We start from the raw sequence: 55621 nt of genomic DNA, 5'->3' as shown, positions 1-55621 counted from the left end.
GCCTCCGTGTCGGCGACAGCATCCACTCCCCGCGAAATCGTGCCGGCGAGCACACGGGCGTTCACCTCGCCGTGGTCCGCGCGGATGAGCGTTTCGGGGCTGGAACCCACGAGCCCGTCCACCGCGTAGGTCCAGCAATCCGGGTAGCCGAGCGCGAGCTTCGTGATGGCGCGGCGCAGGTCCGACTCTTCGGGCAAGCGGCCCACCAGGTCGCGTGCCAGCACGACCTTGTTGATCGGCTGCTCGCCGATCCGGGCGACTGCCTCGGCGACGGCGCCGCGATACCCGGCGGCCGGCAGCGCCCCCGGGAGCAGCGAGATGCGGTACTCGTTGCCGAGCGGGTCGAGGGTGAGCGAATGCGTCGGAGCGCTCGCACCGGTCGGCCAGATGCGGGTCACCCAGCACTGCCCGTTCTCGCGCCCGACAATGACCTCAGGCACGATGAGCACACTGGTCTCTGCGGAGGACTCGTCGAACGCGAACGCGCCGAACGCGAGCAGACCGGTGCCGGTGCGCTGCAGCGGGTCGGTCACCGTCGCGGCGGCGACCACCGCCTGCCAGGCCGCCGCGGCATCCGTCATGCGGTTGGGGCCGGAAAATTCGAGCCGCAGGGCTGAGCCGATGCCGGCCAGGCCCTGGTTGCGGCGCATCCACAGCAGGGGCTGACGTTGGTCGAGGAGCAGGACCAGTTGGCGGATATCGGCAATGGGGGAGGTTTCGACCGTTAGTGCCTGCACATTCACCTGATTAGACTACGCCCGCCCGTGTGTCCATCCGGCTCACACCTGTGCAACCTAGACTGGTGTGGTGAATAGAGCAGACCTGAACAAACGCCCCGCGCAGGTGGCTGCCATGTTCGATGAGGTCGCCGCGCACTACGACCGCACCAACGCCGTGCTGTCGATGGGCAACGCGACTCTGTGGCGCGTCGTGACCACACGGGCCGTCGCGCCGCAAGCGGGGGAACGCATCCTCGACATCGCCGCGGGAACGGGAACGTCGAGCGCGGCCCTCGCCCGCACCGGCGCCCATGTTGTTGCCGCTGACTTCTCGGCCGGAATGATCGAGGTCGGCCGTGAGCGGCACGCCGACAATCCCCACATCGAGTTCGTGCAGGCGGATGCCACGGACCTGCCGTTCGAGGACGGTGAATTCGATGCCGTCACGATCAGCTTCGGCCTGCGCAATGTGGTGCTCCCGCAGAAGGCGCTTGACGAGTTCTACCGGGTGACCAAGCCCGGTGGGCGCATCGTGATTTGTGAGTTCTCCACCCCTCCGGCGACGCCGGTTCGCGTCGGCTATTTCGCCTATCTGAACCACATCATGCCCGCGATCGTGCGGCTCGCCTCGTCCAACGCGGAAGCGTATGACTACCTCGGCGAATCGATCGCGGCCTGGCCCGCACAGGCGACGCTCAGCGGCTGGCTGCGCGATGTGGGGTACGAGGGGGTTGCGTACCGCAACCTCACCCTCGGTATTGTTGCCCTGCACCGGGGAATCAAACCCCTGGTGGAATCACCAGCTACAGGGCTGCCTGCGGCCGAATCCGCGTCCTGAGTCTTTTTCTCCCCATTCGTTAGGCCGAAACAGTGAAACCTAGAACCCCTGTGGTGCGGCGCAGCCCCTCCGTGACGAGCCAACTCGGGCTCAGCGAGCGCATTTTCGCCTCGGCCGCCGATCGTGGCCTGGCCGCGAACATCGACCAGGGAATCGAAGAGGTGGAGACGTCGCTCATCGCCGAGCTCGTCTATGCCAACGACATCGCCAACGCGACGAGCCGCTACCTGTTTAACGCGGGCGGCAAACGCGTGCGCCCCATGCTCGCCCTGCTCACCGCGCATCTGGGCGACGGCGCCGTCCCCGACGTGGTCACGGCCGCCAGTGCGATCGAGCTCACGCACCTCGCCTCGCTGTACCACGACGATGTGATGGACGACGCGGACAAGCGCCGCGGCGTGCCGAGCGCCCAGGCAGTCTGGGGCAACTCCATAGCCATCCTGACCGGGGACCTGCTCTTTGCGCGGGCGAGCCAGCTGATGGCCCGTCTCGGTGAACGTGCCATCCGGCTCCAGGCTGCCACCTTCGAACGACTCGTCATGGGGCAGTTCCGCGAGACCGTGGGCCCTCGCGCCTACGAGGACCCGGTCGAGCACTACATCGGCGTGCTGGGCGACAAGACCGGTTCGCTCATTGCCGCGGCGGCGCAGGCCGGAGTGGTCTTCTCGAACGCGCCGGTCGAGTACGAGCAGCCCGTCGTCTCCTTCGGGGAAAAAATCGGCGTGGCCTTCCAGCTGATCGACGATGTGCTCGATCTCTCGCCCCAGCCGAAGGAAACGGGCAAGGTTCCCGGAACCGACCTGCGCGCCGGCGTCGCGACCCTACCGTTGTTGCGGCTGCGCGAGCGCGCGTCGACGAATGACGCCGACGCCGCGCTCCTGGCCCGCCTCGAGCGCGACGTCATGGCGAGCAACAGCGTGGAAGCGGAAGCCGCCGACTCCGCCATCACCGCGTTGCGGGAGCATCCCGTGACCGCCGAAACCCTGGCCGAGGCGCATTCGTGGGCCCGTGACGCCGTCGCCGCCCTCTCGCCGCTGCCCACCGGGCCGGTCAAGAAGGCGCTCACCCGGTTCGCCGAGACCATCGTCGAGCGATCAAGTTAGAAAGAGCCTCAGTGACCAAATTACGATTGGCCATCGTCGGTGCAGGACCCGCGGGCATCTACGCCGCCGATATCCTGCTGAAAGCGGAACGCAACTTTGAGGTCTCCATTGACCTGTTCGACCACTTGCCGGCACCGTACGGGCTGGTGCGCTACGGGGTCGCGCCCGATCATCCGCGCATCAAGGGCATCGTCACCGCGCTGCGCGGAGTGCTCGACAGTGGCGATATTCGGGTGTTCGGAAACGTGCGCTTCGGCGTGGACCTCACCCTCGCCGACCTCAAGAAGCACTACAACGCGGTGATCTTCTCCACCGGCGCCGTCAAGGACGCCGATCTGAACATCCCCGGCGCCGGTCTTGACGGATCCTACGGAGCAGCCGATTTCGTGAGCTGGTTTGACGGGCACCCCGACGTGCCACGCAGCTGGCCGCTCGAGGCGAAGGAAATCGCCGTGATCGGCAACGGCAACGTGGCCCTCGACGTGGCTCGCATGCTCGTGAAGCACGCCGACGACCTGTTGCCCACCGAGATCCCGGAGAACGTCTACGCCGGCCTCACCGCGTCACCGGTGACCGACGTACACATCTTCGGTCGCCGTGGTCCGACATCCGTGAAGTTCACTCCGCTCGAACTGCGTGAGCTCGGCGAGCTACGCGATGTGGACATGATCCTGCACGATGAGGACTTCGACTACGACGATGCTGCGCGGGACGCGGTGACGAGCAACAAGCAGGTCTTCGTGATCGACAAGGTGCTCAATCAGTGGCGGCAGAGAGAGACCGGCAGCGCGAGTCGTCGACTGCACCTGCACTTCTTCGCCAAGCCGGTGGAAATCGTCGACGACGGCACGGGCCGCGTGGGGGCGTTCCGCTGGGAGCGCACGACCCGCGACGGCGCCGGCGGCGTCGTGGGCACGGGCGAGATGCGCGAGATCCCCGTTCAGGCCGTGTATCGGGCGGTCGGTTACTTCGGTTCGGAGCTCGCGGGCGTGCCCTTCGACAAGAAGCGCGGCGTCATCCCCAACCGCGAAGGGCAGGTGCTGCGACGCGACCCTGAAGCGGGAACCGGCGGCCTCTTCAACCAGCAGATGTACGGCGTCTACGCCACCGGCTGGATCAAACGCGGACCGGTGGGCCTGATCGGGCACACCAAGTCTGATGCGATGGAAACGGTGCGCCACCTCATCAATGACCTGGGCAACTGGTGGCACCCCGAGGCGCCGGACGAGGCGAGCATCGTGGCGCTGCTCGACGAGCGCGGTGTGCAATACACCGGGCTGGACGGCTGGCGCAACCTCGACCAGCACGAAATCGCGCTGGGCGAGGCATCCGGTCGCACCCGGGTGAAGGTCGTTCCCCGGGACGAGATGGTCGCCATCTCGCGCGGCGAGCAGCCCTGACCCTCCGCCGCGTGGCATCCGCTCGCCCCTGCCCGGTCCCTAATTCAGGAGATCCGCACGTGGGGCGAGGGGCAGCCCGCGGACTACTGCGGCCGGATGCGTCGCCGCCGACGGATTTCGTGAGTTAGAGACCGCGGGGCGATGCGCCGACCACGGATGCCGCGGGCGCTCGCTAGCGGAAGTTGACGAATTGCAGGGCCACGTCGAGGTCCTTGCCCTTCAGCAACGCCATCACCGACTGCAGGTCGTCGCGGCTCTTGGAGCTCACGCGCAGTTCGTCGCCCTGGATCTGGCTCTTGACGCCCTTGGGCCCCTCATCGCGAATGATCTTGCCGATCTTCTTCGCGTTCTCCTGGTCGATACCGGCCTTCATCGTGGTTTCGATGCGGTATTCCTTGCCCGACGCGAACGGCTCACCCGCGTCGAGGCTGCGCAGGGAAATTCCGCGCTTGATGAGCTTGGACTCGAACACCTCGAGGATGGCCTTGACGCGTTCCTCCGTGTTGGCCTTCATGAGGACCTTCTCGCCGCTCATCGCGATCGAGGCGCCCACATTCTTGAAGTCGTACCGCTGGGCGACCTCCTTGTGTGCCTGGTTGAGGGCGTTGTCGACCTCCATCGGGTCGACCTTGCTAACGATGTCGAACGTTGAATCTGCCATGGCTCCATCGTACCGGGCCGGTGCGGCGCCGCCGGGGAGAGATCCCGGCGCGATGTCCCGGATCAGCTCGCGGGGCGGGCGGTGCTGGAACGCATCACGAGTTCGAACGGCATCGGGAGGTTCAGATCGCCCGATTCGTGGTCGTCGGGGTGCAGCTGCTCCATCAGGATCTCCACGGCCTTCTCGCCCTGGGCCTGCGGGAACTGCGCCATGGTCGTGAGGCCGAAGAAGTCGGCGAGCTCGTGGTCGTCAATGCCGATGACGGACACGTCACAAGGCACCGAGAGTCCGAGATCCCTCGCGGCGAGGATGCACCCGATCGCCATTTCGTCTGAGGCCGCAAAGATGGCGCTCGGCCGACCGTGCTCCCGTTCCAGCAGTCGGCGCGCGGCCTGGTAACCGCCACGCATCGTGAAGTCGGCCGGTTCCAGCAGATCCATCGACACGGCGATCCCGGCTCCCTCGAGGGCTGCCTCGTAACCGAAACGTCGGTTCGTGGGCAGGTGAAAATCGAGGTCGAACGCCTTGCTTCCCCCGACATGGCCGATGCGGGTGTGGCCGAGTGCCAGCAGATGCTCCGTCGCTCCACGGGCGACGGCCGCATCGTCGATGGTGAGCGTGCGCACGCCGCCGATCGGGCCGCCGACGCCGACGAGCGGCTTGCCGACCGAATGCAGGCGATCAACCTCATGTTCGGTGAGCTCCAGCGAGACGGCGATGACGGCATCCAGTCGCTGCCGGAGGAGAAAATGCTCAAAGACGCTGGCGCGCTCGTCTCCGCCGCCGGACAGGTTGTAGAGGGTGAGGTCGTAGCCGTTGCGCAGGAGGGCGCGCTGTGCCCCCTCCACGACGCTGGAGAAAAACCAGCTGCCGAGGAGAGGGACAACGACGCCGATATTCTTGGTGCGGCCGGAGGCAAGGCCCGAGGCGCTCGCCGACACCACATAGCCGAGGCCTTCGGCGGCGGCCTCGACCTTGAGGCGCGTTGCCGGCCTGACCGCGCCGCGGCCGCTCAGGGTGCGCGAAACCGTGGCGGTGGACACGCCCGCCAGGCGGGCGACGTCTTCGATTCCGGCCATGGGTCCCTCGTTGAGCGGCAACGTGCAGGTGTTCATCCTAGCGAGGCCCCAATCTCGCCAATTCCTGAGAGCTGATTTCACGCTGGGGCACTTCGTCTTGTATTCTGATTCAGCACGGTCGATTAGGTGGAATTTGCCCGGTCGGCGGCAGCTGGCGAGTTACCCAAGCGGCCAAAGGGATCTGACTGTAAATCAGACGGCGTAGCCTTCGTGAGTTCGAACCTCGCACTCGCCACAGCACAAGAACGGGCCCGGAGAAATCCGGGCTCATTTCTTTTTAAGCGGATGTGCCGGGCGGTTCACGTAGCGTGGAGGCATGACTGCCGCCGTGACCTCAGAACTGCTCGCTCTTGCCCGGCGCACGGCGCTCGAGGCCGGTGAGCTCGCGCATCGTCGCCGCGCGGAGGGCGTAGAGATTGCGGCGTCCAAGTCGTCGCCGGAAGACGTGGTGACCAACGCCGACCGAGAGGTTGAGGCGCTCATTCGCGGCCGCCTCGCGGTGGCGCGGCCGGGTGATGGCTTCTACGGCGAGGAATCAGAGGCCACTGCCGGGTCCAGCGGATTGACCTGGGTCGTTGACCCGATCGACGGCACTGTGAACTATCTCTATGGGATTCCGCACTACGCGATCAGCATCGCCGCAGTAGAGGGCGACCCGGCGCCGGCGACCTGGAACACGCTCGCCGGGGTCGTTGTGAACCCGGCGATCGGGGAGGTCTACGCGGCGGCAGTCGGCCAGGGATCATTCCTGGGGGAGCGCCGCCTCGCCGTGAACGGCGGCGTGCCGCTCTCGCTCGCGCTCGCCGGAACCGGCTTCGGCTATGCGGCGACTCGGCGGCGGTGGCAGGCCGCCGTCGTGCAGGGGCTGATTGGCGAGGTGCGGGACATTCGTCGCATGGGCGCCGCGGCGCTGGATCTGTGTTCGGTCGCGGCCGGGCGACTGGACGTGTACTACGAGCGCGGCCTGCACCCGTGGGATCACGCGGCGGGTGCTCTTATCGCCCGGGAGGCAGGCGCTCGGGTGGGAGCCTTCGGTACGGATGCGGAGGGGATCGACCTGCTGGTGGCGGCCGCCCCCGATCTTTACGAGCAGTTTGCACCGCTCCTAGAACAGCTTTTTTCCCGGTTAGATAGGGAATCTTCGTGATCTGTCCCGGCGATTCGGGGGGTGGACTCGAAGTTTGAGTATGCCTTTTGGGCTCGCTCGGGTTAGCCTTGACCAATTCGTTATGTTCCATTGCGGCTGAGAGTAGCCACAATGGCCCCTCTCCCGCGCAGAAAGACTCCCTTTGTCACGTCACTCTTCCCCGTCAGTTGGCCTTGTGCCTGACGCGAGTGACACCACAGGATCCGGTCTTCCCCTCACCCGCCGAGAGTTGCGCGAGCGGGAGCGCCAGGCCGACGCGGCCGCCGACGCCGCTCGCGGCGACGACGCCCCCGGTGCCGACGCTGCGCCCATCGTGCCGGCCGGCCCCGTCACCGTGGAGGCACAGGCCGAACCCAGCCCTGTTGCCGGCGAGTTCGATCGGCTTGTCGCGTCGCCGACTGCCGCGGGCACACCGGAATCGGACGCGAGCCGAATCCTGCCGGATGCCGCGACGATGTCGATCCCGATTCCCACCCGCTCCGAGCTGCGCAGCAATGCCGAGGGTCGCACAGCTCGTCCGAGGCGCGCCCACTCGGAGACCAATGCGGAGTCCGGCGCTGCGTCCGGTGCGTTCGCCCCGGTGGGCGGCTTCGTTCCCGCCACAACGCGCCCGCGCACCGCGCCTCGCGCCCAGCCGGTGAGCAATCGCATGCGCAAGTTCGCGGCGACGAGCATGACCGTCGCAGCCATGGCCTTCGTCACCCTGATGGCCGTTTCAACCTCGCTTCCCGCCCAGGCGCTGCTGTCGACGGCCGATGTTCAGGCATCCGCTCAGGCCGCGTCACGTACCAGTGTTGAGGGCGTACAGACGCTGGATATCGCCAGCGGTGGCACCATCACGGTGGAGCGCGACGGTTACTCGTCGAGCACCATCGCCGAGGTCGCGGCCGCGAGCGGTATTCGCATGGAAGCGACGTTCACCAACAACCCGAACGGCACGATCCAGTGGCCCTTCGCCGTTGGGGTGCACATTGGTGACCAGCTGGGCCCGCGCAACTGTGCCGGCTGCTCCGCGAACCACGGAGGCCAGGACTTCAACCCGGGCGTCGGCGCGCCCATTCAGGCGATCGCCGACGGCGTGGTCAGTTACACAAAGGACGGTGAGGGCAGCCTCGGGGTGCACATGATCATCGACCACATGATCGACGGCAAACTCGTATCGAGCGTGTACGCGCACATGATCCACGGCTCGATGAACTTCGAGACCGGCGACGTCGTGAAGGTGGGCCAGGTCATCGGCAAGACCGGCACAACCGGAATGTCCACCGGCCCGCACCTGCACTTCGAGATCCGCGAGGGCGGGAAAAGCGGCACCAAGGTGAATCCGCTCACCTGGCTGTACGCGCACACGAACTAGGCCCACACGGACGAGGCCCCCCGCGGCCGGTGGCACGCGCCACACGCCGGTTTCACCCGCCTTCGGCTTATTCATTCCGCACGCCGAAGCGGGCAGGCGCGGACGTACCGCTCGCACGTTCAGCCCGTCGGCCTGGTTCGGCCCGGTTCAGCCCCGTTCAAGTCCTGCCAGGCCTGCTCAGGTCCTGCCACGCCTGTCCCCGGGCGCAGGGTGCCCGGGGAGCAGGGTGGCGTGCGTCAGCGCAGCCAGACCGTGGTGTCTCCCGGCAGCGTGCCGGCCGTGATGGGCTCGCTCGCCAGAATGACGTCGCCGCCCGGTAGTGGCACGGATGCCGCACCCGTGTTGGCAATGACCGTCACGTCACCGGAGCGGAAGGCCACGACATCGTCCGGGAATCCGGGCAGCCACTCCACCGAGCCGAGACCGAGCGCGTGCTCGCGGCGCAGGCGAAGCGCGAGCGTGTAGAGCTCCAGGGTCGATTCGGGATTGCCCTGCTGCTGATCCCGCGCTAGTTCTGCCCACTCCTCCGGCTGCGGCAACCAGCTTGCGCTCGACGTGCCGAAACCGTAGGAGGGGGCAGCGGACTCCCACGGGATGGGCACACGGCATCCGTCGCGGCCGTACCGTTCGCCCTCGGTGCGGAACCAGGTGGGGTCTTCACGTGCGGAGTCGGGGAGATCGATGACCTCCGGCAATCCCAGTTCTTCACCCTGATAGATGTAGCTCGAGCCGGGCAGGGCGAGCATGAGCGCGGACGCAGCGCGAGCACGACGCAGGCCGACGGCCGTGTCGGGCAGGCCCGCCGTCTTGGGCCCGATCCCGTGGCCCTGCAGGTTCTCGGCTCCCAGGGCGAGACGGGACGCGTGGCGCACGACGTCGTGGTTGGACAGCACCCAGGTGCTGGGGGCTCCGACGGCGCTGAACGCCGCGAGGGAATCGTCGATGACGCGACGCAACCGGGGCGCGTTCCAGGGGGTTTCAAGGTAGGCGAAGTTGAAGGCCTGGTGCATTTCGTCGGGGCGCACCCACTTGGCCACCTCGGTGAGCGGATCGACCCAGGCTTCAGCGGCGAGCACACGGTCGCCCGGATACTCGGCAAGCACCGTGTGCCAGTCGCGATAGATCTCATGCACGCCGTCCTGTGCCCAGAACGGCGGGGTTTCGGCGGGTTCGGCGCTGATGCCGGGCTCGAGCGGGGTGCCGCCGCCCCCCATGCTGCCGCCCTCGGCTGGCGGCGTGTAGTCGGGAAGACCGGCTGCCTTGATCATGCCGTGGGCAACGTCCACCCGAAAACCGTCAACGCCCCGGTCGAGCCAGAAGCGCAGTACCGACCGGAACTGCTCGCGCACCCACGGGTTTTCCCAGTGCAGATCGGGCTGGGTGCTGTCGAACAGGTGCAGGTACCACTGGCCGGGGGTGCCGTCGGCCTCATCGATGCGGGTCCACGCGCGTCCGCCGAAGACGGATTCCCAGTTGTTCGGGGGCAGCTGACCGGATTCGCCCTTTCCGTCGCGGAAGATGTACCGGCCGCGTTCAGGGCTGTCGGGAGCCGAGTCGAGCGCGGCCTGGAACCAGGCATGATCGCTTGATGAGTGGTTGGGCACGATGTCGATGATCACGCGAATGCCGAGCTCATGCGCCGCGGTTTGCATGGCGTCGAAATCGTCAAGTGTGCCGAAGAGAGGATCGACGTCGCAGTAGTCGGCGACGTCGTAGCCGGCATCGCGCTGCGGTGACGTGTAGAACGGCGAAAGCCAGACGGCGTCGATGCCGAGATCGCGCAGCTGCGGCAGGCGCTGCTGAATGCCCGCGAGGTCGCCCATGCCGTCGCCGTTGCCGTCCGCGAAGGACCGCGGATAGATCTGGTAGATCACGGCGGTGCGCCACCACTCGCTGCCCACGGTCGCGGAGTCGATAACCGCGGGGTCTGAAATTACTGTGCCTGTCATTGCTTAATGCTACGTCATCCAGCCTTAGTGCAAACGCTTGCAACGTCTCGGCAACGATTGAGAACAAACCATGGGTATGTGCGTGCGAAACGGGGGTGGGCAGTGCATACTTCGTCTATACCTGTAAACGCTTGCACGATCTGCGGCGCTCTCAACGAAAGGCAACACCAATGAAGGTGAACAAGAAGGGCCTGCTGGCGTTCGGCGCCGTGGCCGTGGCGGCATCACTCGGGCTGAGCGGCTGCTCGGCAGGCGGCGCCGACGAGCCGGCGGACTCCACCTCCAGCACGCTCACGGTCTGGGTCGACGCCGACCGTGCCGCCGTGCTCAAAGACGCGGCCGCCGAATTCACGAAGGAATCCGGCGTCGATGTGAAGCTCGTGCAGAAGGACTTCGCCAAGATCCAGGAGCAGTTCATTGCCCAGGTTCCCACCGGCAAGGGCCCCGATATCACGATCGCGGCACACGACTGGCTCGGCAACTTCGTCAGCAACGGTGTCGTGCAGCCGGTGGAACTCGGCGACACGGCGGCGGATTACCAGCAGGTGGCCGTCACGGCCATGAGCTACGAGGGCCAGACCTACGGTGTGCCGTACGCGGTGGAAAACATCGCCCTGTTGCGCAACACCGCGCTTGCTGCCAGCGCCCCGGCCACCTACGACGACATGATCGCCGCCGGGACCGCGGCGGGAACCGAATTCCCGTTCCTGGTGCAGGTGGGCCCCGAGTCGGATCCGTTCCACCTGTATCCGTTCCAGACGTCCTTCGGGGCTCCCGTCTTCGGCACAAACTCCGACGGCAGCTACAACCCGGCCGATCTGTCCATCGGCAACGCGGGCGGGGAGGCCTACGCCGCCTGGCTGGCTCAGGAGGGCGCTGCGGGTCACCTCAGCGTGAACGTCACGGGGGACATCGCCAAAGAGAAGTTCAACGCCGGTGCCTCGCCGTTCTTCATCACCGGACCGTGGAACGTGCCGGACGCCCAGGCGGCCGGCATCGACCTCGCCATCGACCCGATTCCCTCGGCAGGCGGTGAGCCGGCCCAGCCGTTCGTGGGTGTGCAGGGTTTCATGGTGAGCGCCAAGACCACCAACGCCCTCGCCGCCAACGAGTTCCTCGTGAACTACATCGGCTCCGAAAAGGTGCAGACGGCGCTCTACGAGGTCGGTGGGCGCGCCCCCGCGCTCACGTCCGCCTTCGAGGCGGCCGCGACAAACCCGATCACCGCCGGTTTCGGTGACGTGGCTGCCAGTGCCGTGCCCATGCCCAACATCCCGCAGATGGGTAAGGTCTGGCAGTTCTGGGGCGTGACCGAGGCCGCGATCATCACCGGCGAGGGCGACCCGGCGACGCTCTGGCAGAAGATGACCGCCGACATCCAGGCCGCCATTCAGTAACTCCCCGTTGCCCCGGCCCCCGCGGGCCGGGGCAACGCGCCGCCCACCACTCACGACACCGCACGGCAGAGAGCAGAAGAGCATGACCGGATCCGGGACGGGGCGCGATGCCGCGCAGGTCAGACAGGCGAAACAGACCCGGAGAGCCGGACGAATCGCCGACGCGGCATCCGTGGGGGTGAAGGTTCTCCTGGTCAAGATCCTGTTGCTCGGCGTTGTCGACGCGATCAGTGTGTATGCCCTGTTCGTTCTGGGTCTCCGCCAGGACTGGCTTGTCTTCGGCGCCGTGTTCGCGGTGGCTCTTGCCGTGAACTGGATCTACTTTCGTCGCGGCGGGCTGCCGGCGAAATACCTCACGCCCGGCCTCATCTTCCTGGCCGTGTTTCAGATCTTCGTTATCGGGTACACGGGCTACATCGCCTTCACCAATTACGGCACCGGTCACAACAGCACCAAAGACGATGCGATCAGCTCGCTCATTGTCGGCTCGCAGCAGCGTGTGCCCGATTCGCTCAGTTACGACCTTGTGGTGCTGGAGCGCCTCGGCCACTACAGCTTTCTCGTCACGGACCCGAGCGGCAACGTGAGCGTCGGCGACGAAATCACGCCTCTGCACCGCGTGAAAGATGCCGAAACGGATGCGTCCGGCCAGGCCGTCGCGCTGCCCGGCTACACCACCCTCGGGTTCAGTGAAATCGTGGCGAACCAGGAACAGATTGCGGCGCTGTCGGTTCCGCTCTCGGACGATCCCAACGAGGGAACGCTTCGCACGCCGGACGGCTCGAGCGCCTACCTGTATCTCTCGGACCTCGTCTATGACGAGGCGGCCGGCACGATGACCGACAGTGCGAAGAACCTCGTCTACGCCGAGAACGAGCGCACCGGGTCGTTCGTCGCGGGGAACGGCGCGGAATTGTTGCCCGGTTGGAAAGTAGAAGTGGGCTTCGACAACTTCGCCAAGGCTTTCACGACGGAATCCATTCGCGGACCGTTGATCAGCGTCACCATCTGGACCTTCGCGTTCGCCTTCCTGTCCGTGGGAACTGCCTTCGCGCTCGGCCTGTTCCTTGCCGTCGTGTTCAACGACATGCGCATGCGCGGCCGCAACGTGTACCGGGTGATCCTCATTCTGCCGTACGCCTTCCCCGGGTTCCTGTCGGCGCTCGTGTGGGCCGGAATGCTCAACCCGCAGTTCGGTTTCGTCAACCAGGTGCTGTTCGGCGGGGCGGAGATCCCCTGGCTGACCAACGAGTGGCTCGCGAAGTTCAGCATCATCCTCGTGAACCTGTGGCTCACCTTTCCCTACATGTTTCTGGTGACCACCGGGGCGCTGCAGTCCATCCCCGAGGAGCTGCAGGAGGCCGCGACCGTCGACGGCGCGAGACCCTGGGCTATCTTCCGACTGATCAAGCTGCCGCTGCTGCTGGTCTCCGTCGCACCGCTGCTCATCGCCTCGTTCGCCTTCGCGTTCAACAACTTCAACCTCGTCTATATGCTCACCAACGGCGGCCCACGTGACGTCACCGCCGGCGTGAACGTCGGCGCCACCGACATCCTGATCACGATGGTCTACAAGGTCGCCTTCGTCGGGGCCAACCGGGACTACGGCCTCGCAAGCGCTTTTTCGATCGTCATCTTCCTGTTGGTGGCCGTGGTCTCCATCATCAGCTTCCGGCAGACCAAGGCGCTTGAGGAGTTGAACTGACATGAAGTTCGTTTCCACAGACACGACCGGCCGATCCATTCCCGCCAAGCGGCCCTTCGCCGTCAAACGCTGGTTTCGTCAGACCGGATGGCGGCACCTCGTCGGCATCGTGATGTGCGTCTTCGCCGCCTTCCCGCTGCTCTACGTGCTGTCCGCATCGCTGCACCCCGGCGGCACGCTCATTACCGCCAACGGCCTGTTCAGCGAGGTGAACCTCGGCAGCTACCTGACACTCTTCAACCTGCCGCAGCAGCCTTACGCCGACTGGTACGCCAACACCCTGATCATCGGCACCGTCACGTCGGTGTGCACGGTATTCCTTGGGGCCCTCGCGGCATATTCCTTCTCGCGCATGCGTTTTCTGGGTCGGCGTACCGGGCTGCTGATGCTTCTGCTGGTGCAGATGTTCCCGCAATTGCTCGCGGTCGTGGCCATCTTCCTGCTGCTCAACGGAATCTCAGACATTTTCCCGCTGATCGGACTCGACTCTCAGATCGGGCTCATCATGGTCTATCTCGGCGGCGCGCTCGGCGTGAACACCTACCTGATGTACGGCTTCTTCAATACGATCCCGGCCTCCATCGACGAGGCCGCGAAGATCGACGGGGCCGGCCACGCGCGCATCTTCTTCACGATCATCCTGCGTCTGGTCGCTCCCATCCTCGCGGTTGTCGGCCTCCTCTCGTTCGTGGGGACGACGAATGAGTTCGTGATCGCGAGCGTCGTGCTCATCTCGCCGGAGAAGCAGACTCTCGCCGTGGGCCTCTACCAGTTCGTCTCCCAGGAGTTCTCGACCAACTACTCGGTCTTCGCGGCCGGTGCGGTGCTGGCCGCCCTGCCGGTGATGGCACTGTTCCTATGGCTGCAGAAGTACATCGTGGGCGGCCTCACGGCCGGTTCCGTCAAGTGATGAGCGCGCCGCCGACCGGCCGTGAGCGGGCGTGCAGGCGCGGGGCTAGCGGCGGCGCGCGGCGGTGACCACGACGGCGTCAATGGCGAGCTTCGTAGCGGGCAGGCGGGCGTAGGCGTTCTGGAGTTCGCGTGCCCGGTACCAATACTGCGGGTTGGTCAGAACGGACTCCACGGCACGGCCGATCTGTTCGGCGCTCGGGTCACGCCGGCCGAGGGAGATGCCGGAGCCGCTCCACGCCACGCGGGCGTTGACCTCCATTTTGTCTTCGCTGTTACCGGCGACGACGAGGGGAATGCCGAGGGACAGCGCGTGCTGCACTCCGCCGTAGCCTCCGTTGGTCACCAGAACGTCGGCCGACGGCAGCAGGCGCTCGAAAGGAAGAAAGCGGGCCAGCCGGAGGTTGTCAGGGCGCTCCGCCACCGGCAACACGAGATCGGGATCGGGGCCGCCGGTCGTGCCGATCACCAACACGTTTCGCGTGGCGAGTGCCTCCACGGCCGGCAGCAGGAGCCGGCGCGGTTCACGCGCGGTCGCACCCTGCGTCACAACGACGACCGGGCGACCGTCGTCCCGTGCGGCGGCGATGTCGCCCCACCAGGCCGGCGGGTACCAGTCGAGGGGTTCGGGCGGGATCAGCGCGCCGATGAACTGGATCTGCGGCGAGAGATCTGATCGCGGATACTCGAATTCCGGAATGGTCGCGGCAAGATACGTCGTTGACAGCTCAACACCCCAGTTCATGAACGGGGTGGAGCGCTCGGGGAGCCGCAGCTTTCGACGCACGGCGTTCGCCGCAGCCTGTGGTTCACCGAGGACCCATCGTTGGGCGGATGCGTTCAAGAGACGATTGCGCGCCCGCCCCGCCTTGGACCTGCTGGGGGGCAGGCCGGAGCCGAATGGCGCGGTGTCGACGCTCATCATGTTGAGTGGGGTCGAGGAGAAGGTCACGCTCGGCAGCGCGCGCTTCTCGGCCAGGAAAATTCCGGCCATGAAGGTGTGCTCGGTGAGGATGACGTCGGGTTGGTACTCTTTCGCAATCTCATCCATCTCGGCGAACCACTGCGGGATCGGGGCAATGAATAGGTTCAGCAGGGCCCATTTCATCGAGAGCAGCCCGGGTCTGGTGGCCGCCGCGATGTGCATCTGCTGGACGTAGTCGTCGTCCATGTCGACCGGGGCGGACATGGAGTGAAACGTGGCACCGCAATCGCGAACGAGGTCGCCGTACACCGAGCCGGTGTACCACGCCACTTCGTGCCCGGCAGCGACGAGCGCGCGCGCCAAGGCCGACGCTTGCCTCACATGACCGGTTGTGGGCAGCGTGCCAATGAGAATTCGAACCACGCGGTCTCCCCCTGAATCCGTGCTCACACTGTTCATCGTATCCCGGGTGTCACCACGAGGTCCAAACAGGTGATAATCTGATCAGGTTGCCAAAATGCGGCGCTGCTTCGAAGTTGGAAGCTTCGCCCCCTTAGCTCATTGGTAGAGCACTTCCTTGGTAAGGAAGAGGTAGTGGGTCCGATTCCCACAGGGGGCTCAGGCTTGTACGCGCTAGCCGCACACAAGCCCGTGGCGGGGTAGCTCAGTTGGTTAGAGCACACGGCTCATAATCGTGGTGTCGCGGGTTCAATTCCCGCTCCCGCTACACATAAAGGCCCTCTGGTCAGGTGTTCTACCGTCCAGAGGGCCTTTTTCGATCTGCGGGGCGCCGATCGGCTGATCAACGACGACGAGCACAGTGCCGGACCGTTTCAGCTTCTGCACCACCGCCCGCATCCTGCCTTTGTCGTTCAGTAATACCTTGTCGAAATGGACCTTCCCGGCCCGGTCCGGGGCGACGGCGTGGTGTTCGCCCGGCGTCCCTGCCTGAAGATATGTCCGGATCTCTAAGTTTTCAGCCCGGTGCCTGTAGCAGCTTGCTACACTAGACGCATGAGCAGCACGATTCCGATGCGCGTGGACGGCGACCTGTTTGATGCTGCGAAATCGGTTGGTGCTGTTGCAAGCCGCAGCGCGGCGCAACAGATCAGCCACTGGGCGCGGATCGGCCGGGAGCTTGAAGCGTCGCCGGGTACGAGCCCCCGCGACGTCCAACGTGTACTCGCGGGCGAGGCCGGCTACGAGTACGACAACCTCGGCGAACGTGACCAAGCAGTGGTGCGGGCCAGCTGGGATGAGCAGCTGGACGAGCGACGTGCCAAGTTAGATCTCGCTGCCGAATTCACTCAGTCCGGACGGTCATGGAGCGAAGCGGACGCGCAGGGCGGGAAGCTGGTCACACACGACCCGTTGACGCCCACCGCCGATGACGCCTAACAGGTGCCCGTCCTTCATATCCTCGCCGGGCCAAACGGCTCAGGAAAGTCCACCTACGTTGCCCGCCTCCTGGAGCCGGTGACCCATCTTCCGTTTGTGAACGCCGACATTATTGCCGCCGAGCGCTGGCCGGATGCGCAGTCCGAGTGTGCCTACGCAGCGTCTCACGCCGCGGCCGAGGAGCGCGCGCACCGGATGGCAGCCCGGGAGTCGTTCATCACAGAGACGGTGTTCAGCCACCCGAGCAAGCTCGACCTCGTCGATGACGCGATCGCACGCGGCTACCTCGTGCATCTGCACGTGATCTTGCTTCCGGTCGACGTGGCTGTGAGTCGTGTTGCCGAACGTGTGCGGTACGGCGGTCATGACGTGCCCGAGCAGAAGATCCGCGAGCGGTACGCGCGACTGTGGGATCTCATCGCCAAGGCCCGCGCCACGGCGCATCGCACAGAGGTTTTCGACAACAGCACCGCCGCCGAACCGTTCCGCCGCGTCGCAGAGTATGACCATGGCCTGCTCGTCGGCGAGCCTTCCTGGCCGGCCTGGACTCCGGCGGCACTCACCGCCTGACCGCGGCGTTAGACCATCTTGTGCGTTCTTCTTCGCCCTCCGCAGGTTGCGCCTCTTGCGACCCAGATTGCCGAAATCGCAAGTCTGGGTTAGTGTCGGTCAAATGGAATCGCAAGAACAGGGTGCCGCCCAGGTTGAGTATCGTCAGGCCCTCCTCGAGCGGGTGCGCATGGCCATCCGAAATTCCGGACTCGCCCAGCGTGACGTCGCCCGCCACATCGGGCTTGATGAAACCAAGCTGTCCAAGGCGCTCAAGGGAACTCGACGGTTTCGCCCGGATGAGCTGACCCAGCTCGCCGCAGCGGCCGGAGTGACGGTGAACTGGCTCCTGGCCGGCACCGATGACGCGCTGGGAGTATCGGCCGTTCCGGCGGCGACGATCTTGCCGACCCGCCACCGCGAAGACAGCGGCCACGCTCAGAAGCGACGGAGCATCGTTGAGAAGGCCTGGTGGCTGTTCGCCGAGCGCGGCTACTCATCGGTGCGCATCGCCGATATCGCTGCCGCGAGTGGCACGAGTGACAGCACCGTGCATTACTATTTCCGCACCAAGCGCGAAATTTTTGCCGAAGCGTTGCGCTACTCGGTCAAGCTCGCCTTCGACCGGCAGATCGCAGAGTTGCACCTGTTCCCCGATCCGGTCGACCGCCTCAAACGGCTCGCCTACTTGCAGCTCCCGGCCGGGGACCGCGGACGCGCCGAGATGTCGATCTGGCTGCAAACCTGGGCAGAGGCCGCGGTGGACTCGGCCTGGCAAGAGGGGCACGCGCAGAGCTACCGTCGTTGGTCGCAGACCGTGCACGACATCATCGTCGACGGTCAGAACTCCGGGGGCTTCGTCTCGGCCGACGCCGACGAGCTCACCCAGTACCTGACCGCCCTCATCGACGGCCTGATCATCAAGGTGCTCACCGGCATGCTGACTGCCGAGTCAATGTACGCGCAGATTGAAAAATTCATCGACCGCACGATCGTGGCCCCGTCTTCCTGATCGCCAGCCAGCTTCAGACCCACGACAGATCCACAGAAATGAGCTCATCATGAACAACAAGGTCATCGTCACCTGCGCCGTCACCGGCGCCGGTGACACCACGGGCAAAAGCGAACACGTTCCGGTCACCCCCGACGAGATCGCAGCGGATGCAGTGGCAGCCGCCCGGGCCGGGGCATCCGTCGTGCATATTCACGTTCGCGATGTGGTGACCAAACAGAGCTCACGCGATGTGGCCCTGTACCGGGAGGTCGTGCGCCTGATCAAGGCGAGCGATGTCGATCCGGTCATCAACCTGACCGCGGGCATGGGCGGAGACCTGGTACTCGACCCGTCACACCCCACCCGGCAGCTGCCCGGTACGGATCTGGTCAGCGGCCTGGAGCGGCTCGCCCACGTGGAGGAACTCCGCCCGGAGATCTGCACCATCGACATGGGCACCCTCAACTTCGGTGAGGGCAGCAACGTGTACATCTCCACGCCGGACATGCTGCGCGAAGGCGCCGCCCGCATCCAGGAGCTCGGTGTCAAGCCCGAAATGGAGATCTTCGACACCGGCAACCTTTGGTTCGCGAATGAGCTCGTCGCGGAAGGGCTGATCAGCCCGCCCCCGCTGTACCAACTGTGCATGGGCATTCCCTACGGCGCCCCGGCCGATCCCGGCCTGCTCCAGGCGATGATCAACATGCTGCCGCGGGGCGCGAACTGGACCTCGTTCTCGATCGGTCGCAAGCAGATGTCCTGGGTGGCGCAGTCGGTGCTGCTCGGCGGTCACGTGCGGGTGGGGCTCGAAGACAACCTCTATCTCTCCAAGGGGGTCAAGGCCACCAACGTGGAGCTGACCGAACGGGCCATCGGCATCGTTCACGACCTCGGCAGGTCCGTCGCCACCCCCGACGAAGCCCGCGACATTCTTCAGCTCGACAGAAAGGCGTGACCATGACAGACACCACCACGAACACCCGCGGCAGCGTCACCGAGGTGCACACCATTGCATGCATCGGCGCCGGAACAATCGGCGCCGGCTGGGCCGCCTACTTCCTCGCGAAGGGCTACCACGTGCGCGTCTGGGACCCGGCCCCCGATGCCGACCCCAAGGTGCGTCAGCTCATCGACGCCGCCTGGCCGGCACTGACCCAGCTCGGCCTGCACCCCGACGCGTCGCCCACGAACTTCACCGTGCACGCCGACCTCGCCGAGGCCGTCGCCGGCGTCGGTTTCGTGCAGGAGAGCGCCCCGGAGGCACTCGAGCTCAAGCAGAACCTGTTGGCCGACATCGACGCTGTTACCGCCACCGACGTCGTGATCGCCTCCTCCACCTCGGGCTACAGCATGACCGACATGGCCACCCGGGCAAAGAACCCGAACCGACTCGTTGTCGGCCACCCGTTCAACCCGCCCTACCTGATTCCGCTGGTCGAGGTGGTCGGCGGCGAGGCCACGAGCACGTCCGCCGTGCAGTGGGCCGCGGACTTCTACGAGTACATCGGCAAGTCCGTCATCAAGATGGACCGCGAGGTGCCCGGCTTCATCGCCAACCGACTGCAGGAAGCGCTCTGGCGCGAAGCGCTGCACATGATCGACAACGAAGAAGCCACCGTCGAGCAGATCGACCGCTCGATCACCGATGGGCCGGGCCTGCGCTGGCCCATCCACGGCCCGATGACCACCTTCCACCTTGCCGGCGGCCAGGGTGGCATGCGGCACATGCTGGAACACTTCGGCCCGTCACTGAAGTCACCGTGGACCCGGCTCGAAGCCCCCGAACTCACGGACGACCTCCGCGAAGCCGTGATCTCCGGCGTCGCCGACGCCGAGGAACGCTCGGTCAACGACCTCATCGTCGAACGTGACGCGGCCATCATCGCAGTACGAAATGTGATCGACGGGATCAAGGGGCGCCGCTGATGGCGTTGCTCGACTCCTACCACTGCACCGTGCGGCCGGACTGGATCGACTACAACGGCCACCTGTCCGAGGCGTACTACGTGCTCGCCTTCGGATTCGCCACCGACCAGGTGATGGATGCCCTCGGCCTCGATGCGGCGTACCGCTCCGAGACCGGATGCTCGCTCTACACGGTCGAGGCACACGTGCGCTACCTGGACGAAACGGGCGACGGCGCCGGCCTGGAGATCACCACCACGATCATCGGTTCGGGCGCGAAGAAGCTTCACCTCGCGCACGAGATGCGCTCGGGCGGCTCGCTGATCGCCACCGAGGAGCTGCTCGCCCTGCACGTCGATTCGAGAACGGGTCGAACACGACCGTTTGCGGAAACCACCGCGACCACCATCACCAACCACCTTCCCCCGCACGGTTCAGCCACGCCGGACTGGATCGGCCGCACCGTTTCGCTCTAGCGCCCGACGATCCAGCTCGACAGCCCATAGACGCACAGCCGGCGGTCTACTTTGCACGGCATCCACGCCGTGTCACCTTTTGCAACCGAAAAAGAGTCTCATGCCTATTTCTGCATCACCTCCGCTCGCGCCGAATTCGACGGCCGTACCGGCGCCAGCCGCAGCATCCGGTCGCTCCTTCTCCCGCCGACACCTTCTCGCCGGAGGAATGGTGATCGGTGTCGGCGCCCTGCTGACCGCATGTGGCGGCACTGCGTCCACCCCGCTGTCGGCGCTCACCGGCACGCCCCAACGCGGGGGACTCCTGCGCGTCGGTCTCGTCGGGGGCGGGGCCGCGGACACGCTCGACGCCCACATCCCGGTATCTACCACCGACATTGCCCGTGTCGTCAACCTCTACGAGGCGTTGCTGTACCGGGATGAAAACTTTGTCCTCCAACCCCTGCTTGCCCTGTCGGCAACGCCCTCGGCCGATGCCAGGACGTGGACCGTCCGGTTGCGAGAGGATGTCGTCTTCCACGACGGCCGCAAGATGACCAGTCGCGATGTGGCGGCGACGTTCGCCCGCATCGTCGATCCGGAGAATCCCAAGTCGGGAGCGTCGAGCCTGACGACTCTCGACGAGGTCGCCGTACTGGGCGATCACCTGCTGGAATTCCGGCTGAACACGCCCACATCGACGTTCGACGATTCCCTCGGGCAGTACTCCCTGGGAATCGTGCCGGAGGACTACGACCCCCTCAACCCGGTCGGTACGGGACCGTTCCAATACGAGTCCTTCACCGCGGGGCGGCGCAGCATTTTCACCCGCAATGACGACTATTGGCGAGAGAACGAGCCGCACCTCGATGAGCTGCGCATTCTCAACTTCAGCGATGACAACGCGCTGATCAACGCGTTGCTTGCCACGCAGGTCGACGCGATCGGTCAGGTTCCCCTGACTATGCTTGAGGTGCTCGACACCGACCCGCGGGTCGATATTCTCAATTCCGAAACCGGAATGTGGCTGCCGTTCACGATGCGCGTCGATCGTGCCCCGTTCGACGACGTGCGGGTGCGGCAGGCCTTCCGCCTTGTCGTCGACCGCGAACAGATGGTCGAACAGGTGCTGAGCGGCAACGGCACCGTCGGCAACGATATGTACGCGGTGTACGACTCCGGCTACGCCAAGAAACTGCCGCAACGCGTGCAGAACATCGAGCGTGCCAAGGAGCTGCTGGCCGAAGCGGGCTACCCCGACGGCCTCGACGTTGAATTGGTCACCGCGCCGATCCAGGCCGGCGCCGTCGAAGCGGCGCAGGTCTTCGCGCAGCAGGCACTCGCCGCGGGGATCAACGTCAGCATCCGCCGGGTGGATACGACGACCTTCTTCGGCGACGACTACCTGGAGTGGGATTTCGCCCAGGACTTCTGGTACACCCGCAACTTCCTGCCGCAGGTCAACAACGGCTCGCTGCCGACCTCGCCGTACAACGAGACGCACTGGGCCAATCCCCGGTTCCTCGAACTGGTCGAAGAAGCAAAGGCGACCATCGATCCGACCAGACGCAATGACCTGATCGCCGAGGCGCAAACCATCGAATACGAGGAAGGCGGTTACATCATCTGGGGCCACCCCAATCAAGCCGACGCGTATCAACGCTATGTCGGCGGCCTGGTTCCCAACGGAACCGGTCTCCCACTATCCGGATTTGAATTCCGTCGCGTGTGGCTCGGAGGTCAGCAGTAATGCTCGGTCTGATTCTTCGTCGCTTGTCGATCAGCGCGGTCATCCTGCTGGTCGTCTCCATGCTCGTCTTCGTGGCGACCCTGCTGCTGCCAGGCGACCCGGCCCAGGCTCTTCTCGGGCAGCAGGCCACGCCGGAACGGCTCGAGGCCCTGCGAGCGCAGATGAACCTCAATGATCCGTTCGCGCAACGCTATCTGCACTGGCTCGGCGGACTGTTCGTCGGGGATTTCGGCGTCTCGACCGCGTCCGGCGGTTCGGTTGCCGTGCTGCTGGGCGATCGCATCGCCGCGTCGCTCGTGCTGATGGCCGGCGCGGCCGCGATCAGCATTCCGGTCGGGGTCATCGTCGGCACCTACAGCGCCTTGCGTCGCGGCAAGGCGGGGGACCATGCCGCGACCGGCGTCTCCCTCGTGTTGGCCGCGCTGCCCGATTTCGTGATCGGAATCGCGCTCGTGACCCTGTTCTCCACGACCGTGTTCACCGTGCTGCCGTCCGTAACGATGGCTCCGCCCGGCGAACACGTCTGGGACTATCCGAGCCAACTGATCCTGCCGATCCTGACTCTCGTGCTCGTCATCATGCCGTACATCATTCGCATGATGCGCACCACGATGATTGAGGTCCTCGATTCCGGCTATGTCGAAATGGCCCGGCTGAAGGGCGTTCCCGAACGCCAGGTCATCTGGCGACATGCCCTCCCGCACGCGATCGCACCGGTCGCCCAGGTGGTGGCCATCCAGCTCGCCTGGCTCGCCGGCGGCATCGTCGTTGTCGAATTCCTGTTCCGCTATCCCGGCGTGGGCCAGGCCCTCGTCGACGCGGTGACCAACCGTGACGTGCAGGTCGTGCAGGCCCTCGCCATGCTGATCGCCGCCGTCTATGTCGTCGTCAACCTGCTCGCCGACATTGTCGGGATTGTGACCAATCCGAAACTGCGCACGGGAGGAACACGATGACCACTATCGACACCCAGCTGGAAGCACCCACCGCGGTAGTTGAAACGCCGCCCGGTCTGCTGCGCCGCATCGTTCGTCAGCGCCAGGCAAAAATCGGCCTCGTGTTCACCGGAATCGTCGTGCTCGTTGCGGTCGTCGGCCCGCTGCTGCTGCCTTGGCTGACCGGGTACACGAGCACGGAATTCGCCGGGCGCCCGTTCCAGCCGGACGGTCTGTTCGGCACCGACAACCTCGGTCGCGACATTTTCAGCCGCTTCCTCGACGGCGGGCTGACCCTCCTCGTCTTCGCCGCGCTCGCCACCGCCCTCGGCATGATCCTCGGAACGGCTGCCGGTATGCTCGCTGCCTACCAGGGCGGGCTTCTCGACAGCGTCATCATGCGCGGCAACGATGTGCTGCTGGCGTTGCCGCAGCTCGTCTTCGCCCTGCTGGCCATCACGGTCCTGGGCCCCCAGGGATGGGTGGTTGTGCTGGTCATCGGCATCACCCACGCTCCGCGAATTGCCCGGGTGACGCGGTCCGCGGCATCCGCCGTCATCACCGAGGACTTCATTCGGGCCTCAGAAATGTACGCGGTCCCGCGCTGGAAGATTCTGGTCAAGGACGTGCTGCCCAACATCACCGGACCGCTGATGGTCGAGCTGGGCCTGCGCATGACCTATTCGATCGCCGCGATCGCCTCACTGTCATTCCTCGGACTCGGCATGCAACCGCCGACGGCGGACTGGGGACTGATGATCAACGAGAACCGCATCGCCCTGACGCTGCAGCCGTGGGGCGTCATCCTGCCGGTGCTCGCCATCGCGATCCTGACCGTCGGCAGCAACCTGATCACCGACGCCGTGGCGCGCGCCTCGGCCACCGTGGAGGAAAGCAAATGAGCACATTCGCCCCGAACATCGAAAAGCAGACCGAGGTGGCGTTGCAGGCGAACGAGCTGCGCGTGGCCACGACGCTCGGTAAGGAAATTCTGCACGGGGTGTCGTTCACCCTCCAGCGAGGACGGATGCTGGCGCTAGTCGGCGAATCCGGCTCCGGCAAGACCACCGCCGGTCTCGCCTGCCTCGGTTACTTCCGCACCGGATTGCGGCACACCGGCGGCAGCGTGGAGCTGTCCGAGGGGACAGACCTCTTGACGCTGTCGGAGGCGGGACGCCGCGGACTGCGCGGCGGCTCCATCGCCTACGTCCCGCAGGACCCGGCCCTGTCGCTGAACCCGGCCATACGCATCGGGACCCAGATCATGGAGGTGCTTCGCGTGCACCACTATGGCGCATCCGAGGCGGCCCGTCGGGACCGACTGGCCGAGGTGCTCACCGACGTGGGACTGCCGAACGACGAGGCCTATCAGCGTCGCTGGCCGCACGAACTGTCGGGTGGGCAGCAGCAGCGCGTGGGCATCGCGATGGCCTTCGCGTTTCGCCCCGAGGTGATGGTCATGGATGAACCCACGACCGGGCTGGACGTCACGACGCAGGCCCTCGTGCTGCAGACCCTCCATCAGCTCATCACCACGCACTCTGTGGCAGGCCTGTACATCACCCACGATCTCGCCGTGGTGTCCGAGGTGGCCGATGAGGTCGCCGTCATGCTCGCCGGCCGCATCGTCGAGCAGGGCCCGAGCGATCAGGTCCTCGGCGACCCGCAACACGCGTACACCCGCAAACTCCTCGGCGCCGTACCCGACCTTGCCGGGCGGCGCCGGATCGGCGAGGTCGCGGCGGTCACCGGCGCCCTGCCGATAATCGATCCGCAGGCGGAACCGCTGCGCGCCGCATCCGTTATTCGGCCCGCCGTCGACGTCACCGCGACGAGCAGCCTGCTGGACGTTTCCGACCTGCGCCTGTCCTATGGCAAGTCCGCGGTGCTCAACGGTATTGATCTGGAGCTGGGCCGGGGCGAATCCCTGATGCTGCTCGGCGAATCTGGTTCGGGAAAGACCACGGCCGCGCGCTGCATCGCCGGGCTCAACGACAATTACACCGGCACCGTCAGTCTCGCCGGGACGACGCTGCGGCCCGGAACCCGTCAGCGCAGCGCCGAGGAACGCCACCGTATCCAATACGTCTTCCAATCGCCGTTGTCGTCGCTCAACCCGCGCCGCACCATCGGAGAATCGGTCGAAGTGCCGCTGCACATGTCCCGGACTTTCAGCCGCAAGCAGCGTCGAGCCCTCGTGCTGGAGGCGCTCGACCAGGTGCAGCTCGCCGCGTCCTTCATCGACCGGCGACCCGGCCAACTCAGCGGCGGCGAACGCCAGCGCGCGGCGATCGCCCGCGCCCTGGTCAACGCTCCCTCGGTGTTGGTGTGCGACGAGGTCACCAGCGCGCTCGATGTCTCGGTGCAGGCCTCGATCATCGACCTGCTGCGCACCCTGCAGGTGGAGACCGGGATGGCGATGGTGTTCGTCACCCACAACATCGCGCTCGCCCGACACATCTCCCAGCGGCTGGCGGTACTGCACGCCGGCCGTATCGTCGACATCGGCACCACGGACGAGGTGCTCGAGAATCCTCAGCACAGCTACACCCGTGAGCTGCTGACCCACATTCCGTCGCTGTAATCGTGACGGTCCAGGCGCACAACGACGGCGAACTGCCCGGCTTCGACCGGCTGGCGCACGCGTTCAGCCAGCACGTCGATCGGTCGCACGGCGGGATGGCGTTTTGTGTGTATCGCAAGGGGCGCCCGCTCGTGCGCCTGTACGGCGGCAGCGCCGAACAGCGCACGTCGTCCACGGATGCCGTGGGATCGGCATGGGGTCCCGACACGATGGCCGTCATATTCTCGGGCACCAAGGGCGTCGTGGCCGCCGTGGCGGCGCTCCTCGTCGACCGGGGGATGCTCGACGTGCGGTTGTCGGTCGCGCACTACTGGCCCGAATTCGCCGCCGCCGGCAAGTCGCGAGTGACCGTGGCACAGGTGCTGAGTCACACCGTCGGCCTGGTCTACGTCGATCCGGAGCCGACGGGAGAGTGGGCCGACCTCGACAACGCGGTCAACGCGGCGGTCCTCGCCGACCAGACGCCGTTGTGGGAGCCCGGAACCCGGGTGGCCTATCACGCGATCACCTACGGCTACCTGATGAACGAGATCTTTATGCGCATCACCGGGAAGAGCGCCGGGCAGCTGATCGACGAACTGCTCGGCCGGCCGCTGGGGCTCGCCGTCTACCTCGGACTTCCGGCCGAGCTGGAGCGCCGGGTGGCGCCGATGTTCCGGGCCCCGGGGTACGCGATCAGCACGTATCTCACCGATCCGGAGCGCCGCAGGATCGTGGACCGGATGTACGGCAAGACTCTCCTGGCACCGACCCTGCGCGCCAACACACCCGAACTGCACCGCGGCGAGTTGGCGGCTGGCGGGGGAATCGCCACCGCCGACGGAATGGCCGCGCTGTACTCGCGCCTCGCCGCCGGGGCCCTCGTCTCTCCGCACGCGCTCGCCGACGCGACCGCAACGTGGTCGGAGGGCATTGATGCCATCAACGACCGGCCGCTGCGGTTCGGCCTGGGATTCGAACTGGCCGACACGATCGGCAGCTACGGGCCCGAGGCCCGAGCCTTCGGGCATTCCGGAGCAGGCGGGAGCCTGCACGGGGCCTGGCCCGAGCGCGATCTGGGATTCTCCTTCCTGACCAACGAGATGCTGTCCGAAATGGAAGACACCCGCGTGCAGGATCTGTTGGCTGTCCTCGACGACCTCGTGTGAAACCTGTTCGCCGGCAACGCGAGCCGGTACGGCAGTCCCTGGACAACCGTGTCAACACCATAGAGTCTTCCTGACCCCTGCGGCGCATCGCCGCACAAAATGAAAGGCCCGCTCTATGACGACAGCAAGCTTTGACCTCACCGGCGTGATCGCTCTCGTCACCGGTTCCAGTCGCGGTATCGGACTCGCCCTCGCTCAGGGACTAGCCGGCGCGGGAGCCACGATTGTGCTCAACGGCGTCAACGAGGCTCGCCTCGAGGCAACCCGGGCCGCGCTCTCCGACGAATTCGGCTCAGATCGGATCTTCGCCCGGGCCTTCGACGTGACCGATCAGGAAGCCGTTCGCGCCGGCATTCGTTCCGTTGAAGACGATGTCGGCCCGATCGGTGTGCTCGTGAACAACGCGGGGATTCAGCACCGGGAACCGCTGCTCGATGTCGCGCTTGAGGATTGGGACCGCGTGATTCGCACCGATCTGACGAGCGCGTTCCTCGTGGGACGTGAAGTCGCCCGGTCGATGATCGAGCGGGGTCGCGGAAAGATCATCAACATCTGCTCGGTGCAAACCGATCTTGCCCGTCCGACAATCGGTCCGTACACCGCGGCGAAGGGCGGGCTGCGAAATCTCACGCGGGCGATGACGGCCGAGTGGGCCGGGCAGGGCCTGCAGGTCAACGGCATCGCCCCTGGCTATATTCACACGGAGATGACGCAGAAGCTCGTCGATGACGACGCGTTCAACTCCTGGATCATCGGCCGCACTCCGGCCGCCCGCTGGGGAACCGCGGCGGACCTGATCGGTCCGGCCGTGTGGCTCGCGTCGGGCGCTTCTGACTTCGTGAACGGTCAGGTCATCTTCATCGACGGCGGAATGAGCGTCGTCGTTTGACCGAGCGACGCACCACAGAAGATGGATCCATGCCCGTTCCGTCGGCGTCATCGGCCGTGATCGTCTACGCCGCCAACGACCTGCGCGTCGAGGATGTGCCGGTGCCCGCAGCGCGGCCCGGCGACGCTGTCATCCGAGTTGCCTTTGGCGGAATCTGTGGTTCCGACCTGCACTACTGGAAGCATGGCGCCGCCGGCGAGTCGATTCTGCACGACCCGATGGTGCTCGGCCACGAAGTCGTGGGAACCGTGGTGAGCGCCGCCGCTGACGGTTCGGGCCCCGCCGCCGGCACTCCGGTAGCGGTTCATCCCGGAACACCCGGGGCGGGCCCGGCCCGCTATCCGGCCGACCGCCCGAATCTGTCCGGCGGCACGTACCTGGGATCCGCGGCGACGCGACCCCACACGGGCGGAGCCTTCTCGACCTACGCGACCCTTCCCAGCCGGATGCTGCGCGCCCTGCCCACTGACCTGAGCCTGCGCGAGGCCGCGCTGATCGAACCGGCGAGCGTCGCGTGGCATGCCGTGGACCGGGCCGGTGACGTCGCGGGAAAGCGCGTGCTGGTTGTGGGGTGCGGGCCCATCGGAGCCCTCATCGTTGCGGTGCTGAAGCGCTTCGGCGCCTCCGAGATCATCGCGGTCGACATGTTCGACCTTCCGCTCGAAACGGCTCGCGCGGTCGGCGCCACCGCCACGGTGCACGCCACCGACGCGGATGCGATTGCCGCCGTCGACGCCGATATCGCCATCGAATCGTCGGGAAACTACCGAGGACTGGCCTCCGCGATTCGGGGCACCACCCGCGGCGGGCGCGTCGTCATGGTCGGCCTGCTGCCCACGGGAGACCAGCCCGTTCCGATGTCGCTCGCGATTACCCGCGAGCTCGAACTCGTCGGTTGCTTTCGGTTCAACGACGAGATCGACGAGGTCATCACCGCACTCGCCGACGGTTCGCTCGAGGTCGGCCCGATTGTCACTCACGAGTACCCGGTCGCCGACGCGCTCGAAGCGTTTCGCGTCGCCTTGGATTCGGCCGACTCCGGAAAGGTGCTGCTCTCGTTCTAACCGGTGAGACGGGGCGCCTGCGGACTTTTTCGCAACACGCCGCATCTGCTTGCGGTCGGGGGAGCGTGTCGCGAATTCTTCCGAGTCGGCGTGCCTGTGTTCAGGTTTCATCCGATTCGGGGTGGCGGCGGTGCGCAAAACGGCGCACCGCCTTTTCCGCCTCCACGATGATCAGCACCGTCGACCCGATCCCGACGCATAGTAGCCATTCCCACGGAGTCAAGGGCGTGAGCCCGAGCAGGTCGGCCGAAACCGGCCAGGTCATCACGGCCCAGTGCGCCACGAGAGCGCCCAGGGACGTGTAGAGCAACGGCTTGTTGGCGAACAGGCCGAGTTGGAAGAGGGACTTGCGCTCGGCGCGGGCGCTGAACACCTGAAAGAAGCTGAGCATCACGAAGATGGTCAGCGCGACGGTGCGGGCGTGCACCTCCGAGTTGCCCGCGTGCAGCTCCACGATGAAGCCGAGCAGCACGGCCAGCGCCATCCACGCTCCCGTGATCCCCGCCCGGAACCAGAGCGTGCGGGAGAGCAGCCCCTCGGAGCGCGGCCGGGGCGGGCGGGTGAGCTCATCTCCTTCGGCGGGTTCGAATGCGAGGGCGATGTCCTGCACGCCGTTCGTGACCACGTTCATCCACAGCATCTGCACCGGTAGGAACAACAATGGAGTTCCGGCGAACACGCTCAGGGTGACCGCCACCAGCGCGGCGGCACCGGTGGAGAGCAGGAAGAAGGTCGTCTTTCGAATCGCTGTGAAGGTCACCCGGCCTTCTTCCACCGCATGCACGATGGTCACGAAGTTGTCGTCGGTCAGCACCAGGTCAGCGGCTTCGCGGGCGACGTCGGTCCCTGACCGGCCCATGGCCACGCCGATCGAGGCCGCCTTCAGTGCGGGCGCATCGTTGACGCCGTCGCCCGTGACGGCCACGACCTGGCCGGCGGCCTGCAAGATCTGCACGATCCGGAGCTTGTCTTCGGGAGACACCCGGGCGGCCACATTGGTTTCCGCGAGACGTGCGGTCAGCATGTGGTCGTTCAGATTGGCCATTTCGGCTCCGGTCAGCGCCTGCTTTCCACCGGTCAGGCCCAACCGCTCGGCGATCGCCATCGCCGTCACCGGGTGGTCACCGGTGATCATTTTGACCGAGATTCCCGCCTCCTGGCAGGTGCGGATGGCCGCGGCCACGCCGTCCCGCGGCGGATCGGTCATTCCCTCCATCCCCAGGAAGGTGAGCCCGGCCGGCGGCGGCAACGGCCGGGTCACCTTCTCTTCCGCTCCGAGCAGCCGGGACCCGGCGGCGATGACCCGCAGGCCCTCCCGTCCCAGCTCCTCATTGGCCGCGTGGATCCGGGCCTCGTCGAGGGGACCATCGTCGCCAGAACGTGCCACCCGGACGGAGGCGTGCAGCACGGCCTCCGGTGAGCCCTTGACGTAGAGGATCCGGCGCCCGTCCCGGTCGGCGTGGATCGTCTGGGAGTACCGCAGCTGGGGTTCATAGGGTTGGTGCGCCACGGCCGCGGAGACGCGCTCCTCGGCGGTGATCGACCCCCGCTCCACGGCGACCCTGGCCATGGCGGCATCGACGGCGTCACCCGAATACTCGTTGCCGTCCTCCTCGGCGGACACCGTCGCCTCGTTGGTCAGCGCGCCGGCCCGGAGGACCGCGCGCACCAGGGCCGGATCGTTCGTTCCGCCGTCATCGTGCTCGGAGATGATGTCGAGCACGCCGGCCGTGGTCCAGATCCGCTCGACGGTCAGCTGGTTCTCGGTCAGGGTGCCGGTTTTGTCGGAGCCGATCACATTGGTCGACCCGAGCGTTTCCACGGCAGGGAGGATGCGAATGATCGCGTTGCGTTTCGCCATGCGGGAGACGCCGACGCTGAGAGCCACCGTCAGAACGATGGGAAGGGATTCGGGGATGGTGGCGACGGCCAGGGCCACGGCCGTGCGGAACAGCGTTGATGCGTCGTGGCCGAGAACCAGGCCCGCGATGAAGATGAAGACCAGGGCGCCGAGTACGGCCGCTCCGATGCGCCGCTCCAGACTCCGGGTCAGCACCTGCAGCGGTGTCTGCGTGGAGGGAACCTGGATGAGGGTGTTGATTTCGCCGAGCGCGGTGGCGGCGCCCGTGGCGACGACGACGCCCCGGGCGCGCCCGCTCCCCACGAACGTGCCGCTGAACGCAACATTGGCTTTGTCTGCATCGCCGACAGCCTCGGGCAGCGGATCGATGTGCTTGGTTGCCGCGAAGGACTCGCCGGTGAGCATCGACTCGTCCACCTGGAGCGCATTGGTCTCGAAAAGGCGCAGGTCCGCGGGAACTCGTTCCCCGCTCTCCAGCAGCACGACGTCCCCCGGCACGAGGTCATGCCCGGGGAGCACCTGTTCCGCACCGTCGCGTACGGCCCGGCAATACGGGGCGGAGAACGACTGCAGGGCGCGGACATCCCGCTCTGCCTTGCTTTCCTGCACGAATCCCAGGGCGGCGTTGATGACGAGGATCAGCATGATGGCAATGGAGTCCACCCAGTGCGCCTGAACGAGAGTGACAACTGCGGCGACGAGCAGGATGGCGATCAGGGGGCTGACGAACTGGCGCAGCAGCACTCGCCACCAGGGCGTGACCGGGGTGACGGCAAAGGCATTCGGGCCGACGTCCGCCAACCGCCGGGCGGCCTCGTCGGTGCTGAGCCCGACGGGGGAGGACGACAGTGAGGCGAACGCCGCGTCAACGGTCAGGCTGTGCCAGGGCGGGGGCTTCGCCGACGTGCGGAGAGGTGCGCTGGAAGAGTCCACAGTCGTATTCTGGCGGGTTTCCCCTGCATTTTGGAACTCATACGTCGTCTGGGCACCGGCCGGCAGAAATGCGCGTCACGCCACCACGGCTTGTCCCAACACGATCGCGTGGATACCGCCCAGAGAGTGCGTGACGAGTTATGCTCATCCAGCGCGGAATCCACCGCCCCAACGAAAGGTCTGCCCCATGAATCTCCTGTTGATCATTGTCATCATCGTGGCCGTTGTTCTGCTCATCACGGGTGGACTGGTGCAGTCGCTGCAGTTCCTGCTCTACGTGGGCCTTTTCCTCGTGGCCATCGCGGTGATCGCCTTCCTGTTCCGGGCCATTTCAGGGCGTCGAGGCTAGCGCCGCAGGGAGCGCGGCGGCACGCAACCGCAGCCGCCGCGCGGGCCGGTCCATGCGAAGATGGTGCGACGTGGGGTCGTCTCCGCGTATATCTGCAAGCCGCCACGGTACATCGCACCGACGGATCCCCCTCTCGGTGCGGGAGAGAACAGACCCATGCCTGATCAGACCCCCACCTCATCGCCGGATGCCGCCGCTCGTGTGGTCGTTGTCGGCGACGCGCTCATCGACGAACTTCGCGATACCGCGGAAACCCGGCAGTTCCCCGGCGGTGCCGCGCTGAACGTGGCCGTCGGCCTCGCGGTGCTCGGAGTCCCGACCACGCTCATTGCGATGGTCGGTGATGACGAGGACGGGGCGGTGATCCGCTCCTTCCTCGCGGACCACAACGTGGAGCTTCTGGCGACGCCGGCGCCGCTCGGCTCCTCCCGCGCGATCTCGGATCGCGCAGACGGTGAGCCGCGCTACTTCTTCAACGATGCGGCGAAGCAGCGTCGGATCGAATTCGGTCACATGGAACGTGCAGCGCTCGCCGCGGCGGCGCTCGTCGTTGTCAGCTGCTTTCCGTTCGACGACACCGTGCAGACCGAAGCGTTTGCGGCCAGCGTGGCCGACCCGGAGCATCGACTCGTGATCGACCCGAACCCTCGCGCCGGCATGCTGCACGACGGCACCCGCTTCGTGCGCAACTTTGAGGCGCTGGCCGCCCGCAGTCTGCTCACCAAGGTGGGCGATGAAGACGCGGAGCTGCTGTACGACACGTCGCTCGCCGACCTGACCGTGCGCCTTCTGGACGGTGGCACCGGTACCGTCCTCGCGACGGCGGGGCGTAACGGCGCCTCCGTCACCCAGCGCGACGGCACGAGCGTGAGCGCGCCCATCGCCGACCTTCCGGGCGTCGTGATCGACACGATGGGGGCCGGTGACGCGACGCTCGCGGCATCCGTTGCCACCATTGTGACCCGCGGCATTCCCGAGGATGTCAGCGACTGGCAGGGTCTGCTGACCGACGCCATGCGCGTCGCAGCCGCCACCTGCCGGCACGAGGGTGCGCTGCTCCGACGCGCATAGCGGCTCCGCCGCGGGCGGAACCGGTCATATTCCCGTGGGGATGAGCGCGGGGTTCAGCGGTGGCCGTCGGGCCGTGGTGGATCGGTGACGAGCGGCACGGGGGTGAGGGCCGGGCGTTTGGCGCTGCGACCGTCTCCGGAGGAGCGCCCGGTCAGGCGGCGACCGATCCACGGCAGTACGTGCTCGCGGTAGTAGCCGGGTGTGCGCACGCGCGTCGCCGGCGTGGGCGCGGACGGGCCGGTCACGAAGTCTGGAACCGGCACCCCGAGCGCCGTGAGCACGTTGGACGCCACCCGCGCGTGCCCGAGCGCGTTGAGGTGCAGCCGGTCGGCGGACCAGTACCGCAGCAGCGCGAGCTCGGAATCGGCCCAGTTGTCCACGTAGGTCACGCCCGGGCGGGTGAACCGTTCCCGGGCCGCGTCGGCGAGCTTGTCGCCGCGTCGCCGCATGACGGAGCCGAGGGGAAGGTGCCTGCTGGGATTGCCGCCGCTGAGCATCACGACGTGTGCGCCGCGGTCCAGGGCCGCGTCGACGACCTGCTCAAGCAGGTCGACCACGACCGGAAGCTCGACCCGCGGACGCATCATGTCGTTTCCGCCCCCGCAGATGCTCAGCAGGTCGGGGCCGAGCGCGAGCGCCGGCTCCAGCTGGCCGTCGACGATGGGTCGCAACAGCTTGCCGCGAATGGCGAGATTCGCGTAGGTGACTGGAGCGTCGGATGCCGCGGCGAGTCCGAGCGCGACCAGGTCCGCCCAGCCGCGCAGTTCTCCGGACGGGAGGTCGTCGCCGACACCCTCCGTGAAACTGTCGCCCATGGCGACGTAGCGAGTGAAGGGCACGCGCGCAGCACCGTCGCCCTGCGGTGCTGCGTTACGGGGCGTCGGGTGCCGCAGCGTCGTCAACGGGCAGATCGGCGGTGTCGACGGCCGCAGCCTCGACGTTCTCTGATGGGACGCTCTTCGCCTGGGCGGCGGCCTCTGCGGCCGGCGTGTGCGAATCCGGCGCGGTCGGCAGGCCGAGGCGAGCGGTCAGTGCGTCGCGAGACTGCTGGGCCGCACGGCGCACCTCCTTGTCGGGGTCGCGCAGGCGCGCCACGATCCACGAGTGGTGCTCGACGGTGCCCAGCGCGGCGAGGGCCTGCACGGCGGCGGCGCGCACGCGCGGGGTCTCGTCGGTCGTGAGGCGAGTGAGGCGCTTGAGGGCGTGCAGCTTGCGATGCAGAATCACCTTCGCGCACATTTCGCGCACACGCCACGACTGGTTGTCGAGCCCGCCTATGACGGTCTCGTTGGCCGTTTCGCTCCAGACGTGCATGAGCGCGCGCGCGCCCCACAGCTCCGGCCAGTACAGCGAGGGAGCGCCGTCCAGGATGCCCTGAGCGTGCTCTCCGCCCACGTACAACAAGAAGTCTTCACCGGCGTTGTCGCCCTTGAGCAGTGCGATGGAGCGGTCAATGACCGCGGGCTCTCCGTACCGCTTGACGGCCGCAGCAATGCGGTCGGCAATGGGGAGATCGACGGGAACGACGGGTTCTGAAGAGGAATTGTTGCGCATTTGTATTAACGGTACCAACTGCGCGTGCCAACACACGAATATTGGCCGGATTGAGAGGGTTTAGGCGGGAACGGATGCCGCGGCATCCGTCAGAACCGTCGCTTCGGTCTGCACGAGCGTGCGTTCGAACCCCGAAGCGCCCTCAAAAATGCCGTAGTTCCCGATGTCCCGGTAGCCGAGGCTGCGGTACAGGGCGAGCGCCTCCGGCTGGAGGTAGCCCGTCTCCAGGCGCACGCGGGCAAAGCCGAGGCGAGCGGCGAGGGCTTCCAGCTCGCGGAGGATGCTGCGCGCGTGACCCTGGCGCCGGTAGTCGGGGTTGGTCCACATGCGCTTGATCTCCGCGGTGTCGCCGCCGAAACGACGGATGCCGCCGCCGGCAACGGTGTGTTCGCCGTCGAGCAGCACCAGGAAGCCGCCCTCGGGGGCGTCGAACTCCTCCTCGGGAACGTCGTCGGCGGAGTCGCCGGCGCCCGCGCCGTAGCGCGCGTTGTATTCGAGGCGGAGACCCGCCAAGAGGGGGGCTACTTCGGGGGAGGAGAGGCGAACCAAGCTAAATTGCACGTAGACCATTGTGCATGATCCGCCCGGGAATCAGCTGGTCGTGGCCCGGGCGCACCTAAACTCGTAGTCGTGTCAGTAAACCCAGACCTGCAGGGGCGTGTCTTTCCGCCCGCCGCGCCGTACCTCGTTGGCCGTGAAAAGGTGCGCGAGTTCTCCCGCGCCGTGTTCGCGGCCCACCCTGTCAACCACGATCCGGTGGCGGCCCGAGCGGCCGGTCACGCCGACGTCGTGGCTCCGCCCACATTCGCCGTGGTCGTGCAGGAGGCCACTCTTGCCCAGCTGCTCGCCGAACCGGACGCGGGCATCGACTTCACGCGCGTCGTGCACGGAGACCAGCGATTCAGCTACACGAGACCGATCGTGGCCGGCGACGAACTCACCGCCACTCTCACGGTCACGAGCATCAAGTCGCTCGGCGGTCACGCCATGGTGACGGCCGTGTCCACCATCGTCGATGCGGCGGGCGACCATGTGGTCACCGCAACGTCGACCCTCGTCGTCAGGGGAGACGAATGACCCCCGATTTCAGTTCACTCAGCGTCGGCGACGTGGTGGCCACCGCGGGTTTCTCGCTGACGCGCGATGCCCTCGTGCACTATGCCGGTGCATCCGGTGACTTCAACCCCATTCACTACCGCGACGACGTGGCCGTTTCCGTGGGACTGTCCGGCGTTCTCGCGCACGGGATGCTCACGATGGGCCTCGCCGTGCAGCCCGTCGTTGACTGGGCCGGCGATCCGGCACGCGTCGTCGACTACCAGGTGCGCTTCACCCGCCCCGTCTTCGTCGACCCGGTGACGGGCGCCGAGGTGAACGTGACGGCCAAGGTCGGTGCGCTCGACGCGGATGCCCGGATTGCCCGCATCGATCTCACGGTGACGTTCAACGACCAGACCGTGCTCGGCAAGGCCCAGGCTCGCGTCAGCCTCGCCTAGCGCGCACCCGCCCGCACCTGTTTCTCAACGTCTGGAATATTCGATGATCGAGCCCATTGCCTTCTCCGAGCTCACCACCCTGCGCGTGGGCGGTCCGCCGAGCGCCATGGTGGCACCCGCGACCGAGCAGGCGCTCATCGACGAGGCGCTCGTCGTGTGGGGAATGGACGAGGAGTGGATGCTGCTCGGCGGCGGCTCGAACACCGTGATGAACGATGCCGGCTTCGACGGGATCGTCATTCGCGTGCTCACCCGCGGGATCGAGGTTCTCCCGGATGCCGACGACGGCCTCGTGCGGTTGCGCGTTCAGGCCGGTGAGCCGTGGGACGACCTCGTAGCCCACACGGTGGCGCACGGCTGGGCGGGCATCGAGGCGCTCTCCGGAATTCCCGGCTCAACCGGCGCTGCCCCCGTGCAGAACATCGGCGCGTACGGGCAGGAACTCTCGGACAGCCTGCTGGCCGTGGACTTTCTCGACTATGAAACGGGAGAAGTGCGCCGCATGGACGCCGCGGAGCTGCACCTCGGCTACCGCACCTCCGTGCTCAAACAGGGACTGCGCGGAATCGTGGTGGCGATCGAGCTGGGCCTGCGGGACACCCGCGCCGAGGCATCCGTTCTCGGATCGGCGCTCAGTCAGCCGGTGGCGTACGCGCAGCTGGCCACGGCCCTGGGTGCCCAGCTGGGGGACCGGCTCCCGTTGGCGAGCGTGCGGGACACGGTGCTCGGCCTGCGGGCAGCCAAGGGTATGGTGCTGGATCCCGACGACCCGGACACCGCCAGTGCCGGGTCCTTCTTCACGAATCCGATCGTGACCGAGCAGTTCGCGCGCACACTGCCGGCGATGGCTCCCCGCTGGGTGCTTGAGCCGGAACTGCCCGACCGCGTGATTCCGCTCGACGAGTACGCCGGTGTCGGGCCGATGCCGGGGGCCGACGACGTGCGTCCGGTCAAACTCAGTGCCGCATGGCTGATCGAGCATTCCGGGGTGCGCAAGGGCTTCCAACTCCCGGGTTCGCGGGCGGCCGTGTCGAGCAAGCACACGCTCGCGCTCACCAACACCGGCGGGGCATCCGCGTCGGACATCGCCGAGCTGGCGCGCTACGTGCTCGGCCGGGTGCAGGCCGAATTCGGCGTGAACCTGCAGCCGGAACCTGTTCTGGTGGGGCTCGAACTGTAGCTTCGCTCCTCGCCCTTCCGCTCATTCAATCGGGTGGGGGCTTGCCCCGTTGCGCTCTCGCGGCACTCATTAGTCAGGCGCGCACTCGTTTGGAGTAGTGCCCGCCTGCAGAACAAGTGCCGCGGCTTGAGCGGAGACGAGCGCGATCCCGGCGAGGAAACGGCACATGCACCTCGAGTGGCGGGGCCTCCGGGTGAGCGAGAGCCAGCCGATCGGCCAGCTTCTGGCGTTCCCGGGCGGTTTCGGCTTCGGTGGCCATGGTGCCGCCCTCGATCAGACGACGAGTATCCGCCTTCGCGCCGCCCCCACCTCCGCAGTCTTATGCCTGCACCCGGTTGTCGAGCCCGTCGAGACACGAGCGCTGCCGTAGCCCTTTTTCCGGGCGAGGCGGGCGATGGCCCGGTGGGTGTTGTCCGCCTGATCGTCGGAGAGCTGCGCGAATGACGCCGCGGCTATGTTCGATCGGGCCAGCGACCACTGACATTGGGCCGGGGTCGATCGGCTCTGAGTGGAAATCGATTCACGCGCTCGCCGTGGCACGTGACGGACGTGCGCGCGCGGCTGTCGACGCCCGCTCCAGTGGCGCCAAGATGATGGGCGGGTGCCGCTACCCGGCGCGACGCGCGGCCGCTGCGACACCGGCCACGATGAGGCCTAGACCGATGGCGATCACGCCGCCGAGTAGCCACAGCGTGGGATCAAGCGGCGTGGGAATCAGATTCGCGACTGCCACGTAGGCGGCCACGGCCAGCAGCAGGATGCCCCAGAAGATGGTGCCGAACCGTGGTCGAAGCCGTGGAGCCGGCGCCGTGGGTACACCGACCGGATCGCTCGTGACGTTCTCGTACGGTGTCGTCGGCGAGGCCTCCTCGGCGGGGTGGGCCTCCGTGGGCGTGTCGTCTCGTGGTGAGGCGGGGATCTGGGGCTCGGGTGTGGGGGAAGTCATGACGGTGTCCTAAGAGGTCGGGGTGTCGGTGACGACGCCGGCAAGGGTCCAGATGCGCACGAGCGGGCCGCGCCCGTCGCTGCCCTGGTTGAAGGCGTGTGTGTCGCGGATGAACACGCCGTCGCGCGCTCCGTTCTCGTTCGACGCATCGCCACTGGAGAAATCGACGCCGCCCGCGAGGGCGTTCGTTTCGACGCGCACCGGGGCGTCCTCCGGCAGGATCAGCTCGGTCACACCCGCCCCGATCCACAGGTCGATCGTGCGATTGTCAGCCGGTCCCGGGTCGTCGAGAACGCTCAGGTCGAGGGTCGCCGTGCCCGCGATCATCACGTAACTGGGGGTGGATGTCCCGGCCGTCGACGAATTCACCTGCCAGATGTTCGTGCCGAAGGCAGAAAACTGAGCACCCTGCGCAAAAATCGCGAGAGCGACGAGTTTCACGATCACGAGAACGGCGAAGAAGCCCATCGCGCCGTCGGTACGGCCGCGAATCCCGGCGATCACGATGCCGATCGCGAGAACACCGAGGGCGCAGGCGAGCCCGAGCACGATGGCGGGCGTTGTGAGGCTGCCCTCTCCGCGCACCATCGAGACGGCTGCTCCCGCGGCCAGGGCCAGGCCCAGCACGATGGACGTGTAGCCGGCACCGGGGCGACGGGCACGCCAGGCTGCTCGTCGCGCGGCCTGGCGCGCGCGGCTCTCCGCCTGCCAGGCACGGCTGCGCTCCGCAGTCGTCGGCGGCGGTACGGTCCCGGTCCCGGGCGTGCGGGAACCCGCGTCGCGGGTGCCGGTGCCGGCACGGGCGGTGTCACCGGCACGGCCGGTGTATTCGGGGCCGAACGCGCCGGTTGCCCCGCTGCCCGACCAAAACTTCGCGCCGTCGCCGGCAGGGTACCCCGCGTCGGTACCGGTGGAATTGCCTGGATTGGATCCGGGTCCGTAGCCGGGGTTGCCCGTCGCGCCGCCGGTGCCGGCCCCGCGACCGCGCCGCACGAGGTAGACCACGAGCCAGACGATGCCGCCAAGGACGAGCAGGCTCCAGCCGACTCCGAGTAGCCCGGAGAGCCAGTCCGGCATGCCCCAGACCGTGGGCGGGCCTTCCCACCAGAAGCCGCGAGAAACGGGAGCCAGGCTGAAGAGGAGGAGCAGCCCGATGGCGATCATGACCGGTTGAAACCGCCCGCGGATGGCGTCTTCCGCATAGATGCGCCCGAGCGCGGTGGGCAGCAGCGCCCAGCCGACGGCATAGGCCAGAACGGCCGGACCGCCGAGAATGGCGATCACAACCACCACGCCGCGAACGATCATGGGGTCAAGCCCGATGCGCGTGGCGATGCCGCCGCACACGCCGGCGACCCAGCGGTCATCGTCGCGCGTGATGCCCGTGGAACGGATCCAATTGAAGAAACGGTCGACGGGGGACGGGGGTGGCGGTGAGACGGGAGGGATGTCGGTCATGATGCGAGTCTGGCAGCGGGTCGCGGGGCCGGGCATCGGGCATCACCCTGACTGGACCCTGAGATCTGTCCCGGAGACCCACGTCCGTTCGCCGGCGTGATTTGATTCATACGTGAAGACCGAACGCATGACGCGACCCCGGCTGCGGCTGATCGCGGGCGTGTGCGCGGGGTTCGCCGAGCACACCGGGTTGTCCGTGAGCGCCGTACGCACCGCCACCGTACTTCTGTCGCTGTGCGGCGGGGCTGGCATTCTGCTCTACGCCTGGCTGTGGGCGACCATCCCGAACACTCCGAACGCCCAAAACGCCCGGGGTGATGCCCTCCCGAAGGCGAGTCTTGCGCGGCCCAACCCGGCGACGGTGGCGGCGGATGCGGCGGCGCACGATCCCCGCTCCGCGCCGATCACCGAGATTCTGCTTGGCCTGGCGTTGCTCGGGGCGGGGCTCGCCCTCGTGGCCAGCCGGCTCGGCGCGGACATCCCGCTTGCCGTCGTCGTGCCCGCCATCGTCGTGCTGGCCGGGACGGCACTGGCCTGGCGCCAGTTCGCTGACATTCGCAGCGGCGCGAAGCAGCAGTCTTCCGCGCTGCTCGTGCGCACCCTCGGCGCCCTCGTGCTCGTGGCCGTTGGTATTCTGTTGTTCTTCGTCACGGGGGAGACCCCGAATGTGTGGACGGTGATCCTGGCCGCTGTCGCCGTGCTCATCGGCGTGGCCGTGGTGGTGTCCCCGTGGTTGGTTCGCCTGTCGGGCGACCTCGCCGACGAGCGGGCGGCGCGGGCACGGGAGGCCGAGCGTGCCGAGATCGCCGCCCACCTGCACGATTCTGTCCTACAGACGCTCGCCCTGATCCAACAGAAGGCTGGCCCCTCCAGCGACGCCGCCCGCCTGGCCCGCGCACAGGAACGTGAGTTGCGGGATTGGCTGTTCACCGGCACTAACGGGGCCACCGTCGACCTGGCCACCGAACTCCGCCGGATCGCCGGAGTGATCGAGGCAGACTTTCCGGTGCACTTCGATGTGGTCACCACCGGAGCCGTGCTCGACTCTGCGCCGGACGCCCTCGTGGCCGCGGCTCGCGAGGCCATGCTCAACTCCGCCCGGCACGCCGGTGGCACCGTGTCGGTCTACCTCGAAAACGGTGCCGGTGGCACGGAGCTCAGCGTGACCGATCGCGGGCCCGGATTCACCCTCGACCTCGTACCGGAAGACCGCCTCGGCGTACGTGAGTCCATCCAGGGACGGATGCGTCGAATCGGCGGCACGGCCCTCATCCGTTCGGGTCCCGGCGCAACCGGGACCGAAATCGTGTTGGGGCTGCCGAAAGCCGGCGCCTCCACCGCACATCAGAACCCGGCGGGTGAGAATCCGACCGGCCACACCCCGCCCGGCCACAACACGACGGGCCAGAGAGCAGGCAGCCATGACTGACCGTGATCCCGCGTCGCCGACGCCGCCCGACTCATCCGCGGCCCTGCCCGTGGTGATAGTGGACGACCACTCCATTTTTCGATCGGGGCTGCGTACCGAACTCGACGCGGGCATTCGCGTGTTGGGAGAAGCGGCGACCGTCGACGAGGCCATCGCCCTGATCACCGAGCTGCAGCCGCGAGTCGTGCTCCTCGACGTGCACCTGCCCGGCGGGCGTGGTGGAGGAGGGGCCGAGGTCATTCGCGATGCGGCGCCGGCGTCACCGCAGACGCTCTTTCTTGCCTTGAGCGTGTCCGATGCGGCCGACGACGTGGTGCGCGTTATTCGCGCCGGCGCCCGCGGCTACATCACCAAGAGCGCCTCCGGTGCGGAGGTGTCGGAAGCCGCGCGTCGGGTGTCCGGCGGCGATGCCGTGTTTTCGCCCCGGCTGGCCGGATTCGTTCTCGACGCATTCGGCGCTGTCGCGGGAGAAACCGCCGAGGCCGACGAAGAACTGGACCGGCTCTCTGCCCGGGAGACGGAGGTGATGCGCCTGATTGCGCGCGGTTACAGCTACAAGGAAGCGGCCGGCAGCCTGTTCATCTCGCCGCGCACCGTGGAGACACATGTGTCTGCGGTGCTGCGCAAGTTGCAGCTCTCCTCGCGGCACGAGCTCACCGCCTGGGCGTTGGAACGCAAGCTTCTCTGAGCGGCCGCGCCGCCACAAGCTGACATCGACGAGACACCCTTCACCGCGCGAAAATCTCATGGGACCCGCACGCTTGCTGTGGCGCGCGGAAGACGCGGGAGACTGTCGCCAGCGAACCGCTGGCGCGGGTTGGCCGCCGGGCCTACGGTGGCTGCATGGTCTATCTTGAGCGGCCCGTCCCCGCGTCCCTCGCTCCCTTCGTGACGCGTGTTTGGTACCTGGAGGCGGAAGCCGCCGCCCGATTTGAGCGGATATTCCCGCAGCCTGCCGTGCACTTCATCCTCAACCTGTCGGGTCCCTATCTCCTTTTCGACCAGGGCACCGGGAAGGTGCGCCCGTTCTCGGCCGGCTTCGTTTCCGGAATGCAGCGCGGGTACCTGACGATCCAGAGCCCGCCGGTGATCCGGCACGTCGGTGTGGAGCTGGCCCCGTTCGGCATTGCCCGCTTCAGCACGATTCGAGCCGACCACCTCGCCGGCACTGTCACGGACAGTCAGGGACTGATCGGCGACACGACGGCGCTGCGGGATACCGCGCGAGAGACCCTCGGCGCGCATCTGGGGGAACCTGGGCAGCAGGCGGCACTCGACTTGGTGCTGGCACACCTGCGGGCCTGCGTCCGGCCGGGCCAGACGCCGCCAGCCGCCATCCTCCGCGCCTGGGAGAGGGTCGGGGTCGATCCCGACGCATCCATCGCATCCATCGCGGCCGCCGTCGGGCTCAGCCACCGCGCGCTCATCGACGGCTTCCGAACCTGGGTTGGGATGCCTCCCAAGGTCTACGCGGACATCGTGCGATTTCGTCAATTCGTTGGGGCGCTGCCGCTCGGCGGGCCGGTGCCGCCGTGGTCGGAGTTCGTCGGGGCATCCGGCTACTACGACCAACCGCATTTCATTCGGGTGTTTCGGGCCTTCACGGGGTTCTCCCCGTCGCGGTACCTCGAGATCGTGACCCGCTACGGAGCCGAATACGCCGCTTTCGTGCCGCTGGATGCCCCCGGTGACCAGACGGAAATTTATACAAGCCAGGCCGCCGATTGATCGTTACCGTGTTGTGCAAAAGGAGGAATCATGGATGCACCATTGAACTGGCTGGCGATACTCTTGGCCGCAGTCTCCACTTTCGTGATCGGCGGATTGTGGTACTCGCTGCTCTTTGTCCGGTCCTGGCAGCGCGAGGTCGGCCTGAGCGACGAGGAGTTGAAGACCGGATCGGTTCGAATCTTCGTCGGCTCGTTCCTGCTGGCTCTGGTGATGGCCGCCAGCCTCGCGGCGTTCATCGGCTCCGGTGGCTTCGTCTTCGGCGTCTTCGCGGGCGCGGCGGCGGGACTGACCTTCGTCGCCGCGGCGGTCGGGGTGACGTACCTGTTCGAGCGGCGGAGCCTGCGGCTGTTCGCCATCAACGCGTCGTACAGCGTGGTGTCGTTTACGGTAATGGGCGCCATCATCGGGGCACTTCAGTAGCCGCTGCGCTTCCGGCTACGAGTCCTTGCGGATCCAACGGAACGTGATCCGGCTGAGCACGAGGCCCACGACGAGCCACAGGCCGAGGGCGAGGGCGACGCCCACAATGTTCCAGGTTCCGGTCTGCTCGGCGGCCGCAAAAGTGTCGGGCAGGAAGACCGAACGCATGCCCTGCGCCATCCATTTGAGCGGAAATACGCTCGCCAGGTTTTGCATCCACTCCGGCAGGTTGGTGAACTGCAGGTAGACGCCCGAAATGAATTGCAGCACCAGCACAATCGGGATGACCACTGCCGTGGCGCTTCGCCCGGTACGGGGTATGGCCGACAGCGCGATGCCGAGAAACGCCGAGGTGATCACGCCGAGGATGAACACCCACGCGAAGGTGAGCCATTTCTCCGGGTCGCTGGGCAGTGAGATGCCAAGCAGGAATCGCGCCACGAGCAGCAGCAGTCCCGCCTGCAGGATCGCGGTCACGAAAACCTGACCGATCTTTCCGATGAAATAGCTCAGGGGCGACAGCGGTGTTCCGCCGAGCCGCTTGAGTGTTCCGTCACCCTTCTCACCGGCAATGTCCACGGCGAGATTCTGCACGCCGGAGAGCAGCATTCCCGCCGCGAGCATGCCGGGCAGGTAATACGCGCCAACACTGACCCCGCCGGTTCCGTCGGCGGCCGTCCCGAAGTTGCCTGCGGAGCTGAACGCGGCGGTGAAAATGCCGAGCATGATGAAGGGGAAGAGGAACGTGAAGAACAGGGTGTCGGGGGAACGGAAGTACAGCCGCGTCTCGTAGCCGACCCGCGACAGGCCCAGGGCGAGGATGCTCATGCCGTGCCTTTCGTCGAAGTCGGCGAAGCAGCGGGGGCCTCGTCGCCTCGTGTCGCGGCCGCGCCGGTCTGGGCGTCGTGACCGCGCACGAGCGCGAGGTAGACGTCCTCCAGGCTCGGGCGAATGATCTCGAGTTCCCGGGGCTCCGCACCGTTCAGGTTCGCCACCAGACCGGCGACCACGCGCGCGGGCTCCGCGGTACGTTCCTCCCGCACCGTCCCGGAGGCGTCACGCCAGCGCACGAGGGGGATCCGCGCCTCGGCGCCGCCGACTTCGTCGATGGTGCCGATATCGATCAGCTCGCCGCCGGCAATGATTCCGGCCCGATCACCGAGCTGCGCGGCTTCGTCCAGGTAGTGCGTGGTGAGCAGGATCGTGGTGCCGTCGGCCTTGAGCCCCCGAATCAGGTCCCAGAACTGGTGCCTGGCTTCGGGATCGAAGCCAGTGGTCGGTTCGTCAAGAAAAAGAAGTTCGGGGCGTCCGATGATTCCGAGGGCCACATCCACTCGCCGGCGTTGGCCGCCGGAGAGTTTGCTGATGCGTGTCCCGGCCTTGTCGAGCAGGCCGGCGGCGTCAATCACCTCGTCGACGTCCCGAGGGTTCGGGTAGAATCCGGCGAAGTGTCGCAGCTGCTCGGTGACCGTGACGTTGCCCAATTCCCCGCTCGTCTGCAACACGATGCCGAGCCTGGCCTTCCACTCGAGGCCGCCGCGGTGCGGATCAACCCCGAGCACGCTCACCTCGCCGCTGCTGCGGTCCCGATAGCCCTCGAGAATCTCGATCGTGGTGCTCTTGCCGGCACCGTTGGGACCGAGCAGGGCGAAGGTCTCTCCGGCGGCGATGTCGAAGCTGACACCGTCGACGGCCGAAAGCGTTCCATACGACTTGCGCAGGTCCCGAACCCGAACCACCGGAGACCTGGATTCCATGGTTGTGCTCCTTTGTGACGAAGCCCGCCGGTCAGTTACCGCGGGTCAGGCAAACAGGCGTTGCAGGCGCTGGATCCCCTCGAGCAGGGCGTCGTCGCCGAGGGCATAGGACAGTCGCAGGAAGCCGCTCGGCCCGAATGCCTCGCCGGGTACGACAGCGACCTCTGCCTTGTCAAGGATGAGGTCGGCCAGCTCAAGCGATGACGTGGGGGTGACCCCGGCCCACTCGCGGCCGAGGAGACCGGACACATCCGGGTAGACGTAGAACGCGCCCTGCGGCGTGGGCGTCACGATGCCGTCGATCTTGTTGAGCTCGGCGACGATGAGCTTGCGACGGCGGTCGAAGGCGCTGTGCATTTCGTGGGCGGCGTCCTGCGGGCCGTTGAGGGCCGCAACCGCCGCGCGCTGGGAGATGTTCGACACGTTAGACGACAGGTGGGACTGCAGGTTTCCGGCTGCCTTCATGGCGTCGGCGGGACCGACCATCCAGCCCAGGCGCCACCCGGTCATGGCATAGGTCTTGGCCACGCCGTTCACGAGAATGGTTCGGTCGGCGAGGGCGGGGACGGCTTCGACGATCGATACGGCGCGCACCCCGTCGTAGGTGAGGTTCTGGTAGATCTCGTCGGAGATCACCCAGAGCCCGTTCGCCTCGGCCCATTCTCCGATGGCCTTCGTCTGCTCGGGTGAGTACACGGCGCCCGTGGGGTTGGACGGTGAGACGAACAGCAGCACCTTTGTGCGCGGCGTTCGTGCGGCCTCGAGCTGCTCCACGGTCACCAGATAGCCCTGGTCGCTGCCCGCGAAGACGTCGACGGGAACGCCGCCGGCGAGGCGGATCGCCTCGGGGTAGGTGGTCCAGAATGGCGTCGGCACAAGAACCTCGTCGCCCGGATCGAGCAGCGTGGCGAAGGCCTGGTACACGGCCTGTTTGCCGCCGTTGGTCACGACCACCTGGCTCGGCGATACGGTAAGTCCGCTGTCCCGCAGGGTTTTTGCCGCAATGGCCTCACGCAGTTCCGGCAGCCCGGCCGCCGGGGTGTAGCGGTAGTTCTTGGGATCGTGCACGGCGGCGAGGGCGGCCTCCACGATGTGTGGGGGAGTGACGAAGTCCGGTTCCCCGGCTGCGAAGCTGATCACCGGTCGCCCGGCGGCCTGCAGCGCCTTCGCCTTTCCGTCAACCTTGAGGGTCGCCGACTCCGCAATGGAGCCGATCCGAGTGGAAATCCGTTTGAGTTCGTGTTTCACGGTTCGAGCATACGGCGCCGGGGGTCGGCCACGCCAGAACCACGCCCGGAATAGGCGGCGCGACCGGCCAAGAGCCCCTCAGCTTTACACCCGGCTCCGCGTCACCTAGACTTGATGGAGGTAGTTGAAATCTGCCATGCTTTTTTGCGCCTTTTTGGTGTGGTGCGGCATGCGGACTTTACTCCATAGGGTGGTGGCTCAATTGGTAGAGCAGCGGTCTCCAAAACCGCAGGTTGCAGGTTCGAGTCCTGTCCGCCCTGCAAGTCGGTGGTAACTCCACCGGCCCATGAAAGGTGTAACAGGTGGCCCGAAAAGTTGTCGACGAACCCGGTGAGGAAGTCGTCGCGAACGCAAGAATGGCCCGCGAATCCAAACGCGGTCCCTTCGCTCGTGTGTCCCTGTTCGTGCGCCAGGTCATGGCCGAACTCCGCAAGGTCGTCACACCGACCCGCAAGGAACTGCTCAGCTACACCGGTGTCGTACTCGTTTTCGTCGTGATCATGATGGCTATCGTCTCCGTGTTCGACTGGGTGTTCGCCTTCGCGGTCACCTTCATGTTCGGCACGCCGTAGCTATTCGAGCTGTCGCACCACATCATGGCAACGCCGTAGCGGCGGGTTTCCTGCCGAAGCAAGCGAATTAGAGAAGGATTGAGATTTAGTGACTGAGACGAAGCATGACGATGTCGACTGGGCCACTGCCGCCGAGCAGTCCGGCGAAGATGATGAGGCACAAGAGGGCAACATCCTCGCCGCCGAGGAAGATTCGGTAGAGGCCGCTGAGCACGCCGCCCTGCACGTCGTCGACGAGAACGGCAGCGTCGAGGTCAACCTCGATGCGGCCCTCGATGCGCTTGCCGACTCATCCGATCCGGAAGCCGACGAGATTGTCAACGACGCGCTCGACGTCGACAACGCCGCTGAAGCGGATGCCTCGGTTGAGGCCGTCGAAGACGAAGAGACGATCGTGACCGAGGAGGCTTCCGACGAAGCCGACGCTGAAGTCGACCCGTACGACGCGTTCCGTAAGGAACTGCGCTTTCTGCCGGGCAAGTGGTACGTCATTCACTCCTATGCCGGCTTCGAGCGTCGCGTGAAGTCGAACATTGAGAACCGCAAGCAGTCCATGGCGATGGAAGATTTCATCTACCAGTGCGAAGTTCCCATGGAAGATGTCGTCGAGATCAAGAACGGCCAGCGCAAGATGGTCACTCGCGTGCGCATCCCGGGCTATGTGCTCGTGCGCATGGACCTCGACGAGGACAGCTGGTCGGTTGTTCGCCACACGCCGGGTGTCACCGGGTTCGTGGGTAACGCTCACAACCCGACCCCGCTGCGTTTCGAGGAGGCCTTCGGAATGCTCAAGGGTCTCGTCGAGATTCAGGAAGCCCCTGTCACCAAGGGCAAGGCGCATGGCGGCAAGTCTCCGCAGCGCGTTGTCGCAGCCGAGGTCGACTACGAAATCGGCGAGACGATCACCATCAAGGAAGGTTCGTTCGCCGGCCTGCCTGGTTCGATCAGCGAGATCAAGCCGGAGAGCGGCAAGCTCATTGTGCTCGTGTCGCTCTTCGAGCGCGAGACCCCGGTCGAGCTCAGCTTCGACCAGGTCACCAAGCTCTAGGCTCCGGCAGCTCACTCCCCAAACCACCGGGGCCCGTCCGGGCCACCGGGAGAGCGGCCCTTCGGGGCGGCTCGAAACGAAAGAGAAGGAAGAACAATGGCACCGAAGAAGAAGGTTACAGGTCTGATCAAACTTCAGATCAAGGCCGGCGCCGCCAACCCCGCCCCGCCCATTGGGCCGGCACTGGGCCAGCACGGCGTCAACATCATGGAATTCTGCAAGGCCTACAACGCTGCGACAGAAGCCCAGCGCGGAAACGTCATCCCGGTTGAGATCACCGTGTACGACGACCGTTCATTCACTTTCATCTTGAAGACCCCGCCCGCAGCGGAGCTCATCAAGAAGGCGGCCGGCGTTGCCAAGGGCAGCGGAACCCCGCACACGGTCAAGGTTGCCAAGCTTACGCAGGCACAGATCCGCGAAATCGCCGAGACGAAGATGGCTGACCTCAACGCCAACAACATCGAAGCAGCAGCGAAGATCATTGCCGGCACGGCTCGCTCCATGGGCGTCACGGTCGAGGCCTAAGCCTCATCCCCTGGCGCACCTCGCGCCTCCAGTAATTAGCACGACGTGGAAGAGCCAGCCAGGCTCACGAAAACCACATTCTCAGTACACACAGGAGATTTCACATGGCAACTAAGTCAAAGGCCTACCGCGCCTCTGCCGAGAAAATCGGCGCCGACACGTTCTACACGCCGACCGCAGCCGTCGCTCTCGCCAAGGAGACCGGCTCGTCCAACTTCAATTCCACTGTTGAGGTCGCCCTGCGCCTCGGAGTCGACCCCCGCAAGGCTGACCAGATGGTCCGCGGTACCGTGATTCTTCCTCACGGCACCGGACGCACCGCTCGCGTCATCGTCTTCGCAACGGGCCCCGCGGCCGAGGCCGCTATCGCTGCCGGCGCCGACGAGGTCGGTGGCGACGAGCTCATCGAGAAGGTGGCCGCCGGCTACACCTCGTTCGACTCCGCCGTCTCCACCCCGGAGCTCATGGGTAAGGTCGGACGCCTCGGAAAGGTCCTCGGCCCGCGTGGCCTCATGCCCAACCCGAAGACCGGCACCGTGACGCCTGACGTCGCGAAGGCCGTTTCTGACATCAAGGGCGGAAAGATCGCATTCCGCGTGGACAAGCACGCGAACGTGCACTTCGTCGTCGGCAAGGCGAGCTTCTCCGCTGAGCAGCTCAACGAGAACATCGCCGCAGCCCTCGAAGAGGTTGTTCGTCTCAAGCCCAGCTCCTCCAAGGGCCGCTACATCACGAGGGGCGTCGTTTCGACCACCTTCGGTCCTGCCATCCAGCTCGATGTGAACGCCTTCTAAGCTCCTTCACAGGTAGTTCGCTGCGCAACAAAGCAGGGCCCGTCTTCGGACGGGCCCTGCTTTGTTGCGTGCGGTGGCCTCAGCCGATGTAGCTCATGACGTGCTTGATGCGGGTGTAGTCTTCCAGGCCGTACATCGAGAGGTCCTTGCCGTAACCGGAGTGCTTGAACCCACCGTGTGGCATCTCGGCGACGAGCGGGATGTGCGTGTTGATCCACACGCAGCCGAAGTCGAGGTTTTTGGCCATGCGCATGGCCGTGCCATGATTGGTCGTCCAGACGGAGGACGCAAGACCGTACTGCACATCGTTGGCCCAGGTGAGCGCCTGCGCCTCGTCCGTGAACTTCTGCGCGGTGATCACCGGGCCGAAAATTTCGTTCTGAACCGCCTCATCGGTCTGGAGCAGATTCGACACGATCGTGGCTTCGTGAAAGTAGCCGCGGGTGCCCTGCCGGTGCCCGCCGCGCTCGAGCGTGGCGTGATCGGGGAGGCGCTCGATGACGCTCTGCACACGGCCGAGCTGGTCGGCGCTGGAGAGTGCGCCGTAAAGGATGCCCTCGTCGAGTGGAGCACCCGTGCGGGCGTTGTCCTTGGCGTAGGCGGCGAGAGCCGCCATGAACTCGTCGTGTATGCCTTCCTGCACGAGAATGCGGGTGGCGGCGGTGCAATCCTGACCCCCATTGTAGAAGGCGGCGCCCACGATGCCTTCGACGGCGCCGGCAATATCGGCGTCGTTGAACACAATCGCCGGCGCCTTGCCTCCCAGCTCGAGGTGGACTCGCTTGAGGTCGAGGGCTGCCGCGCCGGCGACCTCCATTCCGGCCCGCACCGAGCCGGTGATGGACACCAACTGGGGCGTGCGGTTCGTCACGAGGGACCGCCCGGTGTCACGATTGCCCGTGACGACGTTGAAGGTGCCGGAGGGCAGAAACTCAGACGCGATCTCGGCCATGAGGAGCGTGGACGCGGGTGTGGAATCGGAGGGCTTCAGCACGATCGTGTTGCCGGCTGCGAGCGCCGGGGCGATCTTCCACATCGCCATCATCATCGGGTAATTCCACGGGGTGACCTGTCCGACGACGCCGATGGGTTCCCGGCGCACGAACGAGGTGTGGTCCTTCATGTACTCGCCCGCTGACTTGCCCTCGAGCATGCGGGCGGCGCCCGCGAAGAAACGAAGCTGGTCGAGCATCATGTCGACCTCTTCGCCGACGAGTCCGGGGCGCGGTTTTCCGGTGTTCTCGCTCTCCACATCCGCGAGTTCCTCGGAGCGGGCCTCAAGGGCATCGGCGAACTTGAGCAGGGCCTGCTGACGTTCGCCGGGAGTGGTTTCTCCCCACGTTTCAAAGGCCGTTGCTGCGCACTGGTAGGCGGACGCGACATCCGCTTCGGTGGATACCGGCGTCGTCGCGTAGACGTCTTCGGTAGCGGGATTGACGATGTCGAGGCGTTCGGTCGCGGTCGACTCCGCGTAGTCGCCGTTGACGAAGTTGTGGAGTTCACGAGTGGCCATGGCCGTCCTTCCAGACAAGAGAGGCGACGCCGGTGGCTCGGTTCGGTGACAGCCCTGTCGCCTCTGGGCACGAAGCCCTACGGTGACGATACCCCACCTGAGTCGCATGGCAGAGTGCGCGGAACTACTGCGCATATATGCGCGAAATTGTCTACCCTTCAGAGGGTATTTTTCGGATGTGGCACAGTTGAAAGTGCGTGCAGTACGTTTGGGCAATTGGGGTGCCAGCATGCGGGGGATACGGGGACGAGCAGCGACGAACGAGGGTGAATTGGTACAAACCGGTGGTCAAGTCGCCTATGAGATCCTGCGCGCGAGGATTCTGTCGGGCGAACTTGCCGCACACGCCACACTGCGTGAGCAGGCGCTGGCCCAGGAGCTCGGCGTGAGTCGTACGCCTGTGCGTGAAGCACTTCGGCGGCTCGACGCGGCGGGCCTGGTGGAATTCGTTCCCAACCGGGGCGCCACCGTGCTGGCCTGGTCGCGCGAACAGATACGGGAAACGTATTTCGTGCGAGCATCCCTGGAGAGCCGCGCCGCCGGTCTTGCTGCCGCACGCATCCAGCCGACGGAGCTGAAGCTTCTCGCGCTGCTGATTGAACGGATGGAACCGTTCGTGCTGTCCACGGAGGACGTCGGAATAGCGACCCTTGCGCGCCTGAACGCCCAGTTCCATCACACCGTTGTCACTGCGGCCGATAGCACGCAACTGCTGGCCCTCACTCAGTCGGTCGTTCGAGTGCCCATGATGGCGAGCATGTTTCGGGCCGATGGTGCCCAGTATCGCGCGCGCAGCAATCACCAGCACCGCGATATTCTGACGGCACTCGAGTCGGGGGACTCCCTGTGGGCTGAAGTCTCCATGCGCGCGCACATCCTGGCCGCGCGCAACATGGTGTCGAGCGAGGCGGTGTGCACGCCCCTCGTGGCGACGCTGGTCGAACCTGACGACGTGCCAGGATTCGAAGCTGCCGCAACCGTCGAGCCCGAAGCGGACCGCGCGCGGCTTACGATCTGACCGAGAAGCTCGTGAGAGCGTCGCCCCGGGCGGCGGCCACCAGGCGGCGGGTGTAGTCATGCTGCGGGGAGGCGAGCAGGTCCGGCACCGACGCGTGCTCGACGATCGCGCCCTCCCGCACGACGGCCACCCGTCCGCAGCTTGCCGCGAGCACGGGGACGCTCTCGGTCACGATGATCAGGGTGAACGCGAACTTATTCTGGAGCTTGTGCAACAGGTCAATGACCGTGGCGGCATCGGCCGCGTCCAGGGCCTGTGTGGGGTTGTCCGCGACCAGTAGCTCCGGATCGCACGAGACGGCTCCGGCGATCAACACGCGTTGGGCCATGAGCGGCGTGAGGTCACCCGGGAAGAGTGCGAAGGTTGCCTGGGGGTCGGGGAAGCCCACCGTCTCCAGCAGCTCCAGCGACAGCCGTTTGGATGCGGCCCTGGAGAGTCCCAGCGCCTTGCGCAGCGGGGCCCGCAGGTGGTCCCCAACGCTGAACGCGCCATCGAGGCTCGCGAGGGGCTCGCGGGGAACATAAGACATGTCCGTGCCTCGTAGCCGGGTGGCGGAGCGCTCGGGCAGGCCAACGAGTTCGACGCCGTTGAACAGGATCGACCCACCGGTGATGCGCGCCCCCGGGGCCAGAAGCCCGCCCGCGGCCAGGGCTATCTCCAACGCTCCGGAGTCGGCACCGCCGAGAAGTCCGACGATCTCGCCCGCGGCGACGGTCAGAGACACCCCGGAGACGATGTCGGGGGCCTCTGGCGCCACCGAGATGCGGAGGCCCCGAACGTCGAGCAGGGCGGACGACCGAAACCATAGCGACGGCATGGGCTCGTCGGCTTCCAACGCATCGGGCGATATCGGCGTTGTGCGTTCCTGACCGGATTCCGCGGGGACGACCGGCGCGGGACCCCGCGGGGGCGCCGGAAGCACCGCAAACCCCAGTCCCGTCGCGGCTCCCGCCGTCAGCACCAGGAGGGCGAGCGGCATCCAGTCAGACAACGACCCGGTGGGCAGTTGATGCAGGGAATGCCGCAGCATCGAACCCCAGGTGGCGCCTTCCGGATCGACCGGTCCCAGAAAATCGATGTAGCAGCGGCCTACTACCACGATGGAGAAGACGAACAGGGACAGCCCGATGAGCCGAGCCCGCAGCGCCGGCACCGACGGCGGTTTCGCCTGACCCACGGGGGGCAGGCCCCGCCTGGCGCGGCGACGTTCGCTCGCCGACGGGGCGCGTGCGGCCCGTACCGCGCTGCGCACCAGCAGAAAAAACGGGATCGCGGCGAGCACTCCGCACAGGAACAGCACGCCGGAGAGATCGTCGTTCGCGTTGGCGACCACGACGACAAAAAAAATCAGGGCCGGAGTGGCAGCGCTCAGATACACGATCCACCCAACGACGGCCTCGACGCGTCCCGAGTGCATCCCGGCAAGCAGGCCGCACAGGGCGCCAATCGAGAGCGCCATGAGACCGGCGGCGAGGCCGCTGACCACCGCCTCGCGCGTGCCCTGGGTCAACCGCACCAGGAGTTCGTCGGGTGCCCGCCCGAGGGCGAGTAGCGGCGCACTCGCCGCCAGAACGGAAACGGCCGCCAACACGACGAGGGACATGGTGGCCAGCCGTCGTGCCCCGTCGTGCCGCAGCGCGCCCGGGGCCGCCAGGGCCGCGCCGGTCACGAGGTCTGCTCCGAAGGGCGCTGGATGCTCATCCGTGTGCCCCGCACCAGATCGATCGCCACAACGGCCACGATGGCGACGCCGAACACGGCCAGGGCGATCACGACCGGTGGGGACGTGGGGGCGGCCGACGCGATCGGTCCGCCGTGCCCGGCAACGACGGCTTCCATCACCAGCAGGGCCCCGACCAGCCCAAGCCCGTGCAGGGAGAGCGGGGGGACTGAGGCGGGCACGCAGCGTCGCGAAACGTGCACGCGAACAATGTGCCTCTGAGGCAGGCCCCGGCTGCGCAGGGTGCGCACGAGATCGGAACGCAGCATGGCGCGCGAGGTCATGGCGATCGGCCGGGCGACCGCGGCCGACGACCCCAGCGTCAGCGCAATCAGAGGAACGCTGATCGACGCCAACCATGCGGGAGCGGAATCGCCGAGTGGGACATAGGCGACCGCCGGGAATGGGGAGGCAAACCCCGCGACGTACGGCGCGATGGCCGCCCAGACCCAGAGCACCGGTATGACGTGCCCGGCGACGAGCACCAGAGAGAGCGCTCTCTCAACTCTTCTGCCGCGGTGGGCGGCCACCAACCCCATGGCCGCCGCGGCCACGGCCACCACAACCGTCGAGAGGACGGCAACGATCACAACAAACGGCAGCAGCCGCAGTGTCCCGTCACCGAGGGCGCCGCGCGGAGCCGCGTCAAGTGCCACAACCGCGGCCGAGCCGATCGCCAGCGCGCCGAGGGCGGGAAGCCACACTCGACGAGGAGATGAGCCGGGGGCGGAAACCGGGCGAGCGTTTAACATCTCAGCGGTTGTCATGGTCACCGCTCTCCCCCTCCCTGTTGGTGCTGGAACACGTGAGTCGAACCCATTGATTGTATGCAATCACGGACAGGTTTCATCTCGCGTGTGCGTAAGAATGCATAAACTTTCTGTCTACCCTGCATGAATTTGCACGCGAGTCTATCGCGAACGCACAACACGTCGTTCCCGGGTTCGCCAAAACGCATCCAGAACTACTCTACGCGGGCTTCACGGCGTGCCCGGTCGGTCGGGAGGCTTCCGCGAACGCTCCGATGTCACACTGTTCTACGCGGTGGCGTGTTCCGTCGGCGAGTGGGACTCGAGAAACTGGTAGACCTCGGTCTGGTCCACGCCCGGGAACGTGCCGGACGGCAGCGCAGCCAGAAGGCTGGTGGGCGTGCGGGCGGCCGGCCAGGAATTGGTCGCCCACCGGTCGGCCAGGTTGCGGGGAGGCAGCCGGCAGCACGACTCGTCTGGGCACTTCGAAACGGAGCGATTGGGGGTCTCGCGGCCCCTGAACCATTTCACTTCGCTGAACGGCACCCCGACACTGACCGAGTACTCTCCCTCCTTTGCCTTCTCGATGCGCGAGGTGCACCAGAAGGTCCCCGCCTGCATATCGGTGTACTGGTAGAACGCGCTGAACCGGTCGGCGACGTCGAAGACGGTGCGGGCCGTCCACGTGCGGCAGACCGTTGCGCCTTCCACCGCACCAAGGGCGTCGCTCGGGAAACGCACCGAGTCGTTCTCGTACGCCTTGATGATCGTGCCGGACTCGTGCACCTTCATGAAGTGCACGGGGATGTCGAGGCGCGCGGTGGCAAGATTCGTGAACCGATGCGCGGCGGTTTCGTACGACACCGAGAAAGCGTCGCGCAGGTCTTCCATGGAGATGCGGCGCAGCGTCTTCGCCTCGGTCAGCATGCGCACCGCATCGCGTTCTGGCAGCAGGATCGCCGCGGTCAGGTAATTCGTTTCCACCCGCTGGCGCAGAAAATCAGCATAATTTTCCGGTTCCTCGTGCCCGCACAGATGGCTCGCGAAGGCCTGCAGGATGGGCGGGCGGGAGTCACCGGATCCGGAACGTTCGGTGGGCAGGTAGATCCGGCCGTTGAGCTTGTCGGTCACCGACCGGGTCGAATGGGGGAGGTCGTGCACGTAGTGCAGCGAGTAGCCCAGGTGCGCGGCCATGTCGGCGACGACCTGCTGCGAGACCGGGCCGCCGGAATGACCCACCGCGCCGAGCAGTTCAAGCGCGAGAGCCTCAAGCTCGGGAAAGTAGTTGTCCTGCTGGCGCATGATCGCTCGCAGCTCCGAGTTGGCGCGTCTGGCCTGCTCCGGCGTGGCCGCGCGCTCCCGGTGCAGGCGGTCAATCTCGTTGTG

Annotated in this window: 54 protein-coding genes, 4 tRNA genes and 1 pseudogene (2 of these 59 cut by a window edge); 40 read left to right on the top strand and 19 right to left on the bottom strand. The window is 66.4% G+C overall.

The genetic code is table 11. The annotated features are described in order from the left end of the window. Nucleotides 1–737 carry the 5' portion of an isochorismate synthase gene (locus AC1MB9_RS13735; protein WP_479964652.1) on the bottom strand. 490 nt of this gene lie to the left of the window's left edge, so the window shows 737 of its 1227 coding nt (coding positions 1–737); its start codon is at nt 735–737; the stop codon falls past the left edge of the window. 70 nt (nt 738–807) lie between these two features. Here AC1MB9_RS13735 and AC1MB9_RS13730 point away from each other — a divergent pair, with 70 nt between their 5' ends. The 3 genes from AC1MB9_RS13730 to AC1MB9_RS13720 are packed head-to-tail and all read left to right on the top strand — an operon-like array spanning nt 808 to nt 4060. Then, nucleotides 808–1557 (top strand): class I SAM-dependent methyltransferase, encoded by a 750-nt coding sequence (locus tag AC1MB9_RS13730; RefSeq protein WP_479962495.1) that lies wholly within the window; start codon nt 808–810, stop codon nt 1555–1557. Between the two features lie 32 nt (nt 1558–1589). Beyond that, nucleotides 1590–2660, top strand: coding sequence for a polyprenyl synthetase family protein (locus AC1MB9_RS13725; RefSeq protein WP_479962494.1), 1071 nt, complete (start codon nt 1590–1592; stop codon nt 2658–2660). An 11-nt stretch (nt 2661–2671) separates the two neighbouring features. Next, a complete protein-coding gene (locus AC1MB9_RS13720; protein ID WP_479962493.1) occupies nt 2672–4060 on the top strand; it encodes an FAD-dependent oxidoreductase in 1389 nt (462 codons plus the stop codon). A 172-nt stretch (nt 4061–4232) separates the two neighbouring features. Here the strand turns inward: AC1MB9_RS13720 and AC1MB9_RS13715 are convergent, their stop codons facing one another. Further along, nucleotides 4233–4721, bottom strand: a complete 489-nt coding sequence (locus AC1MB9_RS13715) for a YajQ family cyclic di-GMP-binding protein (protein ID WP_134173225.1) — start codon at nt 4719–4721, stop codon at nt 4233–4235. 62 nt (nt 4722–4783) lie between these two features. After that, nucleotides 4784–5800 (bottom strand): LacI family DNA-binding transcriptional regulator, encoded by a 1017-nt coding sequence (locus tag AC1MB9_RS13710; RefSeq protein WP_479962492.1) that lies wholly within the window; start codon nt 5798–5800, stop codon nt 4784–4786. Between the two features lie 153 nt (nt 5801–5953). On the opposite strand from AC1MB9_RS13710, the gene AC1MB9_RS13705 reads away from it, so the two are divergent. The 3 genes from AC1MB9_RS13705 to AC1MB9_RS13695 all read left to right on the top strand — a co-directional run bounded on the left by AC1MB9_RS13705 (nt 5954) and on the right by AC1MB9_RS13695 (nt 8304). Further along, nucleotides 5954–6035 (top strand) — tRNA-Tyr (locus AC1MB9_RS13705). Nucleotides 6036–6116: 81 nt separating this feature from the next. Then, nucleotides 6117–6947, top strand: a complete 831-nt coding sequence (locus AC1MB9_RS13700; RefSeq protein ID WP_479962491.1) for an inositol monophosphatase family protein — start codon at nt 6117–6119, stop codon at nt 6945–6947. A 175-nt stretch (nt 6948–7122) separates the two neighbouring features. Continuing rightward, a complete protein-coding gene (locus tag AC1MB9_RS13695) occupies nt 7123–8304 on the top strand; it encodes a M23 family metallopeptidase (RefSeq protein ID WP_479962490.1) in 1182 nt (393 codons plus the stop codon). Nucleotides 8305–8540: 236 nt separating this feature from the next. On the opposite strand, the gene AC1MB9_RS13690 is transcribed toward AC1MB9_RS13695, so the two are convergent. Next, nucleotides 8541–10253 carry a glycoside hydrolase family 13 protein gene (locus AC1MB9_RS13690; protein WP_479962489.1) on the bottom strand — a complete coding sequence of 571 codons (1713 nt, stop codon included), beginning with the start codon at nt 10251–10253 and terminating at the stop codon, nt 8541–8543. Between the two features lie 170 nt (nt 10254–10423). Here AC1MB9_RS13690 and AC1MB9_RS13685 point away from each other — a divergent pair, with 170 nt between their 5' ends. The 3 genes from AC1MB9_RS13685 (at nt 10424) to AC1MB9_RS13675 (ending at nt 14265) form a co-directional block, all read left to right on the top strand. Beyond that, on the top strand, nt 10424–11650 hold the full coding sequence (locus AC1MB9_RS13685; RefSeq protein WP_479962488.1) for a sugar ABC transporter substrate-binding protein: 1227 nt from the start codon (nt 10424–10426) through the stop codon (nt 11648–11650). An 82-nt stretch (nt 11651–11732) separates the two neighbouring features. Next, nucleotides 11733–13355 (top strand): ABC transporter permease subunit, encoded by a 1623-nt coding sequence (locus AC1MB9_RS13680; RefSeq protein ID WP_479962487.1) that lies wholly within the window; start codon nt 11733–11735, stop codon nt 13353–13355. Nucleotide 13356: 1 nt separating this feature from the next. Next, nucleotides 13357–14265 (top strand): sugar ABC transporter permease, encoded by a 909-nt coding sequence (locus tag AC1MB9_RS13675; protein WP_479962486.1) that lies wholly within the window; start codon nt 13357–13359, stop codon nt 14263–14265. 45 nt (nt 14266–14310) lie between these two features. Here AC1MB9_RS13675 and AC1MB9_RS13670 read toward each other — a convergent pair whose 3' ends face one another. Continuing rightward, complete coding sequence (locus AC1MB9_RS13670; RefSeq protein ID WP_479962485.1) at nt 14311–15639, bottom strand: glycosyltransferase; 1329 nt, start codon at nt 15637–15639, stop codon at nt 14311–14313. Nucleotides 15640–15736: 97 nt separating this feature from the next. Between AC1MB9_RS13670 and AC1MB9_RS13665 the strand changes: the two genes are divergently transcribed. Then, nucleotides 15737–15808 (top strand) — tRNA-Thr (locus tag AC1MB9_RS13665). Between the two features lie 34 nt (nt 15809–15842). Next, nucleotides 15843–15916: transfer RNA gene (locus AC1MB9_RS13660), tRNA-Met, on the top strand. A 59-nt stretch (nt 15917–15975) separates the two neighbouring features. On the opposite strand, the pseudogene AC1MB9_RS13655 reads toward AC1MB9_RS13660, so the two are convergent. Next, nucleotides 15976–16155: pseudogene (locus AC1MB9_RS13655) on the bottom strand (hypothetical protein); the annotation flags it as partial. 48 nt (nt 16156–16203) lie between these two features. Between AC1MB9_RS13655 and AC1MB9_RS13650 the strand changes: the two are divergent. The 13 genes from AC1MB9_RS13650 to AC1MB9_RS13590 all read left to right on the top strand — a co-directional run bounded on the left by AC1MB9_RS13650 (nt 16204) and on the right by AC1MB9_RS13590 (nt 28860). After that, the gene (locus AC1MB9_RS13650; protein WP_479962484.1) at nt 16204–16587 is read left to right on the top strand and encodes a TA system antitoxin ParD family protein; all 384 of its coding nucleotides are present in this window, start codon (nt 16204–16206) and stop codon (nt 16585–16587) included. 3 nt (nt 16588–16590) lie between these two features. Beyond that, on the top strand, nt 16591–17157 hold the full coding sequence (locus tag AC1MB9_RS13645; RefSeq protein ID WP_479962483.1) for an ATPase: 567 nt from the start codon (nt 16591–16593) through the stop codon (nt 17155–17157). Nucleotides 17158–17260: 103 nt separating this feature from the next. Beyond that, nucleotides 17261–18148 carry a TetR family transcriptional regulator C-terminal domain-containing protein gene (locus AC1MB9_RS13640; RefSeq protein WP_479962482.1) on the top strand — a complete coding sequence of 296 codons (888 nt, stop codon included), beginning with the start codon at nt 17261–17263 and terminating at the stop codon, nt 18146–18148. Between the two features lie 49 nt (nt 18149–18197). Beyond that, a complete protein-coding gene (locus AC1MB9_RS13635; protein WP_479962481.1) occupies nt 18198–19085 on the top strand; it encodes a beta-keto acid cleavage family enzyme in 888 nt (295 codons plus the stop codon). A 2-nt stretch (nt 19086–19087) separates the two neighbouring features. Continuing rightward, the gene (locus tag AC1MB9_RS13630; protein ID WP_479962480.1) at nt 19088–20056 is read left to right on the top strand and encodes a 3-hydroxyacyl-CoA dehydrogenase NAD-binding domain-containing protein; all 969 of its coding nucleotides are present in this window, start codon (nt 19088–19090) and stop codon (nt 20054–20056) included. Beyond that, nucleotides 20056–20511: a thioesterase family protein gene (locus AC1MB9_RS13625; protein ID WP_479962479.1), complete on the top strand. Its 456-nt coding sequence runs from the start codon at nt 20056–20058 to the stop codon at nt 20509–20511. Before AC1MB9_RS13630 ends, AC1MB9_RS13625 begins: the two co-directional genes overlap by 1 nt. 100 nt (nt 20512–20611) lie before the next feature. Continuing rightward, entirely contained in the window at nt 20612–22240 is a 1629-nt protein-coding gene (locus AC1MB9_RS13620; protein ID WP_479962478.1) for an ABC transporter substrate-binding protein, read from the top strand. Next, nucleotides 22240–23196: an ABC transporter permease gene (locus AC1MB9_RS13615; protein WP_479962477.1), complete on the top strand. Its 957-nt coding sequence runs from the start codon at nt 22240–22242 to the stop codon at nt 23194–23196. The genes AC1MB9_RS13620 and AC1MB9_RS13615 overlap by 1 nt, the downstream gene beginning before the upstream one ends. Beyond that, a complete protein-coding gene (locus AC1MB9_RS13610; RefSeq protein ID WP_479962476.1) occupies nt 23193–24077 on the top strand; it encodes an ABC transporter permease in 885 nt (294 codons plus the stop codon). Before AC1MB9_RS13615 ends, AC1MB9_RS13610 begins: the two co-directional genes overlap by 4 nt. After that, the gene (locus AC1MB9_RS13605) at nt 24074–25759 is read left to right on the top strand and encodes a dipeptide ABC transporter ATP-binding protein (RefSeq protein ID WP_479962475.1); all 1686 of its coding nucleotides are present in this window, start codon (nt 24074–24076) and stop codon (nt 25757–25759) included. Before AC1MB9_RS13610 ends, AC1MB9_RS13605 begins: the two co-directional genes overlap by 4 nt. Nucleotides 25760–25761: 2 nt before the next feature. After that, nucleotides 25762–26907 carry a serine hydrolase domain-containing protein gene (locus AC1MB9_RS13600; RefSeq protein WP_479962474.1) on the top strand — a complete coding sequence of 382 codons (1146 nt, stop codon included), beginning with the start codon at nt 25762–25764 and terminating at the stop codon, nt 26905–26907. Between the two features lie 115 nt (nt 26908–27022). Continuing rightward, nucleotides 27023–27796, top strand: a complete 774-nt coding sequence (locus AC1MB9_RS13595) for an SDR family oxidoreductase (RefSeq protein WP_479962473.1) — start codon at nt 27023–27025, stop codon at nt 27794–27796. 29 nt (nt 27797–27825) lie between these two features. After that, nucleotides 27826–28860, top strand: coding sequence for an L-idonate 5-dehydrogenase (locus AC1MB9_RS13590; protein WP_479962472.1), 1035 nt, complete (start codon nt 27826–27828; stop codon nt 28858–28860). A gap of 100 nt (nt 28861–28960) precedes the next feature. On the opposite strand, the gene AC1MB9_RS13585 is transcribed toward AC1MB9_RS13590, so the two are convergent. After that, nucleotides 28961–31654 carry a cation-translocating P-type ATPase gene (locus tag AC1MB9_RS13585; protein ID WP_479962471.1) on the bottom strand — a complete coding sequence of 898 codons (2694 nt, stop codon included), beginning with the start codon at nt 31652–31654 and terminating at the stop codon, nt 28961–28963. A gap of 187 nt (nt 31655–31841) precedes the next feature. On the opposite strand from AC1MB9_RS13585, the gene AC1MB9_RS13580 reads away from it, so the two are divergent. Beyond that, nucleotides 31842–32003 (top strand): hypothetical protein, encoded by a 162-nt coding sequence (locus tag AC1MB9_RS13580; protein ID WP_479962470.1) that lies wholly within the window; start codon nt 31842–31844, stop codon nt 32001–32003. A 156-nt stretch (nt 32004–32159) separates the two neighbouring features. After that, complete coding sequence (locus AC1MB9_RS13575; protein WP_479962469.1) at nt 32160–33074, top strand: PfkB family carbohydrate kinase; 915 nt, start codon at nt 32160–32162, stop codon at nt 33072–33074. Nucleotides 33075–33127: 53 nt separating this feature from the next. On the opposite strand, the gene AC1MB9_RS13570 is transcribed toward AC1MB9_RS13575, so the two are convergent. The 3 genes from AC1MB9_RS13570 to AC1MB9_RS13560 are packed head-to-tail and all read right to left on the bottom strand — an operon-like array spanning nt 33128 to nt 35189. Further along, nucleotides 33128–33913, bottom strand: a complete 786-nt coding sequence (locus tag AC1MB9_RS13570) for an SGNH/GDSL hydrolase family protein (RefSeq protein ID WP_479962468.1) — start codon at nt 33911–33913, stop codon at nt 33128–33130. A gap of 31 nt (nt 33914–33944) precedes the next feature. After that, entirely contained in the window at nt 33945–34628 is a 684-nt protein-coding gene (locus tag AC1MB9_RS13565; RefSeq protein WP_479962467.1) for a HEAT repeat domain-containing protein, read from the bottom strand. A 60-nt stretch (nt 34629–34688) separates the two neighbouring features. Next, nucleotides 34689–35189, bottom strand: a complete 501-nt coding sequence (locus AC1MB9_RS13560) for a GNAT family N-acetyltransferase (RefSeq protein WP_479962466.1) — start codon at nt 35187–35189, stop codon at nt 34689–34691. Between the two features lie 69 nt (nt 35190–35258). Between AC1MB9_RS13560 and AC1MB9_RS13555 the strand changes: the two genes are divergently transcribed. The 4 genes from AC1MB9_RS13555 to AC1MB9_RS13540 all read left to right on the top strand — a co-directional run bounded on the left by AC1MB9_RS13555 (nt 35259) and on the right by AC1MB9_RS13540 (nt 37674). Then, on the top strand, nt 35259–35705 hold the full coding sequence (locus AC1MB9_RS13555) for an FAS1-like dehydratase domain-containing protein (protein WP_479962465.1): 447 nt from the start codon (nt 35259–35261) through the stop codon (nt 35703–35705). Beyond that, on the top strand, nt 35702–36124 hold the full coding sequence (locus tag AC1MB9_RS13550) for a MaoC/PaaZ C-terminal domain-containing protein (protein WP_479962464.1): 423 nt from the start codon (nt 35702–35704) through the stop codon (nt 36122–36124). The genes AC1MB9_RS13555 and AC1MB9_RS13550 overlap by 4 nt, the downstream gene beginning before the upstream one ends. Before the next feature lie 43 nt (nt 36125–36167). Beyond that, a complete protein-coding gene (locus AC1MB9_RS13545; RefSeq protein ID WP_479962463.1) occupies nt 36168–37304 on the top strand; it encodes a UDP-N-acetylmuramate dehydrogenase in 1137 nt (378 codons plus the stop codon). 166 nt (nt 37305–37470) lie between these two features. Further along, nucleotides 37471–37674 (top strand): hypothetical protein, encoded by a 204-nt coding sequence (locus tag AC1MB9_RS13540; protein WP_479962462.1) that lies wholly within the window; start codon nt 37471–37473, stop codon nt 37672–37674. Between the two features lie 237 nt (nt 37675–37911). Here AC1MB9_RS13540 and AC1MB9_RS13535 read toward each other — a convergent pair whose 3' ends face one another. Beyond that, nucleotides 37912–38250: a hypothetical protein gene (locus tag AC1MB9_RS13535; RefSeq protein ID WP_479962461.1), complete on the bottom strand. Its 339-nt coding sequence runs from the start codon at nt 38248–38250 to the stop codon at nt 37912–37914. Between the two features lie 9 nt (nt 38251–38259). Further along, entirely contained in the window at nt 38260–39708 is a 1449-nt protein-coding gene (locus AC1MB9_RS13530) for a PspC domain-containing protein (protein WP_479962460.1), read from the bottom strand. A gap of 127 nt (nt 39709–39835) precedes the next feature. On the opposite strand from AC1MB9_RS13530, the gene AC1MB9_RS13525 reads away from it, so the two are divergent. The 4 genes from AC1MB9_RS13525 (at nt 39836) to AC1MB9_RS13510 (ending at nt 43288) form a co-directional block, all read left to right on the top strand. Then, the gene (locus AC1MB9_RS13525; protein ID WP_479962459.1) at nt 39836–41137 is read left to right on the top strand and encodes an ATP-binding protein; all 1302 of its coding nucleotides are present in this window, start codon (nt 39836–39838) and stop codon (nt 41135–41137) included. After that, a complete protein-coding gene (locus tag AC1MB9_RS13520) occupies nt 41130–41825 on the top strand; it encodes a LuxR C-terminal-related transcriptional regulator (protein ID WP_479962458.1) in 696 nt (231 codons plus the stop codon). The genes AC1MB9_RS13525 and AC1MB9_RS13520 overlap by 8 nt, the downstream gene beginning before the upstream one ends. Before the next feature lie 155 nt (nt 41826–41980). After that, nucleotides 41981–42865, top strand: a complete 885-nt coding sequence (locus AC1MB9_RS13515; protein WP_479962457.1) for a DUF6597 domain-containing transcriptional factor — start codon at nt 41981–41983, stop codon at nt 42863–42865. Between the two features lie 30 nt (nt 42866–42895). Continuing rightward, nucleotides 42896–43288, top strand: coding sequence for a DUF1761 domain-containing protein (locus AC1MB9_RS13510; RefSeq protein WP_479962456.1), 393 nt, complete (start codon nt 42896–42898; stop codon nt 43286–43288). 15 nt (nt 43289–43303) lie between these two features. On the opposite strand, the gene AC1MB9_RS13505 is transcribed toward AC1MB9_RS13510, so the two are convergent. The 3 genes from AC1MB9_RS13505 to AC1MB9_RS13495 are packed head-to-tail and all read right to left on the bottom strand — an operon-like array spanning nt 43304 to nt 46293. Continuing rightward, the gene (locus AC1MB9_RS13505; protein WP_479962455.1) at nt 43304–44116 is read right to left on the bottom strand and encodes an ABC transporter permease; all 813 of its coding nucleotides are present in this window, start codon (nt 44114–44116) and stop codon (nt 43304–43306) included. Next, nucleotides 44113–45045, bottom strand: coding sequence for an ABC transporter ATP-binding protein (locus AC1MB9_RS13500; protein WP_479962454.1), 933 nt, complete (start codon nt 45043–45045; stop codon nt 44113–44115). Before AC1MB9_RS13500 ends, AC1MB9_RS13505 begins: the two co-directional genes overlap by 4 nt. A 45-nt stretch (nt 45046–45090) precedes the next feature. Next, nucleotides 45091–46293, bottom strand: coding sequence for a pyridoxal phosphate-dependent aminotransferase (locus tag AC1MB9_RS13495; RefSeq protein ID WP_479962453.1), 1203 nt, complete (start codon nt 46291–46293; stop codon nt 45091–45093). A gap of 187 nt (nt 46294–46480) precedes the next feature. Here AC1MB9_RS13495 and AC1MB9_RS13490 point away from each other — a divergent pair. The 5 genes from AC1MB9_RS13490 (at nt 46481) to rplA (ending at nt 49235) form a co-directional block, all read left to right on the top strand. Then, nucleotides 46481–46553: transfer RNA gene (locus tag AC1MB9_RS13490), tRNA-Trp, on the top strand. 42 nt (nt 46554–46595) lie between these two features. Then, nucleotides 46596–46865 carry a preprotein translocase subunit SecE gene (gene secE / locus AC1MB9_RS13485; RefSeq protein ID WP_479962452.1) on the top strand — a complete coding sequence of 90 codons (270 nt, stop codon included), beginning with the start codon at nt 46596–46598 and terminating at the stop codon, nt 46863–46865. 88 nt (nt 46866–46953) lie between these two features. Beyond that, the gene (nusG, locus tag AC1MB9_RS13480) at nt 46954–47913 is read left to right on the top strand and encodes a transcription termination/antitermination protein NusG (RefSeq protein ID WP_479962451.1); all 960 of its coding nucleotides are present in this window, start codon (nt 46954–46956) and stop codon (nt 47911–47913) included. Between the two features lie 96 nt (nt 47914–48009). Continuing rightward, nucleotides 48010–48441, top strand: coding sequence for a 50S ribosomal protein L11 (gene rplK, locus AC1MB9_RS13475; protein WP_479962450.1), 432 nt, complete (start codon nt 48010–48012; stop codon nt 48439–48441). A 104-nt stretch (nt 48442–48545) separates the two neighbouring features. Beyond that, a complete protein-coding gene (gene rplA, locus AC1MB9_RS13470; protein ID WP_479962449.1) occupies nt 48546–49235 on the top strand; it encodes a 50S ribosomal protein L1 in 690 nt (229 codons plus the stop codon). Between the two features lie 79 nt (nt 49236–49314). Here the strand turns inward: rplA and AC1MB9_RS13465 are convergent, their stop codons facing one another. Then, a complete protein-coding gene (locus tag AC1MB9_RS13465) occupies nt 49315–50748 on the bottom strand; it encodes an aminobutyraldehyde dehydrogenase (RefSeq protein ID WP_479962448.1) in 1434 nt (477 codons plus the stop codon). 106 nt (nt 50749–50854) lie between these two features. On the opposite strand from AC1MB9_RS13465, the gene AC1MB9_RS13460 reads away from it, so the two are divergent. Continuing rightward, nucleotides 50855–51766 (top strand): GntR family transcriptional regulator, encoded by a 912-nt coding sequence (locus tag AC1MB9_RS13460; protein ID WP_479962447.1) that lies wholly within the window; start codon nt 50855–50857, stop codon nt 51764–51766. Here the strand turns inward: AC1MB9_RS13460 and AC1MB9_RS13455 are convergent. The 3 genes from AC1MB9_RS13455 to AC1MB9_RS13445 all read right to left on the bottom strand — a co-directional run. Further along, nucleotides 51756–53435, bottom strand: coding sequence for an ATP-binding cassette domain-containing protein (locus AC1MB9_RS13455; protein ID WP_479962446.1), 1680 nt, complete (start codon nt 53433–53435; stop codon nt 51756–51758). The two genes, AC1MB9_RS13460 and AC1MB9_RS13455, sit on opposite strands and share 11 nt — an antisense overlap. Continuing rightward, on the bottom strand, nt 53432–54190 hold the full coding sequence (locus AC1MB9_RS13450; RefSeq protein WP_479962445.1) for an ABC transporter permease subunit: 759 nt from the start codon (nt 54188–54190) through the stop codon (nt 53432–53434). Before AC1MB9_RS13450 ends, AC1MB9_RS13455 begins: the two co-directional genes overlap by 4 nt. A 333-nt stretch (nt 54191–54523) precedes the next feature. After that, nucleotides 54524–55621 carry the 3' portion of a helix-turn-helix domain-containing protein gene (locus tag AC1MB9_RS13445; protein ID WP_479962444.1) on the bottom strand. The gene runs 396 nt beyond the window's last position, so the window shows 1098 of its 1494 coding nt (coding positions 397–1494); its start codon lies off the right edge, out of view; it ends in the stop codon at nt 54524–54526.

The sequence above is a fragment of the Cryobacterium sp. AP27 genome (genome assembly GCF_056680495.1).
The sequence above is the reverse complement of the archived record's forward strand: the minus strand, read 5'-3'. Positions and strand labels throughout refer to the sequence as shown.

Bases quoted from the DNA above. Each gene is read 5' to 3' on its own strand.
- AC1MB9_RS13590 (WP_479962472.1), top strand. From the start codon at position 27,826: ATGCCCGTTCCGTCGGCGTCATCGGCCGTGATCGTCTACGCCGCCAAC.
- AC1MB9_RS13675 (WP_479962486.1), top strand. From the start codon at position 13,357: ATGAAGTTCGTTTCCACAGACACGACCGGCCGATCCATTCCCGCCAAG.
- AC1MB9_RS13565 (WP_479962467.1), bottom strand. From the start codon at position 34,628: ATGCGCAACAATTCCTCTTCAGAACCCGTCGTTCCCGTCGATCTCCCC.
- AC1MB9_RS13635 (WP_479962481.1), top strand. From the start codon at position 18,198: ATGAACAACAAGGTCATCGTCACCTGCGCCGTCACCGGCGCCGGTGAC.
- AC1MB9_RS13510 (WP_479962456.1), top strand. From the start codon at position 42,896: ATGGATGCACCATTGAACTGGCTGGCGATACTCTTGGCCGCAGTCTCC.
- AC1MB9_RS13535 (WP_479962461.1), bottom strand. From the start codon at position 38,250: ATGACTTCCCCCACACCCGAGCCCCAGATCCCCGCCTCACCACGAGAC.
- AC1MB9_RS13650 (WP_479962484.1), top strand. From the start codon at position 16,204: ATGAGCAGCACGATTCCGATGCGCGTGGACGGCGACCTGTTTGATGCT.
- AC1MB9_RS13545 (WP_479962463.1), top strand. From the start codon at position 36,168: ATGATCGAGCCCATTGCCTTCTCCGAGCTCACCACCCTGCGCGTGGGC.
- AC1MB9_RS13505 (WP_479962455.1), bottom strand. From the start codon at position 44,116: ATGAGCATCCTCGCCCTGGGCCTGTCGCGGGTCGGCTACGAGACGCGG.
- AC1MB9_RS13460 (WP_479962447.1), top strand. From the start codon at position 50,855: ATGGCAGAGTGCGCGGAACTACTGCGCATATATGCGCGAAATTGTCTA.
- rplK (WP_479962450.1), top strand. From the start codon at position 48,010: ATGGCACCGAAGAAGAAGGTTACAGGTCTGATCAAACTTCAGATCAAG.
- AC1MB9_RS13550 (WP_479962464.1), top strand. From the start codon at position 35,702: ATGACCCCCGATTTCAGTTCACTCAGCGTCGGCGACGTGGTGGCCACC.
- AC1MB9_RS13680 (WP_479962487.1), top strand. From the start codon at position 11,733: ATGACCGGATCCGGGACGGGGCGCGATGCCGCGCAGGTCAGACAGGCG.
- AC1MB9_RS13685 (WP_479962488.1), top strand. From the start codon at position 10,424: ATGAAGGTGAACAAGAAGGGCCTGCTGGCGTTCGGCGCCGTGGCCGTG.
- AC1MB9_RS13575 (WP_479962469.1), top strand. From the start codon at position 32,160: ATGCCTGATCAGACCCCCACCTCATCGCCGGATGCCGCCGCTCGTGTG.
- AC1MB9_RS13520 (WP_479962458.1), top strand. From the start codon at position 41,130: ATGACTGACCGTGATCCCGCGTCGCCGACGCCGCCCGACTCATCCGCG.
- AC1MB9_RS13615 (WP_479962477.1), top strand. From the start codon at position 22,240: ATGCTCGGTCTGATTCTTCGTCGCTTGTCGATCAGCGCGGTCATCCTG.
- AC1MB9_RS13525 (WP_479962459.1), top strand. From the start codon at position 39,836: ATGACGCGACCCCGGCTGCGGCTGATCGCGGGCGTGTGCGCGGGGTTC.
- AC1MB9_RS13465 (WP_479962448.1), bottom strand. From the start codon at position 50,748: ATGGCCACTCGTGAACTCCACAACTTCGTCAACGGCGACTACGCGGAG.
- AC1MB9_RS13500 (WP_479962454.1), bottom strand. From the start codon at position 45,045: ATGGAATCCAGGTCTCCGGTGGTTCGGGTTCGGGACCTGCGCAAGTCG.
- AC1MB9_RS13595 (WP_479962473.1), top strand. From the start codon at position 27,023: ATGACGACAGCAAGCTTTGACCTCACCGGCGTGATCGCTCTCGTCACC.
- AC1MB9_RS13710 (WP_479962492.1), bottom strand. From the start codon at position 5,800: ATGGCCGGAATCGAAGACGTCGCCCGCCTGGCGGGCGTGTCCACCGCC.
- AC1MB9_RS13580 (WP_479962470.1), top strand. From the start codon at position 31,842: ATGAATCTCCTGTTGATCATTGTCATCATCGTGGCCGTTGTTCTGCTC.
- AC1MB9_RS13610 (WP_479962476.1), top strand. From the start codon at position 23,193: ATGACCACTATCGACACCCAGCTGGAAGCACCCACCGCGGTAGTTGAA.
- AC1MB9_RS13620 (WP_479962478.1), top strand. From the start codon at position 20,612: ATGCCTATTTCTGCATCACCTCCGCTCGCGCCGAATTCGACGGCCGTA.
- AC1MB9_RS13640 (WP_479962482.1), top strand. From the start codon at position 17,261: ATGGAATCGCAAGAACAGGGTGCCGCCCAGGTTGAGTATCGTCAGGCC.
- AC1MB9_RS13700 (WP_479962491.1), top strand. From the start codon at position 6,117: ATGACTGCCGCCGTGACCTCAGAACTGCTCGCTCTTGCCCGGCGCACG.
- AC1MB9_RS13690 (WP_479962489.1), bottom strand. From the start codon at position 10,253: ATGACAGGCACAGTAATTTCAGACCCCGCGGTTATCGACTCCGCGACC.
- AC1MB9_RS13530 (WP_479962460.1), bottom strand. From the start codon at position 39,708: ATGACCGACATCCCTCCCGTCTCACCGCCACCCCCGTCCCCCGTCGAC.
- AC1MB9_RS13630 (WP_479962480.1), top strand. From the start codon at position 19,088: ATGACAGACACCACCACGAACACCCGCGGCAGCGTCACCGAGGTGCAC.
- AC1MB9_RS13515 (WP_479962457.1), top strand. From the start codon at position 41,981: ATGGTCTATCTTGAGCGGCCCGTCCCCGCGTCCCTCGCTCCCTTCGTG.
- rplA (WP_479962449.1), top strand. From the start codon at position 48,546: ATGGCAACTAAGTCAAAGGCCTACCGCGCCTCTGCCGAGAAAATCGGC.
- AC1MB9_RS13605 (WP_479962475.1), top strand. From the start codon at position 24,074: ATGAGCACATTCGCCCCGAACATCGAAAAGCAGACCGAGGTGGCGTTG.
- AC1MB9_RS13625 (WP_479962479.1), top strand. From the start codon at position 20,056: ATGGCGTTGCTCGACTCCTACCACTGCACCGTGCGGCCGGACTGGATC.
- AC1MB9_RS13715 (WP_134173225.1), bottom strand. From the start codon at position 4,721: ATGGCAGATTCAACGTTCGACATCGTTAGCAAGGTCGACCCGATGGAG.
- AC1MB9_RS13540 (WP_479962462.1), top strand. From the start codon at position 37,471: ATGCACCTCGAGTGGCGGGGCCTCCGGGTGAGCGAGAGCCAGCCGATC.